At 62.9% G+C, this 46,550-nt stretch carries 36 protein-coding genes and 1 tRNA gene; 28 read left to right on the plus strand and 9 right to left on the minus strand.

Annotation, left to right across the window (positions count from 1 at the left end; all coding sequences use genetic code 11):
- Positions 1-292 precede the first annotated feature (292 nt).
- From WD012_RS08175 to WD012_RS08185, 3 genes are all read left to right on the plus strand, one after another.
- On the plus strand, positions 293-1,012 hold the full coding sequence (locus WD012_RS08175) for a L,D-transpeptidase (RefSeq protein WP_339563257.1): 720 nt from the start codon (positions 293-295) through the stop codon (positions 1,010-1,012).
- A 207-nt stretch (positions 1,013-1,219) separates the two neighbouring features.
- Positions 1,220-2,047, plus strand: coding sequence for a histidine phosphatase family protein (locus WD012_RS08180; protein ID WP_339563258.1), 828 nt, complete (start codon positions 1,220-1,222; stop codon positions 2,045-2,047).
- 174 nt (positions 2,048-2,221) lie between these two features.
- Positions 2,222-3,514, plus strand: coding sequence for a uracil-xanthine permease family protein (locus WD012_RS08185; protein ID WP_339563259.1), 1,293 nt, complete (start codon positions 2,222-2,224; stop codon positions 3,512-3,514).
- Positions 3,515-3,711: 197 nt separating this feature from the next.
- Here WD012_RS08185 and WD012_RS08190 read toward each other — a convergent pair whose 3' ends face one another.
- On the minus strand, positions 3,712-4,596 hold the full coding sequence (locus WD012_RS08190; RefSeq protein WP_339563260.1) for an ABC transporter permease: 885 nt from the start codon (positions 4,594-4,596) through the stop codon (positions 3,712-3,714).
- On the minus strand, positions 4,593-5,363 hold the full coding sequence (locus WD012_RS08195) for an ABC transporter ATP-binding protein (RefSeq protein WP_339563261.1): 771 nt from the start codon (positions 5,361-5,363) through the stop codon (positions 4,593-4,595). The genes WD012_RS08190 and WD012_RS08195 overlap by 4 nt, the downstream gene beginning before the upstream one ends.
- A 173-nt stretch (positions 5,364-5,536) precedes the next feature.
- Between WD012_RS08195 and WD012_RS08200 the strand changes: the two genes are divergently transcribed.
- The gene (locus tag WD012_RS08200; RefSeq protein ID WP_339563262.1) at positions 5,537-8,770 is read left to right on the plus strand and encodes a UPF0182 family membrane protein; all 3,234 of its coding nucleotides are present in this window, start codon (positions 5,537-5,539) and stop codon (positions 8,768-8,770) included.
- A gap of 596 nt (positions 8,771-9,366) precedes the next feature.
- Here the strand turns inward: WD012_RS08200 and WD012_RS08205 are convergent.
- Positions 9,367-10,173, minus strand: a complete 807-nt coding sequence (locus WD012_RS08205; RefSeq protein ID WP_339563263.1) for an ABC transporter permease — start codon at positions 10,171-10,173, stop codon at positions 9,367-9,369.
- Positions 10,174-10,461: 288 nt separating this feature from the next.
- Between WD012_RS08205 and WD012_RS08210 the strand changes: the two genes are divergently transcribed.
- From WD012_RS08210 to WD012_RS08295, 18 genes are all read left to right on the plus strand, one after another.
- Complete coding sequence (locus tag WD012_RS08210) at positions 10,462-11,181, plus strand: DUF1287 domain-containing protein (RefSeq protein WP_339563264.1); 720 nt, start codon at positions 10,462-10,464, stop codon at positions 11,179-11,181.
- Positions 11,182-11,518: 337 nt separating this feature from the next.
- The gene (locus tag WD012_RS08215) at positions 11,519-12,619 is read left to right on the plus strand and encodes an ABC transporter substrate-binding protein (RefSeq protein WP_339563265.1); all 1,101 of its coding nucleotides are present in this window, start codon (positions 11,519-11,521) and stop codon (positions 12,617-12,619) included.
- Between the two features lie 111 nt (positions 12,620-12,730).
- Positions 12,731-14,107, plus strand: a complete 1,377-nt coding sequence (locus WD012_RS08220) for a nucleoside hydrolase (RefSeq protein ID WP_339563266.1) — start codon at positions 12,731-12,733, stop codon at positions 14,105-14,107.
- Positions 14,108-14,167: 60 nt separating this feature from the next.
- A complete protein-coding gene (locus WD012_RS08225) occupies positions 14,168-14,704 on the plus strand; it encodes a GNAT family N-acetyltransferase (protein WP_339563267.1) in 537 nt (178 codons plus the stop codon).
- A gap of 211 nt (positions 14,705-14,915) precedes the next feature.
- On the plus strand, positions 14,916-15,515 hold the full coding sequence (pth, locus tag WD012_RS08230; protein WP_339563268.1) for an aminoacyl-tRNA hydrolase: 600 nt from the start codon (positions 14,916-14,918) through the stop codon (positions 15,513-15,515).
- Entirely contained in the window at positions 15,505-19,119 is a 3,615-nt protein-coding gene (gene mfd, locus WD012_RS08235; protein WP_339563269.1) for a transcription-repair coupling factor, read from the plus strand. Before pth ends, mfd begins: the two co-directional genes overlap by 11 nt.
- A 539-nt stretch (positions 19,120-19,658) precedes the next feature.
- Positions 19,659-20,645, plus strand: coding sequence for a DUF559 domain-containing protein (locus tag WD012_RS08240; protein ID WP_339563270.1), 987 nt, complete (start codon positions 19,659-19,661; stop codon positions 20,643-20,645).
- A 997-nt stretch (positions 20,646-21,642) separates the two neighbouring features.
- The gene (locus WD012_RS08245; protein ID WP_339563271.1) at positions 21,643-22,470 is read left to right on the plus strand and encodes a hypothetical protein; all 828 of its coding nucleotides are present in this window, start codon (positions 21,643-21,645) and stop codon (positions 22,468-22,470) included.
- A 609-nt stretch (positions 22,471-23,079) separates the two neighbouring features.
- Complete coding sequence (gene eno / locus WD012_RS08250) at positions 23,080-24,381, plus strand: phosphopyruvate hydratase (RefSeq protein WP_033493101.1); 1,302 nt, start codon at positions 23,080-23,082, stop codon at positions 24,379-24,381.
- A gap of 106 nt (positions 24,382-24,487) precedes the next feature.
- Positions 24,488-25,048 (plus strand): FtsB family cell division protein, encoded by a 561-nt coding sequence (locus tag WD012_RS08255; RefSeq protein ID WP_422614391.1) that lies wholly within the window; start codon positions 24,488-24,490, stop codon positions 25,046-25,048.
- 144 nt (positions 25,049-25,192) lie between these two features.
- Complete coding sequence (locus WD012_RS08260) at positions 25,193-25,747, plus strand: DUF501 domain-containing protein (RefSeq protein ID WP_422614392.1); 555 nt, start codon at positions 25,193-25,195, stop codon at positions 25,745-25,747.
- 92 nt (positions 25,748-25,839) lie between these two features.
- The gene (locus WD012_RS08265; protein WP_339563273.1) at positions 25,840-26,871 is read left to right on the plus strand and encodes a Ppx/GppA phosphatase family protein; all 1,032 of its coding nucleotides are present in this window, start codon (positions 25,840-25,842) and stop codon (positions 26,869-26,871) included.
- Between the two features lie 94 nt (positions 26,872-26,965).
- Positions 26,966-27,046 (plus strand) — tRNA-Leu (locus tag WD012_RS08270).
- A gap of 286 nt (positions 27,047-27,332) precedes the next feature.
- Entirely contained in the window at positions 27,333-27,533 is a 201-nt protein-coding gene (locus tag WD012_RS08275) for a helix-turn-helix transcriptional regulator (RefSeq protein ID WP_339563274.1), read from the plus strand.
- 136 nt (positions 27,534-27,669) lie between these two features.
- Positions 27,670-28,236 (plus strand): hypothetical protein, encoded by a 567-nt coding sequence (locus tag WD012_RS08280; RefSeq protein WP_339563275.1) that lies wholly within the window; start codon positions 27,670-27,672, stop codon positions 28,234-28,236.
- A 159-nt stretch (positions 28,237-28,395) separates the two neighbouring features.
- Positions 28,396-29,856, plus strand: coding sequence for an L-serine ammonia-lyase (locus WD012_RS08285; RefSeq protein ID WP_339563290.1), 1,461 nt, complete (start codon positions 28,396-28,398; stop codon positions 29,854-29,856).
- 136 nt (positions 29,857-29,992) lie between these two features.
- Entirely contained in the window at positions 29,993-30,400 is a 408-nt protein-coding gene (locus tag WD012_RS08290) for an FKBP-type peptidyl-prolyl cis-trans isomerase (protein WP_339563276.1), read from the plus strand.
- Between the two features lie 103 nt (positions 30,401-30,503).
- The gene (locus WD012_RS08295) at positions 30,504-30,989 is read left to right on the plus strand and encodes a GreA/GreB family elongation factor (protein ID WP_339563277.1); all 486 of its coding nucleotides are present in this window, start codon (positions 30,504-30,506) and stop codon (positions 30,987-30,989) included.
- A 116-nt stretch (positions 30,990-31,105) separates the two neighbouring features.
- Here WD012_RS08295 and trhA read toward each other — a convergent pair whose 3' ends face one another.
- Positions 31,106-32,002, minus strand: coding sequence for a PAQR family membrane homeostasis protein TrhA (gene trhA, locus WD012_RS08300; RefSeq protein ID WP_339563278.1), 897 nt, complete (start codon positions 32,000-32,002; stop codon positions 31,106-31,108).
- A gap of 105 nt (positions 32,003-32,107) precedes the next feature.
- Between trhA and WD012_RS08305 the strand changes: the two genes are divergently transcribed.
- The gene (locus WD012_RS08305) at positions 32,108-33,595 is read left to right on the plus strand and encodes a sensor histidine kinase (RefSeq protein WP_339563279.1); all 1,488 of its coding nucleotides are present in this window, start codon (positions 32,108-32,110) and stop codon (positions 33,593-33,595) included.
- A 76-nt stretch (positions 33,596-33,671) separates the two neighbouring features.
- Here the strand turns inward: WD012_RS08305 and WD012_RS08310 are convergent, their stop codons facing one another.
- The 4 genes from WD012_RS08310 to WD012_RS08325 all read right to left on the minus strand — a co-directional run bounded on the left by WD012_RS08310 (position 33,672) and on the right by WD012_RS08325 (position 38,781).
- Entirely contained in the window at positions 33,672-33,950 is a 279-nt protein-coding gene (locus tag WD012_RS08310; protein WP_015450379.1) for a WhiB family transcriptional regulator, read from the minus strand.
- 74 nt (positions 33,951-34,024) lie between these two features.
- Positions 34,025-35,743, minus strand: coding sequence for an FtsK/SpoIIIE domain-containing protein (locus WD012_RS08315; protein WP_339563280.1), 1,719 nt, complete (start codon positions 35,741-35,743; stop codon positions 34,025-34,027).
- A gap of 271 nt (positions 35,744-36,014) precedes the next feature.
- The gene (locus tag WD012_RS08320) at positions 36,015-37,322 is read right to left on the minus strand and encodes an LCP family protein (RefSeq protein ID WP_339563281.1); all 1,308 of its coding nucleotides are present in this window, start codon (positions 37,320-37,322) and stop codon (positions 36,015-36,017) included.
- Positions 37,323-37,386: 64 nt separating this feature from the next.
- Positions 37,387-38,781: an LCP family protein gene (locus WD012_RS08325; protein WP_339563282.1), complete on the minus strand. Its 1,395-nt coding sequence runs from the start codon at positions 38,779-38,781 to the stop codon at positions 37,387-37,389.
- A gap of 313 nt (positions 38,782-39,094) precedes the next feature.
- On the opposite strand from WD012_RS08325, the gene WD012_RS08330 reads away from it, so the two are divergent.
- The 3 genes from WD012_RS08330 to WD012_RS08340 are packed head-to-tail and all read left to right on the plus strand — an operon-like array spanning position 39,095 to position 44,147.
- Positions 39,095-39,409: a WhiB family transcriptional regulator gene (locus WD012_RS08330; RefSeq protein WP_339563283.1), complete on the plus strand. Its 315-nt coding sequence runs from the start codon at positions 39,095-39,097 to the stop codon at positions 39,407-39,409.
- Positions 39,410-39,441: 32 nt separating this feature from the next.
- Entirely contained in the window at positions 39,442-42,591 is a 3,150-nt protein-coding gene (locus WD012_RS08335) for a glycosyltransferase family 2 protein (protein ID WP_339563284.1), read from the plus strand.
- On the plus strand, positions 42,588-44,147 hold the full coding sequence (locus WD012_RS08340; RefSeq protein WP_339563285.1) for a DUF5719 family protein: 1,560 nt from the start codon (positions 42,588-42,590) through the stop codon (positions 44,145-44,147). Before WD012_RS08335 ends, WD012_RS08340 begins: the two co-directional genes overlap by 4 nt.
- On the opposite strand, the gene WD012_RS08345 is transcribed toward WD012_RS08340, so the two are convergent.
- Positions 44,148-44,579 carry a metallopeptidase family protein gene (locus WD012_RS08345; protein ID WP_339563286.1) on the minus strand — a complete coding sequence of 144 codons (432 nt, stop codon included), beginning with the start codon at positions 44,577-44,579 and terminating at the stop codon, positions 44,148-44,150.
- A gap of 68 nt (positions 44,580-44,647) precedes the next feature.
- Between WD012_RS08345 and WD012_RS08350 the strand changes: the two genes are divergently transcribed.
- Together WD012_RS08350 and WD012_RS08355 are read left to right on the plus strand one after the other, a co-directional pair.
- On the plus strand, positions 44,648-45,460 hold the full coding sequence (locus WD012_RS08350; RefSeq protein ID WP_339563287.1) for an HAD-IIB family hydrolase: 813 nt from the start codon (positions 44,648-44,650) through the stop codon (positions 45,458-45,460).
- A gap of 743 nt (positions 45,461-46,203) precedes the next feature.
- On the plus strand, positions 46,204-46,365 hold the full coding sequence (locus WD012_RS08355; protein WP_339563288.1) for a hypothetical protein: 162 nt from the start codon (positions 46,204-46,206) through the stop codon (positions 46,363-46,365).
- Positions 46,366-46,550: the final 185 nt, after the last annotated feature.

The following is a 46,550-nucleotide window of genomic DNA, read 5'->3' on the forward strand; positions in this document are numbered from 1 at the left end:
CCGCACACGCCCCCAGACCACGACAAGACACGACACACCCCGGCACCAGACGCACTTGACAGATTACATAGGACCCTCCCAGTACCCTCCTCGCCCGCACCCCTTCGCCCACGGCACGTGCCAAGGAGCAATGCGGATGAGCCCCATCCCGCGCGTCATCAATGCCGATTCCGTTATGGTGGAGGGGGCGGAGTCGGTTCACCCCGCAGACGGTGCGCGGCGCCGCAGTCGGATCCGGTCCCCCCGTACACGATACGATTATGCGCGATACGACTGATGAACGGAGGCATGTATGGCGGTTATCCCGCATGGAAGCGGGGCGGACGCCCAACATCCGCTCAGACACAATGCCGAGGTCCTTGTTGCCGCGCTCATGTGCATCGCGCTGATTTTCGGATTCTTCTCCGTCCAGCAGCATCGCGCTGATCTGCAGGGTGCCACAGCCGGCACCAAGTCGGCAAGCACGGCCATCGCCCATCACAAGGTTTCCTCACCGGACAGTACTCATACGCTCAACCGTTCCGCCGTACCCGCAATCAACACCGAACCGGGCACGCACACGAATACTCAAATCAAGGGCACCACCATCGACTGGCGCGCCCCATCAGGTGGCTCACAGCCGAACCTGTCCGAATACAAGAATCTGAGCATTGCCGTCGATTTATCCGCCCAGCGCGTGTACGTGCGTTCCAGTGGCAAGACCATCTATGCGATGATCGCCAGTACGGGGCTTCATGACAGCACCCCGCACGGGGATTTCACCATCAATGGCCGTGGCGACCATTTCTACAATCCCTCCGACGGCTGGGGCGCTGACTATTGGGTGTCCTTCCGTAACAACGTCTTCCTGTTCCATACCGTGCCCACCAAGCAGGATGCGGGATCGTACGTGGTCAGCGAGGCCGTGAAACTCGGGCATCCGGCATCGCATGGATGCGTGCGTTTGACCCTGTCAGACGCGAAGTGGCTCTATGATCAGGTTCCTGACGGCACGCCCGTGCATATTGGCTGACGTGCCTGGCGTGCGCCGTCTGAAACGCATTGTCTGAAGCACGCTGGATGGACTCGCGGTGAATTGTCGGTGTCGTTTGCGCCCTGCGCGCGAAGTCGGCTGACGTGTCCGCCCGTCTTGCGGTAGCGTGGTAGTCAGGAATCGTCCCGCGTCGTAGCGGGATACGGCTGACGGCTGTCAGCTGACAGCTGACAGAAAGGAGTGCCTATGGGGATGCCGCTTGATCTGTATGTGATCCGGCACGGTGAATCCGAGGCGAACGTGATTATCGAGGCGGGGGAGCAGGGCGATACGTCCCTGTACACGCAGGATAACGTGACGGTGCCGGATCGCTCGTGGCGTTTGACGGCGACCGGCCGCCGCCAGGCCGATTGCATCGGACGCTGGCTGGTCTCCCAGCAGCAACTGTTCGACCGCTATCTGGTCTCGCCGTATGTCCGCGCCCGCGAAACGGCCGCGACTATGGCCTTGCCGAAGGCGAAATGGGAGGAGACCCGGGTGCTGCGCGAACGGTCGTGGGGCGAGATCAACACGATCACGCAGGACGAGTTCAAAACGAACTACGAGCGCAACTGGCTGTTCAAACGTACCGACCCGTTGTACTGGCGCCCGCCGGCAGGTGAATCGATTGCGGATGTCGCCGAGGACCGCGTGCACAACCTGCTCACCTCGCTCAACCGCCGTTCCGAGTCGGAATCGGTGGTCGTGGTCACGCATGGGGACTTCATGCTGGCGATGATGCTCACGCTCGAGGACCTGTCCGATGAGGAGTTCCTGCACCGGGCGGACAGCGACGATTGGAAGATCACGAACTGCACGTGCCTGCATTATTCCCGCCGTGACCCCCATACCGGGCGCACGACCGAACGGCTGCGCTGGGAGCAGACCGCGCGGCCGGTACTCGATCAGGAGACCGGCCGTTGGGAGGTCAAGGTGGAACCGTGGCGCGAGTTCCAGCGTCCGCTGCTGTCGAACGGCGACTTGGTCGATGTCGTCCATTCGGTTGACCCGCATCTGACGCAGTTCGCGAAGTGACCGCCGTGATGCTTCTGCGCTGGCCCGCTCGACGTCACATGATGCGACACGCCTGAAAATCCGCGGGTTTACCGATATCGTCGTGTCTCGTGCCATCGACATCGCTACCATGGTGCAAGGCGTTGGCGCGCATTGCGCGCGCCCGGCGAATTCCAAGAAGAAAAGGAGCGGTAGATGAGCAGCGGCTTGTTTACATGGAAACTGCATGGCGACGGCAAGACATTGAAACCGGGGGAGGTGGTCGAACCCGACGAACGCCTGTCCTGGCCGCGTACCGCCGGCATCGGCGCCCAGCATGTCATCGCGATGTTCGGCGCGACCTTCCTGGTCCCGATCCTCACCGGCTTCGACCCGTCGACGACCCTGTTCTTCACCGCGATGTCGACGGCGCTGTTCCTGCTCATCAACAAGAACAAGCTGCCAAGCTACCTCGGCAGCTCCTTCGGCTTCATCGCCCCGATCGCGGCGGTCACTTCCGCCCATAAGGGCATTGCTGTCGCAAGCTTCGGCATCATGGTCACCGGCCTGCTGCTCGCCCTGGTGGGCGTGCTTGTCCATTTCGCCGGCGCCAAGTGGATCGACAAGATCATGCCTCCGGTGGTCAACGGCGCGATCGTGGCCATCATCGGCTTCAACCTCGCCCCGTCCGTGTGGACGAACTTCCAGAAGGCCCCGGACACCGCGGTGGTGACGCTGGTCGCCGTCCTGCTGATCGGCGTGCTGTTCCGCGGCCTGGTCGGGCGTCTGAACATCCTGCTCGGCGTGCTGGTCGGCTACGCGTACGCGTGCATCCGCGGCCAGGTCGATTTCAAGGCCGTGGAAAGCGCCGCCTGGGTCGGTTTGCCGCAGTTCCATCTGCCTCAGGTCGATTTCTCTATTCTCGCGATGTTCATCCCGGTCGTCCTCGTGCTGGTCGCCGAGAACGTGGGGCACGTCAAGTCGGTAGCCCAGATGACCGGCCGCGACTATGACGACCAGATCGGCACCGCGCTCATGGCCGACGGTATCGGCACCGCGATCGCCGGCTTTGGCGGCGGCTCCGGTACGACCACCTACGGCGAGAACATCGGCGTCATGGCCTCCACGAAGGTGTATTCGACCGCCGCCTACTGGTGTGCGGCGGCGTTCGCGCTGATTTTGAGCCTGTGCCCGAAGTTCGGTGCCGTGATCAACACCATTCCCGCCGGTGTGCTCGGCGGTGTGACCACCTTGCTGTATGGCATGATCGGCATGATCGGCGTGCGTATCTGGGTGGACAACCATGTCAACTTCGACAAGCCGGTCAACGTGATGACCGCGGCCGTCACGATGATCATCGGCATCGCCGACTTCACCTTCGCGGTCAGCGGCGTGCAGTTCAACGGCATCGCCATCGGCACAATCGTCGTGCTCGTCATGTACCACGGCCTCAAGGCCATCGGCAAGGCGACCGGAACGATCGCCAAGGACGATCCGGACGTGCTGTGACCATATGGGCACGACGCTGTTCGACGGGTACATGAATGGTGCATGAATTCGCCGGATGGCATCCCTACTGTTGTGGGCCGCATCCCGTATTCGGGGTGCGGCCCACAACGTTGTATCGCCCGGTTTGTTCGGTATTCGGGTTTATGCGGTTCCTGCCGACCTACCTGCCTGCCGACATTCACTCGGCAGGCAGGTCGTCACCGCTTCTTTCCGCGCTCGACCACGGGTTTGTCGCGATACTGGTCGTCGGGCGTGAAACAGGTGCGGTACACCATCACCATGATCAGGGTGTCGGCCAGCAAGGTGAGCGCGGCGATGGAGGCGAGGATCACGAACTGGTATTTCGCCGCGTTGAGCGGGTCCCCGCCGGCGATGACCTGCCCGGCCATCATGCCCGGGATGGTCACGATGCCGCTTGAGGCGAGCGATGCCGTGGTCGGCAGCAGGCCGAGGCGGATCGAGGAAATCACCGATGGCCGTGAGGCCTCCCAACGGGTCGCGCCCAACGCCAGCAGCGTGTCGACCTCGTCCCGCCGCTCCTTCATGCTCTCGTAGAAGCGGCTCAGCCCTACGGCCAGCGCGGAAACCGTATTGCCCAACAGCATGCCGGTCAGCGGCACCACCAGCTGCGGCGCATACCACGGGTGGGGGCGTACGACCAGTTCCGTGACCATCGAGATCATGATCAGCATGGTGATGACCAAGGTCAACAGTACCGGGCCTGCAAGCCCTTTCGGCACGCCTTTGGCGCGTGACAGGGTGATCTGCACGGCCGCCACCAGCATGACGGCGACCAGTGCGAGCACCAGCCACGGGTTGCCGGATTTGATGACGTAGCCCATGATGAACCCCATGGCGCACAGTTGGACGAGCGCGCGGCATGCGGACCATAGGAGCGTCTTGCCGATGCCCAGATGCATGAGCCAGGACAGTCCGGAGGCGACCATCACCATCGCCAGTGCGATGAGCAGGCCCCAGATGTCGATGGGGTAGGAGGTGCCGGAGGTCCCGGCTGCGGCGAGCACGTCGTGATATGCGCCGGCGTGGGCCAATCCGGTTGCCGTGAGTGCAGTCGTGGTCATCGCAGGCCTCCTTCGTCGAGCGTGACGGTACGGGTGGCGACCCCGTCCGGCGGCCTGTGCCGGATGCGGATGACCGCCATGCCGCGTGCGGCCGCATGGCCGAGGATGGTGGCGACTTTCGCGGCGTTGTCGTCGTCGAGCCCGGCGTCGACCTCGTCGGCGAGCAGCAGTTTCGGATCCGTCAGCAGTGTGCGTGCGAGGCTCACGCGCGCGGCTTGTCCTCCTGAAAGGTCGTGCGGCGCGCGACCAAGATTGATGTCCTCGCAGCCGATGGCGTCGAGGGTGGCGCGGATTTCGGTATCCGGAAGCATATCGACACCGTTGTGCACCGTGCCCCAGATGCCGCTGCGGTGCCGTTTGCCGCGGGGACGGGCATGGGCTTGGGGGTCGGCAGGGTGACTTGTGTCGGGCGAGCTGTCATCCTGCTCGTTGCGGATCGCCAGGGTCCATGGCAATCTGATGACTTCTGCCACGTTGTCGCCGATGAGCACCGGCTTCTGCGGCAGATAGGCGACGCGGCGCCGCCATTGCTGCGGGCTGAATTCCGTTGATGGACGGCCATCGAGGAGCATGGTGCCGCTGGCATGGGGGTTGAGCCGCGCGAATGCGGTGAGCAGGCTGCTTTTCCCCGCGCCTGACGGGCCGACCAGATCGACGATCTCGCCGGCGTCGATGTCGAAGGACAATCCTTGGAAAATGGTCTTCTCGCCGTCCGGCGAGGGGACTGTGCACGTCATGTCGCGTGCGCTGAACAGATGCGTACTCATGGTTCAAGACTATCGCGCCTTGCGTGCGCCGGTCGGTCGCTTCGGGGCGTTTCGCGGATAATCCTCAGCGCCGAATTCCCGGCACCTAATTCTCGGTACCGCCCCTCTACCAAACCAATCTGTGATTACGCTGGGCGTTTTGCTCCTCCTTGCCAGCCGGTAGGCTGGAAACCATGTCAATGTTTGATGATTTCGGCAACATGTTCGGCTTTCCCGGCGGCAGGCGCAACGACGACGACCCCGAGATCGTCGACGTGCAGGTCGACGGCGACGCCAAGGCAGGCTCGTCCGGACCCGCCCGCACGGCCGCGGCCAAGCCGCGCCTTCCCCGCCGTCCTGCGGCCAAGCGGGGGAACCGGCATACCGGTACCGCGGTAGGGCTGACGCTCATTGCGGTACTGGTCGTGGCCGTCGGGCTGTTCTTCGGCCTGTCACGGTTCATCACCGATGTCATGTGGTTCGACCAGCTCGGCTTCCAGCGTGTGATCTGGACTCAGCTCGGCGTGAAGATCGGCTTGTGGGTGGCGTATGCGCTGCTCATGGCGCTGGTCAGCTTCATCGCCGCCATTGCGGCGATCCGCACGAGGCCGGATGGGGCGGACGGGTCGACCGTACGCATCAACGGCGATGTCATCGAGATCGGCAAAGGGGTCAGCACCCGCACCGCCACCCGGGTGGCGGTGGTCATCTCCCTGATTGTCGGGATCATCTTCGGCGCCCAGTTCAACGCGAACTGGTCGCAGATCCTGCTCATGTTCAACGCCCAGCGTTTCGACACCACAGACCCGCAATTCGGGCTGGACAACGGGTTCTACGTGTTCGTGCTGCCGGGCCTGAGACTTGTGATGTCCGCCGTGTCGATGCTGCTGGTCATGGGCATCATCTTCTCCGTGGTCACGCATGTGCTCGTCGGCGGCATCCGCCTGACCATGCCGGTCCATGGACGCGGCCTGTTCGCGATCACCAAGCATGCCCGCCGGCAGATCGGCATCTGGCTGATGCTCAACATGCTGGTCTGGGCGGTCAACCAAGTGCTTGGCGTGTTCTCGAGCCTCACCGCGCAAGGCGATCGCATCACCGGCGCCACGTATACGACGGTCCATGCCACGATCCCGGTCACCTTCATCATGGCCGCCCTGACAGCGATCCTTGGCATGGTGCTGGGCATCTGGCTGATGCGCTCGCACCAGCTCGAAGGCCCCGCACCCGTAGGTGTGCGCGCCAGGGCGGCGCTCAAGGCATGGCGTGTCCCGACCATAGCCATCGCCGCCACCCTCATCGTCGCCTTACTCCTCACCGGCGTCTGGCCGGCGCTCATGCAGCGCTTCCGCGTCAACCCGAACGCGCAGGAGGCGGAATCCTCGTACATCCAGCGCAATATCGACGCCACCAAGCAGGCGTACGGGCTTGACGGCATCAAGGTCGAACAGTATGCGGCGACCACGGAAGGCAAGTCCGGCGCGTTGAGCTCCGATGCGGAAAGCACTGCGCAAATCCGCCTGCTCGACCCGCAGATCGTCTCGCCGACCTTCAAGCAGCTGCAGCAGTCCAAGCAGTATTACACTTTCGCCGACACGCTCGCCGTTGACAAATACACCATCGACGGCACCAGCCAGGACACGGTGATCGCCGCACGCGAACTCAACCTCGACGGCAACGACAACCGCAACTGGGTCAACGACCATACGGTGTACACGCACGGATACGGCGTGGTCGCGGCCTACGGCAACAAGGTCACGGCGGACGGCCAGCCGAAGTTCTTCGAATCCGGCATCCCCACCCAGGGCAAGCTCACCGAGTCTGAACATTACGAGCCGCGCATCTACTTCTCGCCGAACGCCCCAGAGTACTCGATCGTCGGCGCACCCGAAGGCACCAAGTCGTGGGAATTCGACTATCCGACCGGCTCGAAGGGGGCGACCAACACCTTCGACGGCAACGGCGGCCCGCGCATCGGCAACATCTTCACGCGCGTGCTGTACGCGATCCGCTTCGGCTCCGACCAGATCCTGTTCTCCGACCGCGTCAACTCCCAGTCACAGATCCTGTACAACCGCAGCCCCAAGGAGCGCGTTGCCGCCGTGGCGCCGTATCTGACGCTGGACGGCCGCGTCTACCCGGCGGTCGTTGACGGGCGTGTCAAGTGGATTGTGGACGGGTACACCACATCCGACGCCTACCCGTATTCGCAGATGACCGATCTGGGCGCGGCGACCCAGGACTCGACCACCCGCACCTCGCAGACCGTGCAGGGGCTGGGATCGCAGAACGCCAACTACATCAGGAATTCCGTGAAAGCCACGGTCGATGCCTATGACGGCTCGGTCACCCTGTACGCGTGGGATCCCAGCGATCCGGTGCTCAAGGCCTGGCAACGGATCTTCCCGGGCAACTACCATCAGATCTCCGAGATCTCCGGCGATCTGATGAGCCATTTGCGGTATCCGGAAAGCCTGTTCAAGGTCCAGCGCCAGCTGCTGACCAAATACCATGTGGACAGTGCGAGCCAGTTCTTCTCCGGCGAGGATTTCTGGCAGTCGCCGGTCGACCCGACCGAATCGCAGCAGGCCCAGAAGGAGGACGTGCTCCAGCCGCCCTACTACCTGACCTTGCAGACCGGCGGATCCAAAGAACCCGTGTTCTCGCTGACATCCTCGTTCATTCCGGCGGGCTCGTCGACGTCCACGCGTGAGATTCTCACCGGCTTCCTGTCCGTGGACTCCGACGCCGGGAGCACCGCCGGCAGGATCGGGTCGAACTACGGCACCATCAGGCTGCAGGAGCTGCCCAAGGACTCGAACGTTCCCGGTCCTGGCCAGGCGCAGAACAACTTCAACGCGGACGCCGATGTGTCCAAGGAACTCAACTTGCTTGAGTCCGGTTCGACAACCGTCAAGCGGGGCAACCTGCTCACGTTGCCGCTCGGCGGCGGACTCGTGTACGTCGAACCCGTGTACGTGCAGTCCAGCGGCTCCACCCAGTTCCCGTTGCTCAAGAAGGTCCTCGTCGCGTTCGGCGACCAGGTCGGATTTGCCGACACGCTCGACCAGGCACTCGACCAGGTCTTCGGCGGCAATTCCGGCGCGAACGCCGGCGATGTGGACAATCGCACGGCGTCCGACGGTGGGGCGGCGGGCTCAACCGGCTCATCGGGCTCGTCAGGCTCATCCGGTACCGACAACGGGACGACGGGCGACACGTCGGGGTCCACCGGCCAGTCCTCATCCAGTGGCGCGCAAAGCGAGGAGCTGAAGTCCGCGCTCGCCGATGCCGCGCAGGCGATGAAGGATTCCGACGCCGCGATGAAATCCGGCGACTGGGCCGCCTACGGGCAGGCGCAGAAGAAGCTGGAGGATGCCATCAACAAGGCCATAGAGGAGGAAAACAAGACTTCGGCCAGCAAGTAGCCGTCGCAAGCCGCGACAAACCGCCCGGCCCCGCCCGCACTCGTTCGTGCGGCGGGGCCGGGCGGTATTGCGTACAGTTGTGCCGGACGCCGTTGCGCGAGGATCCGCTCACATGATGGCCGGTTGGTTGGCTCGGAATAGCTGGTGGGGCGGCTAGGTCGGTTGCTGTGTGAGGATTGGCTCACATACTGACGGTCAGGGTGGTTCGGAATGGTTGATGTGCCGTTTCGACCGGTCACTGTGTGAGGATCCGCTCACACAACGGCCCTTTCGATTGCGCGAATCGTGGATTTTGCCGGGTCGCCCGTCATTGTGTGAGGATTTGCTCGCACGATGACTGGTTGGGTGGTACTGGACGGTTGTTTGGCCGCCCGCATCCGCCGCTGTGTGAGGATTCGCTCGCACACTGACGGGTTGGGTGGTCTGTCCCGATCGCGTGTTTGGCGATGAGAGGGCCTTTCTCGACGCATCACAATCTGTCAGCGTCTACACAAGCTTCTGCCGACGCTGACAGCGGTCTCAGCGTCGGCAGAAGCTTGTGTGGTTCGGGTTCGGCCGTGGCGCATTCGGTGGTGCCGCAGCAATACCCGGTGTTGTCACAGCTGGTCGGCATCCGGGTCCTCATCCTCGTCCGCGGGGCCGAGCAACACCCGCTCCGTCAAGGACACCGCGATGAGCAACACGCAGGTCAGCACGATAATCATGAATGTCGCCGAGAAAATGAGCGGCATGCGGAACGAGTTGTAGGCAGCTTGCAGCCAGATGCCGAGCCCCCGTCGAGCCCCGAGATATTCCGCCGTGGCGGCGGTCGCGAATGTGTAGGCGGCGCTGATGCGGATGCCGCCGAAAATCTGGCGTGCCGCGACACGCAGCTTCACATGCCATAGCGTCCACACCGGGGTGGCCCCGCAGGTCAGCGCGACATCGACGTAGTAGCGCGGCACGTCCCTGAGCCCGCGGATGGTCTGCACGGCGATGGGGAACAGCCCGAACACGGCGACGATCACGATCTTTCCGCTCGTCTCGAACCCGAACCAGATCAGAAACAGCGGGGCGATGGAAATCAGCGGCATGGTCTGCGCGGCGTACAGCAGCGGAAAGAGCGCGGCGTCCAAGGTTTTCGAAGCGTAGCAGCCGACCCCCACCACAATGCCGGCCGCCACGGCGAACAGGAAACCGATTGCGCCCTCCTCAAGGGTCGTCAAGGTCGCCGGCCACAAGGTCGGCCACGTTTCCACCGTCGCATCCACGATTTGCGTGGGGGAGGGCATGACGGTCTGCGGTACATGCGCAGCCTCGACCCACACCTGCCATATCACGAGAATCGCCAGAACCGCCGCGAACGTGGGCAGCCATCGCAGGTATCGGCGGGAGTGATGGGATTGACGTGATTGACGAGCCATAATCACCTTGCTTTCCGCGCTAGGGCGCACACGCCGCCGGGGAACGCAGTAAGGTGAGGAGCCTGCGTGCCGGTCGGCCGGAACAGTCATTGCCGATTCCATTATCACGAACCCGCAGACCGCACACGAATGTGCCGGGTCTGTCGCCGTTGCGGCCCGAGGAGTGGCACAATGGAACCTATCTTGACATGACGGGAGAGCAGAATGCCGCAGCATAGCGCTGATACCAGGGCAGATGGCAGCACATACACGCGGGCCGGCAGTCCCCGGCGAGGCAGGCGGATTGTCGTGTCCGTCATTGTGATGCTCGTCGTCGTGGCATTGGCCGCAGGGGCGTGTCTGTGGGTGAGATACGCGCGCAGGGGGCAAGCCGGTGACATCGGCGCCACCCAAGCCGTGAACCTGCCTTCTTCCTCGCCGACATTCACCAGCAGCGTGGACGCGAACGGCAACGGCGTGGACGATTACACGGATATCGTCCGCGGAGCCCGCAAGGACGCCGAGGCGATGCCTGCCTACGATACCGGCTACTATCAGGGCGGATACCCGCCGTCCGACCGTGGCGCCTGCACCGATGTCGTCTGGCGGGCGTTCGCCAACGCCGGGTATGACCTCAAAGCCATGGTCGATGCCGACATAGCCGCGCGGCCGCAGGCTTATTCGCGTGTGATTTCCAAACCCGACCCGAATATCGATTTCCGTCGCACCGGCGTGCTTGACGTCTTTTTCAGTACCTACGGCGTGACGCTCGGCACGGATATCCACGGCGATGACTGGGAACAAGGCGACATCGTTGTTTTCGAACATACCCGGCACATTGGCGTCGTCTCCGACCGGCTCGACAAGCAAGGTATGCCGCTGATCATCCACAACATGGGACAGAAACAGCGGGAAAACGATTATCTCGCGTTCCGCACGCATATGGCGGTCACCGGGCATTACCGGTTCGATGCCTCGCGCGTCCCACAATCGGTGATCAAAACCTGGTCCGGACCGTTGCCGCGGTGAACCGTCCCTGACAGCGATGACGGCTGGAAAGGCGGCAATCGCAGGAATACCGAGACCGATGATTGCGTTGCCGGCGCAACAACCCGCCGCCACCACCGTCTGCCGCGTTCGGTCCGCAACAGGCAGCCGCCCGCTCACAAGGATGACCACGCCTGAAGATATCCTTGACACCGCTTGCGTGCCCATGTGTGGCGAACCGTCCGGCCCGTGGTCAACGCGCATGACATCATGACGGCCGGGCGGGGACATGGGGCAGGCGGGGCCGGCCCTCACGTTCGTTCTCTGCCGAATCCGCCCGAATCCAGAGAACGGAACATGTCATGATTCAGGACATCATATGAGCTATCTGCCACAGGCTGCCCGTGCACGGCAGCACACCGCAACATCCATCATCAGCCGCATCCGTGCAGGATTCGCCGCTGCGGCCATCATCGCCGTGATTGCGTCCCTCGGCGCGTGCGGCACCGCCGGAACATCCACGAACGGGCTGACCAAAACCACCTTCATGCTCTCGTGGGCGCCCGACACCAACCATATCGGCGTGTATGTGGCCAAACACAACGGGTATTTCAAACGAGCCGGCCTTGACGTCGATATCGTCGCCGTCGCCCAGGCGGGCGCCGAACAGTCGGTGAACAACGGGGTCGCGGACTTCGCACTGTCCAATCTCACGAATGTCGCCAGCTACAGCCTCAAAGGCGCCACGCTCAAGCAAGTGCTGCAAGTGCAGCGCAAGCCGAGCGCCATCTGGTGCTCACTGGCTTCGAACACATCCATCACACGCCCGCGGGATTTCGACGGGAAAACCTTCGCCACCTTCGGCTCGAACGAATCCGACGCGGTCATCAAGCAGATGATCAAAACCGACGGCGGCAAAGGGCAATTCGACAAGGTGACGGTCGGCACGTCCACATTCCAGACCCTGTCCAGCGGCAAAGCGGATTTCGGCGGGTTCTACGCGACGTGGGAAGGCGTGCAGGCCGATATGTACGGCCCGAAGCTCAACTGCTTCACCGAGCCTGATTACGGGGTGCCCGGCAATGCGGATTCCATCGGCATCATCACCAACAGCAAGACCATCAAGAACAATCCGAAACTGGTCAAGGCCTTCACCCAAGCCGCGCAGCAAGGCTACGAGTATGCGTATGCGCATCCTGACAAAGCGGCGCAGATCCTGGTGGACGAAGCCCCGGAAGCCAACCTCAAGCTCGCGTTCGTCAAGCGCAGCATGCATGTCATCGTAGACGGCCAGTATTGGGGGGATCCGAAGGACATCGCGTCAGGCGAACTCGTGTTCGGCAGCAACGATACGGCGACGGCGCAACAGTATTTCGATTTTCTTGCCCGCGCGGGTGCCTATACAGACGCCTCCGGCAACGTGGTGCATACCACCCCGAAAGCCAAGGATCTGGCCACCGACCGTTTCCTCGGCAAGTGATCCCGCATTCGTGACATCCCGCTGCGCGTGCGCGCCAGGCACGATATCATGGGAGCGGAACCAAGCCGGGGATGTCAACCCGGTATCATGCGCGATCAGGGGAGGGAGTGTATGGATTCGATGACCGACCACGAGGATTCCTCCCGAGGCGCGCCTGCAGCCGGGGAAGACCAGTTGGCGCCCATTTTGCTGGATATGGACACCGGCGTCGATGATGCACTGGCCATCGGGCTGCTCATGGCATATGCGCCCGAGCGGCTGGTCGCCGTCATCGCGACATACGGCAATGTCACACAATCAGTGGCGCAACGCAACACCCGCGATGTCCTTGATTTGCTGGGAGGCGGGTCAATTCCGGTATTCGACGGCTGCCGTTGTCCTTCCTGGGCCGACGGTTTCGTCGCAGACCGGGCATGCGCGCATTTCCATGGGGACAACGGGCTGGCGGACTTGCATGTCCAGGATTACATGCCGGCGCCTGCACGACATGACGGCGCTCCAAGTGTGCGCGGTGGCGGCGCGGTCTACGATTTTTCCGCCAGCGACATCGATTTCACGGTCGCGGGGACGATGAACGCCGGCGCGTTAGGTGCGGATACCCGGCACAGGACCGCCAAGACCCCGGTTTCGTCGTGGACGGATGAGCCGGCCGCGACACAATCCGCCGAGCCTGAATATCTCAAGTCAATGACCCCGCCGATCATCTCCGTGGGCGGGTACCTGCCCAAGCTGCCGGACCTGTCATCGGCACCGCTGCGCGGCCGTAATCTTCTGTCGACACTCACCGAGGAATACGGGCCGGTCGAGATGGCGGTCCGCCCCGCCGATACCGCCGGCGTCCGGGCGATCATCGAGGCGGTTCGCCGATGGGGCAAGAACCTGACGGTAGTGTGCACCGGCCCGTTGACCGACGTCGCTGCGGCGATGATCGAAGCCCCGGACATCATCCCCGATCTGCGACTGGTCATCATGGGCGGCGCCCTCACCCAGCAGGGCAACTGCTTCGATACGGTCAGCGAGACGAATATCCTGCAGGACCCTGAGGCCGCGGATCTGGTCTGCCGTTCGCTCGCCGACATCACCATGGTCGGCCTTGACGTCACACACCGTTGCCTGCTGGGCCGGGAAACGGCGGAACATTGGGCGAACAGTGGTGTGGTGGGACGGTTCTTCACTGATCTGTCCTACTTCATGATCACGGCGAACGAGGAATCCGACCCCATGTTCGCTTCCGGGGCCCCGATGCATGACCCGCTTGCCGTCGCCGCGGCGATTGACCCTTCGCTCATCCGCGTCTTCGACGTCGCGCTGCGGGTCGATACCGCGACCGGCAACCGTGAAGGGGTGCGCGGCAGGACAATCGGAGACGGGTCGCGATTGAACGACCCGTCGGCGCCACGCTGCCATGTCGCCCTCGATGTGGACGTGCCGCGCTTTCTCGACATGCTCGACCGCGGCATCCCGGCCTTGTCGCAGCGGCTGGCATAAGCGGCGAGCCGGCGTGACACCAGTCGATATGATGGGGTGGAACGGCAAGAAAGGCGGCATATGCAACCGGTACAGTCAAACGGGCCCGCGAACGCCCATATCCGCGCCGCGCGCGAAGACGATCTCCAGGCGATTACCGACATCTACAACCAGGCAGTGATCGCAGGCGGTTCGACCGCCGATCTTGTGCCGCGCACCCTCGAACAGCGTCGGCAGTGGGTGCAGTCGCACCACCCACGCGACCGGTATCCGGTCGTGGTGCTCGAAGATGACTCTGGTCGGGTGGTCGCGTTCGGCTCGCTGTCGAAGTTCCATCCGCGTGAAGCGTACGACGGTGTCGTTGAACTCAGCTATTACGTTGATGAGCATGCTCGCCACCACGGGTATGGCACGGCGATGGTCTCATGGCTGCTTGATGCGGCGCGCACGCGCGGCTACCGTATCGCGACCGCGCTGATTTTCGCGTCGAATGCCGGTTCGATCGCGCTGATGAACCATTTCGGGTTCGAACGGTACGGTTTCCTGCCGAAGGCGTGCTTCGACGGCACACGGTATCTGGATATGTCGTACTGGTGTCTGTCGTTGGGTGATGATTGACGGACAGCCTGCCTGATACGGGTTGACCTGGCCTGCGGGCATCGCCAGAGCGGTGCGATGTGCGGCAACGGCGTGGTCTTCCGCCGCGCGGGTACCCGGGTCTGCGGCGGCGAGTAATATAGGCGATTCTGGCAACGAATCGTGAACGGGATCATCCACGGCGTGGCTGCGGCGCAACCATATGATGACGGCGATGAGGGAGAGGAACGGTATGGCATCGGATTTCTGGCTGGTTGTAGGATTGGGCAATCCCGGCAAACAGTACGAGGGCACCCGGCACAACATGGGATTCATGGCGGCGGACGTCCTGGCCGAACGCTGGTCGGTGAACTTCAGCGACCATAAGGGCATCGCGATGCTCGGCAAGGGCGTAATGAACCTGCAAGGCAAGTCGGTCAAGTTCTTCCTCGCCAAACCGCTGACCTACATGAACGAATCCGGCACCGCGGTGGCATCCATCAGCTCCTACTACCAGATCCCGCCCGAGCATATCGTGGTCATTCACGACGACATGGACCTCGACTTCGGCCGCATCAAAGTCAAGGCCGGAGGCTCCGCGGGTGGGCATAACGGCATCAAATCCATCGACCGTTCCCTCGGTACCAACGCGTATGCCCGCGTACGGCTCGGGGTAGGACATGCCCGTCGCGGACCGAACGCGCATGACAACACCGTCAACTGGGTGCTGGGCGGTTTCGGCCCGGACCAGCGCAAGCAGTTGCCTGAATTCCTCGCCGACGGCGCCGACGCCGCGGAAACCATCATCTTCTCCGGACTGAGCCGCGCACAGGAGCAATTCAATGGCCGGTGAGCAGCAGTCGCCCGCTGTGCCGTCCGCCCCCGCTGCACCGTCAGCCGTGTCGCCTGCCGTGCCTCCAGTAGCGCCGACCGCCGGTGCGCTCTCCGGGCTGCTTGAACAGCTGGAGCGTGACCGGTCCTTCCACGACCTGTCGCACGGATTGATCGATGTCCCCGTCAACGAGACCCAGGACCCGGCACTCAATGTGGAAGCCGTATCCGGTATCCGCCCGGCGCTCGCGGCAGCCACGGCAGGGCGAGCGCCCGTGGTCGTCATCGTGCCTTCGGGACGCGAATCCCAAGAGGCTGTCGAGGCGATCCGCAGCTGGTATGACGGCGATCCGCAAGATATAGCGGAACTCGAGGCATGGGAGACACTGCCGCACGAACGGCTCTCCCCGCGTGCAGACACCGTCGCCTCACGTATGGCGGTATTCCGGCGTCTGACGCACCCGGAACCCGGGAACAGCCTGTTCGGGCCGATCAAGATCCTGGTCATGCCGGTGCGCTCGCTGATCCAACCGGTTGTCGCAGGCCTGGGCGACGTTGAACCGCTCGTGTTCACGGCGGGGGAGGAGCTGCCGCTCGACCAGGCTGCGGCCCGTCTTGTCGAGAACGCCTACACCCGTGTCGATCTGGTCATGGATCGCGGACAGTTCGCGGTGCGCGGCGGCATACTCGACGTGTTCCCGCCGACCATCGCTCATCCGGTGCGCATCGAATTCTTCGGCGATGAAATCGACACCATTAAGGAGTTCCACGCCTCCGACCAGCGCACTTACGGCGACGGCCTGCACACTGTCTGGGCGACGCCATGCCGCGAACTGCAGCTGACACAAGCGGTACGTGACCGCGCGAAATCGCTCATCGGACAGATTCCCAACGCCGAGGACATGCTCGCCTCCATCGCGGACGGCATTCCCGTGGAAGGCATGGAATCCCTGATGCCTGCGCTTATTGACGACATGGAGCCGGTGCAGCGCATGTTGCCCCAAGGCGCGGTCATCATGCTCTCCGACCCGGAACGGTTGCGCCGGGCGGCGGACGACCTGACGAAAACAGCCAACGAATTCCTCGCCGCCAGCTGGCATGTCGCGGCCAGCGGCCATGGGGCAGGCGCGCCGATCAGTTTCGACCAGGCGAGTTTCCTTGACTACGAGGAGACCGTCAGCTCGCTCGCCTATTCGCGCGATGAGGTGTGGAAACTCGCTGATTTCGGCGTGGACCCCGGTTTGCCGGGCAATGTGCGCATCGGCGCCAGCTCCCCGCAGGAATACCGTGGCGATGAGTCGAAAGCGGCCACCGGTATCGAAGGGCTGATCGACGCCGGATTCGCCGTGACCATTACCGCCGGCGCCCAAGGCACGCTCGCCCGACTCAAACGAGCCGTCAACGAAACCGGCATCACGCGCTTCGACGTATTGCGTTCGCGCGCCGTCGACGGGTTCGTGGACCGGGACGCGCGAATCGCCTTGCTCACCGAACGCGACCTGACCGGCCGTTCCAGCGCCGTCGGGCAAACCAAGACACCGAAGCGCCGGCGCAAGGCCATCGACCTGATGGAACTCAAACCCGGCGATTACGTGGTTCATGAGCAGCATGGCATCGGGCGATACACCGGCATGCAGCAGCGCCAAATCGGCCCTGCCGGTGCGAAAACGACACGGGAATACCTGGTCGTCGAATACGCGCCCAGTAAACGCAATGCGCCCGCCGACAAACTGTACATCCCCACCGACCAGCTCGACCAGGTCAGCAAATACATCGGCTCTGACGCCCCCAAACTCAACAAACTCGGCGGCTCTGACTGGGCGCAGACCAAGGCGAAAGCCCGCAAGCATGTGCACGAGATCGCCCAGGACCTCGTACGCCTGTATTCAGCCCGTCAACGCACCAAAGGCTTCGCGTTCAGCCCGGACACCCCGTGGCAGAAGGAACTTGAGGACGCCTTCCCGTATCAGGAGACCCCCGACCAGCTGACCACCATCGACGAGGTCAAGGCCGATATGGAGAAACCGGTGCCGATGGACCGTCTGATCTGTGGTGATGTCGGCTTCGGCAAGACTGAGATTGCGGTGCGAGCCGCCTTCAAAGCCATCCAGGACGGCAAGCAGGTGGCGGTCCTCGTGCCGACCACGCTGCTCGTGCAACAGCATTACGAGACGTTTACGGAACGCTACTCGGGCTTCCCGGTGGATGTCGCCGCGATGAGCCGCTTCCAAAGTCCCAAGGAAATCAAGCAGACCATCAAAGGTCTGGAAGACGGGTCGGTTGATGTCGTCATCGGCACGCACAAGCTGCTCAACCCGAAAATCAAGTTCAAGGATCTCGGGCTGCTGATTATCGACGAGGAACAGCGGTTCGGCGTCGAGCATAAGGAAACGCTCAAAGCGTTGCGCACGAACGTCGACGTCCTGTCCCTGTCGGCGACGCCGATCCCGCGCACCTTGGAAATGGCGGTGACCGGCATCCGCGAGATGTCCACGCTCGCCACCCCGCCCGAGGACCGTCTGCCCGTGCTTACGTATGTCGGCCCATACGAGGACGCGCAGGTCACGGCGGCAATCAGGCGCGAGCTGTTGCGCGGTGGCCAGGTGTTCTACGTGCATAACCGCGTTGACTCCATCAGTGCCACGGCAGACAAGATCCACCAGCTGGTGCCCGAGGCGAAAATCGGCGTCGCACACGGCAAGATGGGGGAGAAGCAGCTCGACGCGATCATCCGCGATTTCTGGCATCGCGATATCGACGTGCTCGTATGCACGACAATCATCGAGACCGGGCTGGATATCTCGAACGCGAACACGCTGATCGTCGACCATGCCGACCGTTTCGGATTAAGCCAGCTGCATCAGCTGCGCGGCCGTGTCGGTCGAGGCCGGGAACGCGCGTACGCGTACTTCCTGTACGACCCGTCCAAGCCGATGACCCAGCAGTCGCACGACCGTCTCGCGACCATCGCGCAGAACACGTCGCTTGGGTCGGGCTTCGATGTGGCGATGAAGGATCTCGAGCTGCGTGGCACCGGCAATCTGCTGGGCGACGAGCAGAGTGGGCATATCGAGGGCGTCGGTTTCGACCTGTACGTGCGCATGGTTTCGCAAGCTGTCGAAGAGTACAAGGAGCCTGAGCGCAAGGAATCGGTAGCCGTCAGCATCGATTTGCCGATCGAGGCGTCGATTCCGGTGGATTACATCGATTCCGACAAGCTGAGGCTCGAGGCGTATCGCAAACTCGCCTCGGCGAGGAGCGAACAAGATCTCGACGATGTGCGCGACGAGCTGACCGACCGCTACGGCAAGCCTCCAGTAGAGCTGGATTCGCTGTTCGCCGTGGCCAGACTGCGGAACAAGGCGCGAGATCTTGACATCACCGAAATCATCGCCCAGGGGCGGAACGTGCGTATTCGTGGGATTGAGCCGGCAGAATCCCTGATGATGCGATTGCAGCGCATCTACCCGGGAGCCCAGTACCGGCCACTCACGCGCACGTTGACGATTCCGGCGCCGTTCGCCGGCTCGCTTGGCTCGGGGCCCATGCCCGGCGACCAGGTGATTGCCTGGACCAACCAGCTGCTCGACGACCTGCAATGGAAGCCCAGGGCGGCCGGCAAGTGATTGGCTGGGTGCGCCCGGTGCGATTCACTGGGGTGCGTGGCGTGACCCAATCCCCGCGGTATCTACCCGCCGTGTGACCGATTGGTCGCACCGCCCAGAGATACTAGTGTGATGCAGCCCAATCCCCGTAGTATCTGCCTTCCGTGTGACTGACCGGTCACAGTGCGTAGGGGATTGCCGAGCTTCCCGCATTGTGTCCTCTGCTATCTACCTACGGTGTGACTGTAGTGTCGCATGTCTCCGCAGTTCTCTCGCAGTGTAGCCGTGCTGCCTTCAGCTCCCGGTGTTATCTGCCCCGTGTGCGATTGACATGTCGCGCAACGGTCCGGTTGCCGGAGTGTCCCTGCCGCGAAGGCAGTTATCTGCCCGCCGTGCGCTTGGCCGGTGCACGGTGGCGGGGTTTCCGTTGTCGTTGACATCAGACGTATTGCCATCTTTCCATGGTGTGACGGTCATGTCGCACGCTTGGTCGCGTCTATTATCCACATTCCCTTTCGTGACTTGCCCGGCACCGGAGTGCATCATGTAGTGTCGGCAACATGAATGAGGTAACACAGTTGTCCGGTCTGCTCCAGCAGGCGTGTGGATTGAAACCGCGTCAAGGCGTCGAACCGACCGGCGAAAGACTCGCCCGTGTCTTCGCCGTGACGCTCGAGCGATGCAAACAAGTACAGTCACGGTCCGGCAGGCCGCTGATCTTCGCGTCGACGACCGCGCTGAAACTCGCGTGTGTTGATGTGCCTGTCGAACTCGATCACGATGATGACCTGGCCGTCATCGTGCCTGATCCTGCCGTCCGCAGCCATATCAGGGGAGTGCGGTTCATGGTGTGGGGGTACCCGATGCGAATCATGGTGGTGGACGGCATCCGGTTCGTCACGCCGGACATCGCATGGCTGATGCTCGCGCGCAAGGCGTCGATTGCCGATCTCGTCAAGATCGGCGATGCGATGACACGTCGCGACGCCGATCAGCGTTGGTTCTCCTCGCGGGAACTGGCGCAGTTGATCAGTGACTTCCAACACGAGTCACGATTGGCGGGGCGCAGCAGCCTTCCATCCGGGTTCGACAAGTGTCGTCGCGCCTCGGTATTGGTCCGGGACAACACCGATTCGTTCCGCGAAACCGAGTTGAGATTGCTTCTGGACAGTTACGGGCTGCCTGAAGCGCACGTGAACTATCAGCTGGCTATACCCCAGCATTACGCCCGGTATTTCTTGGATTTGGCATATCCGGACGCCAAAGTCGCAGTGGAATACGACGGCGCCCACCATGCCGGTCAGTGGGAAGCCGACCAGGCCAGGCTCAAGGCGATCGAGGACGCCCACTGGATGCATGTGAGTGTGACGAACAAGGATCTGCGCGATGAAGCGTCCCGGCGCCGGCTTGTTCGCAGCGTGGCGGATAGATTGTCCCGCTCGGGCTGCCAGGTCACGTTGTCGGCCAGGAGGACGAACCGGCAGCTCACTGATGGCCGCCGGATTCGATGGCGGCGCTCCGACGGTGGGGGCGGGACACGTCCTTGAGCCCGCATAAGTATGCATGGTGTTCATGTGCACTCATGAGGACGTGCCGCGCCTGTGATTAGTCTTGCGGAAGAGCTATGGCCTCGGTGTGATTCGGGGCGTACACGACGCAAGTTGTGACTGACATGGCCCGGGGCTCATGGTATTGCGGCGTGCCGGTGGGCATTATCGCTCAGATGTGTGCCGATTGCGGTGCATGATGGAGCGAAACGCCCGGTTGGAGGGTCTGGCACACCGCGGTTCCCGCTTGCTGTGCGACACCGGCGCCGCACAGCACGTCGGCCCGCACGGCTGGCCTGTCGGGTAGCGGTGTATCTGCCCGTGGTGCGACCGGCCAGTCGCGTGGCGACGCGATAGCAGCGAAGATCGGCTTCTGCGCCACCTATCCGGCCGCTGTGTGATTGGAGTGTCGCAGCGATCCCCGAATACGAGCATCAATCTCCCGTAGTCATGCGGTACCTTGTTGTTGTGCGATTGCTGTGGCACACAGTGAAGAGATTGCGCTGTACCTGTGGCGACCTTGCCTGATATCTGCCTGCTGTGCGACCCGGATATCGCATGGCGTGAGGGTGTCTTCGCGCCCCAGCGTCAGGAGAGCCCTATCTGCATGCTGTGTGATTCATATGTCGCACGGTGGTCGGATTCTCCTATTATCAGTGTCGGGCAGACGCCATCCCCATGCCGTGCGATTGGCGTGTCACATCGCATGGAGAATAATCCAGACCGCTGAGGCCTTTCGCACAATTCCGTCGCCGTGTGACCGACCCAGTCGCATGGCGACGCGATAGCAGGGGAGAACGACCTTGAACCTGCGATACCGTGCCGCTATGTGATTGCGCAGTCGCACCGCGGCTGGGATAGGCTAAGCAATCCATTGCAGCCGGGGCGAATCATGCTGTTGTGTGATTGAGCAGTCGCATCACATCGCGGAAAGCGACAGGAGCCTGCCATCGCAAGCGACGCCGCTGTCGAAGCATCGCGCGAAGCTGGAAGCGCCATGAAACACAACACAAACAGCATCACGCCATCCACGAACGAATGGCGCAACGTCATCCCCGCGCTCACCCCATGGGGCAAAAACCGCGTCAAACCGGACGAAACCATCAAACACGCACTGATCATGCCGGGCATCGGCTATACCGTCGATCGTCCGCTCCTGTACTGGGCGTCACAAGCGCTCGCCGCCGAGGGCTGGTACGTCGACCGTCTGGCGCTCACCCTGACCGAAGACGTTGAATTTCCCGAAATGATTGCCTGCATGGAGCGGGTCATCGACGTGTGGAAGGCGAAATCGATCGCCCGTGCGCACACCGCCGCGCAGCTTCTGCCTGATGATGCCCGCAACAGCAATGCCAAGGCACAGGATATCGCTGACAATTCCGCTGCTCTCAATGATTCTGGCGATTTGGCCGATTCTGACGGTCCAGCCGACAATCCCGCCGATGGTTCCGCCGTCCGCGCGGAATCCACCCCGAAGCTGCTGGTGGTCACGAAATCCCTGTCCACGCTATCCTTCCCCCACGCGGCGAGGGAAGGCTTGCATGTCGCGCTGCTGACCCCGGTGCTTAACCCGCCGCCCTTCGACGTGCACAAGTCGGTGATCCCAGCCCCGCTGCCGGGTGCGCAACGCGCGCCGAAACCGCTGATTTGCGCGGGTACGGCGGACCCGTATTTCGACGGGTCCAAGGCGCATCTGCTCACCGAACGGGTATGCACGTACCAGGATGCCAACCACTCCATCGAGGTTCCCGGCGATTGGGCGCGTTCCATCGACTATCTCAAAGACGTCACCGGGCGTATCGTCGAATATTCGCGCACAATCTGATGACGGCAACCATGCCTGTGCCGGCGGCCGAATCCCGGTGATTGCCGGCACAAGCCCGAGGGCAACCGGTTGTCAGTGACGGTCGCTACGAACGGCTTCACTGGCATCACCGGGCATCATCGTGCAAGGGGATCGCCGCTTCGAGGCTGAAGCTTCCGTCGGCCTGATCCCAAGTCATTGAACCGCCATGATGTTCGATCAGCCGTGCGTGCCCGCGCAATCCGAGCCGTGTCCCCGATCGGGCCGCATCACCCATGGGCCCATCCATGGAACCATTCACGGAACCGTCCGCGGCAGCCTCAACAGCACTCTCAACAGCAGCCCCGTAGCAGTCTCCGAAGAGCCGTCCGAAGAGCGGCCCGTAGGCGCGCCCTGCACAGTCGTAACCGTTGCAAGGCCGGATTCCGAGACATCCGCATCTTGCGCACCGGCCGCGGATGCTACCGTATCGCACAAGGCGATGGTCATATCGTCGCCCCGGCATCCTTGCTGGCTATCTCGCACGCGGCTGTGAACGCTCACAGGAAACAGTGAGTGAAATCGGCGATATCGTCCAACAATTCCACTATCCTTGACAGTGTCATCACAACCTGAGCAAAAGGAGTAGTTGTGGCAGCAATTGAAAGCGTATACGCGCGCGAAATCCTTGATTCCCGTGGCAACCCGACCGTCGAGGTCTATCTCGAGACCGAAGACGGCGCACAGGGCCGCGGCCTGGTTCCGTCCGGCGCCTCCACCGGTGCCGCAGAGGCTTGGGAGCGTCGCGATGGCGACAAGTCCCGGTATCAGGGCAAGGGCGTGCTCAACGCCGTCAAGGCCGTGAACGAAGTCATCGCTCCGAAGGTCATCGGCATGGATGCCGCCGATCAGCGTGCTCTCGACGACACGATGATCGAGCTCGACGGCACCCCGAACAAGGGCAAGCTCGGCGCCAACGCCATCCTCGGCGTGTCCCTCGCCGCGCTGTATGCCTCCGCCGAGTCCGCGGACCTGCCGCTGTACCGCTACATCGGCGGCACCAACGGCCACATCCTGCCGGTCCCGAACATGAACATCATGAACGGCGGCGCTCACGCAGACTTCGCCACCGATATCCAGGAGTACATGATCTCCCCGTACGGCTTCGACACCTACCATGAGGCCCTGCGCGCCGGTGTCGAGGTGTACCACACCCTGAAGAACGAGCTGAAGAAGGACGGCCTGTCCACCGGTCTCGGCGACGAGGGCGGCTTCGCTCCGAAGATGAAGTCGAACCGCGATTCGCTCGACTACATCATGAAGGCCATCCAGGACGCCGGCTATGAGCCTGGCAAGCAGATCGGCATCTGTCTCGACGTGGCTTCCTCCGAGTTCTACGGCAAGGGCGAGGAAGGCAAGTATCACTTCGAAGGCGGCGAGCGTGACGCCGAGTACATGCTTGACTTCTACGAGCAGCTGATCAACGATTACCCGATCGTCTCCATCGAGGATCCGTTCCAGGAAGAAGGCTGGGACGACTGGGCGGCCATCACCAAGCGTCTGGGCGATCGCCTCCAGTTCGTCGGCGACGACCTGCTCGTGACCAACCCGGCTCGCCTGCAGAAGGCCATCGACATGGGCGCGGCGAACTCCCTGCTCGTCAAGCTCAACCAGATCGGTTCCGTCACCGAGACCCTCGACGCCATCGAGCTGGCCACCGCGAACGGCTACACCTCCATGGTGTCCCACCGCTCCGGTGAGACCTCCGACACCACCATCGCCGATCTCGCGGTCGCCAAGAACACCCGCCAGATCAAGACCGGTGCCCCGGCCCGTGGCGAGCGTATCGCCAAGTACAACCGCCTGCTGGAGATCGAGGACGAGCTTGGTTCCGAAGCCCAGTACGCCGGCTACAGCGCCTTCAAGGCCTGCAAGAAGTACATCGCCAAGTGAGCCTAGCCTCACCGGCAGTGTGCTGACGGCATGTCTGTAGACGTGCCGCGCATTACTCGATACCCGCCGTGTTCGCAAGTCGAATGCGGCGGGTATTTTCGTCAATATGACAACCAGCTCGCGAAAACCGACGCGTCAGCGTACGCAACAGCCGAACAAGAAGCATATGAACAGCGGACCGGTTTCGTTCTTCCTGGCGGTCATCATCGTGATCATTGGCCTGATGCAGCTGGTATCCACATTCCATGATTACGCGGTGAACCTGTCCGAACTCAACGCGCTGAAGAAACAGGAGGCCTCACTCGAAGCGCAGAAGCAGGATCTTGAAAACGACATCGCCCGTTGGGATGACAAGGCGTATGTCACCGCGCAGGCGCGTGAGCGTCTCGGCTTCGTGTTTCCCGGTGAGGTCTCGGTTCATGTCGAGCATCCCGAGGCGGTGACCGGGTCAACCGGCACGAAGAGCGGCGACAGTGCGGCTACCTCGGACGAGCGGACATCATTGCCGTGGTATAAGGAACTCGCGTACGCGTTCGAACAGGCGGATACGTCAGGCAAGTCCGCTTCGGGCTCATCCTCGACTGGAGAGACTTCCGATTCCGGCTCGTCGCCATCCGCTGGTACGTCCAACTCGCCATCGCCTTCCGCATCATCATCGGCGCAGTGAGGCGGCCATCCCGTGAACCCAGACACCAAGCAAGTGAATCAAGACGGCACCAACAGGAGGAACACCATGCCGATGACACCGGCGACAGCAACCCCCACCCAGCGACAGCTCGAGCAGGAAGCCCGTACGCTGCTTGATCGCCTGATGGCACAGCCGCCGACAGCCAGGGACATCGCGACCGTCAACCTGCAGCTCGGCCGATTCCCGCGTGGCATGGTCGCGGTCGGCGCCCGTTGCGTATGCGGCCGGCCATTGGCGGTACTGACCCGGCCGTTGCTGCCGGGTGGCATCCCGTTCCCGACGACCTGCTACCTGACCAGCCCTGAAGCGGTCAAGGCGGTATCCCATGTCGAGGCAACGGGCGTGATGAAGCAACTCAACGAACAGCTGGGTGAAGATGCGGAGCTGTCCCAAGCCTATGGCATAGCGCACCTGCGGTATCTCGCTTTCCGGCATGAGCTCGCCGAGCGGCTCGGGGACAGCGAGGAGCATGTCGCGGGCATCAGCGCCGGAGGTATGCCAACGCGCGTCAAATGCCTCCACGCCCTGCTCGCGCAGACACTGGTCATGGGTCGTGGCGCCAACCCGATCGGCGATATGACCCTTGAACGTATCCGCGACGAATTCAGCCCCGAGGTCTGCCGTTGTACTACGGTCGTAGATGACGGGCAGATCGCGCAATTGTCGCAGGAACGATAGTCACAGGCGCGCGAACGATCCATCATCGCATTCGATGGCAACAGATGGCCGGCACACAAGGACACACAGGGACACATAGGGAAAGGAAGCATATGGCACAGCTTGCATCGCAACAGCAAGGCGGTACGGGGAAGTCGGTGACGGTCGCCGGCATTGATTGCGGGACGAATTCCATCCGTCTGAAGATCTCACGCGTCGACGCCAACGGGTATGAGGATATCGTCCCGCGCGTCCTGCGGGTCGTCCGGCTTGGCCAGGACGTGGACAAGACCCACCGTTTCGCCGATGAGGCGCTGGAACGCGCGTACGCGGCGGCGCACGAATTCGCGCAGATCCTCGCGGAGCATCCGGTCGACGGGCTTCGCTTCGTCGCCACATCCGCGACCCGCGACGCCGAGAACCGTGCGGCATTCGAAGACGAGATCCAGCGCATCCTCGGTGTACGGCCGGAAGTCATTCCCGGCACCGAAGAAGCGGCGCTGAGCTTCCTGGGCGCAACCAGTGTCGTACCGCGCGGTGAGCTTGAACCGCCGTATCTCGTGGTCGACTTGGGCGGAGGGTCCACCGAGCTCGTACTCGGCGGCGGAGACGAACAGACCGAAACCAGCGTGAAGGCGGCATTCTCGATGAATATCGGCTCGGTGCGCATGACCGAACGCCATCTGCACACCGACCCGCCGACCCAGCAGGAGATCGACGAGGCGATCGCCGACATCGACGAGCATATCGACGAAGCCTTCCGCACGGTTCCCGCGGGCAAGACCCGCACCATCATCGGCGTGTCGGGCACGGTGACCACGATGACCGCGCTCGCCATCGGCCTGAAGGAATACGATCATTCCGCAGTAGACGGCCGGCGCCTGTCGCTCGAGGACGCGTACGCGGTCGATGACCGGTTCCTGCGCATGACACGCGAGGAACGGCGCGCCTATAAGACCATCCACCCGGGCAGGATCGATGTGGTCGGCGGCGGCGCGCTGGTGTGGAGCCGTGTGCTCGCCCGTGTCTCGCAAGCGGCGCAGGAAGATCACGGCACGGCGATTGACTCGTTCGTCGCCAGCGAACACGGTCTGCTCGACGGCATCGTGCTGGATTACGGCCGGCGGCTGCTCGCTACACGCTGAGCGCCACGTCCTGCGAGCCGCAAGTCGCGTGTCGTATGTCGTGATGCGTGTATCGGCGCCGCGCTGTCAGCCCGCATGCTAGCATGGAACAGTTGCCCCCTTGGCGGAATTGGTAGACGCAGTGGACTTAAAATCCATCGCCTTTGGCTTGCGGGTTCGATTCCCGCAGGGGGCACGGTACAGCGGAACCCGTCGGCGACGGCGGGTTCCGTTTGCGCTATCTGCTGTGCCGTGCGGGGATATATGCACTCGGCAACACGTGCGGCGACGCAAAACAAGCTGCCATGCCATCATCCTGTCACACGACGAACAGATACGTCCTGTCTGCGGCTTTTCTCGCGGGATATCCTGCCGGCGTGTGGCAGTGGTGTCGCACGCGATGATAGATTACCGTTCATAGGGTAATATCAGCACGGCTACCGGCGTCTTGTGCGACACGATAGTCGCACGGAGGAGCACATATGACCGAGCATTATCTGTCAGTTACTGAAGTGGCGCAGCTGTTCGGTATCAGTTCGGCGGCAGTGAGTGCATATCGTCTGCCGGAGCCTGATGCCATGATCGGCAGAACGCGAGGCTGGAGGCGCGAGACCATCGAAACATGGAACGCCGCCCGGCCTGGCAGGGGTGTCGGAGGAGGACGGCCGCGCTCGAGGGGTTGAAACCGCCGCAAACAGGAAGACAAGCCGATATTGTCAAGCAAAGACAAGTACCATCAATCGCAATAGAGCGAGACGAAGCAACATCAAACCATGCCGAGCTCGCTCAGAACAGATCAGATACACGCAAAGGAACATCATGGTCAAACAGACGAACAGTCCCGCTCGCGACGGCAGCCGTCACGTACCAGTCATCTTCGCGCAGGCGGTGATTGTCGCGCTGGTGCTGTGTCTGGGCGAGATCCTGTGCTCGCCGCTGTATGTCGGCATGTCCTTCCATACGCTGGCGCTGGTGCCGTGGTCCGCGGTCGCCGGGCTGCTTTCGGTCGTGTTCGCCTATACGGTCGGATTCGCGGCGTTGTGGGCGGCCGGCAAGGTCTCGAAGAAGGTGCCACGGGCGTGGCGGCCCGTCATCGCCGCCCTGTTCGGTCTGGTGCTGTTCGGTATATGGGGGTATTTCGTATTCGCCGCGGTGCTGAATTCGGTCATCGTGCCGCTCGGCCATGCGGCGTTAGGCGGTGCGCAACTGGGCTCGATCGCCTTCAATTGCGCGGCTGTCGGCCTGGCCTCATTCTTCTGCGCATCCGCTTTCGGCGAACGCCTCGCAGCGTTGCGCACCTGGGTGTGGGGCCTGTTCGCTTGCACCCTGCTGTTCGCCGCGTTCGGCGTGTTTTTCGCCGTACACATGGCAGCGCTACTCTATTGAGTTGTGCCGAGGAAATAGCCAAGTCGCCTGCCTGGGCTGCGTATTCGGGTTGGCAGGCGGCCGGCATACCGGCCGATGACATGACTTGCCGGCGTGCGGCGCGGAGGAACATCGATTGGATTGTCCTGCGCTGCGATATTGAAAACGGAGGTGACCATGGTGTTCAGCGTGCTTGACATGTTCACCATCGGTGTAGGCCCCAGCTCATCCCATACGGTCGGTCCCATGAAGGCGTCGTGCAGGTTTGCCAGTTCGCTGCGCGGCTCGGGGATCCTGCATCAGGTCGCGCGTGTGAAGACCATCCTGTACGGCTCGCTGTCACTGACCGGTCTCGGCCACGGCACCGACCGTGCGGTGATCGCCGGTCTGGAAGGCAATATGCCGGATTCGGTCGATACCGTGTACCTACGGCACAATCGCGAGGAATGCACCAGGTCACGGTACTTGGTATTGCCCGGTGCCAAGCGAATCGCCTTCGACCCGGACAGGGATATCGTCCTCGAGAAATGGCAACGCCTCGCCGCGCATCCCAACGGCATGCGTTTCCAGGCCTTCGACGCCGAGGGCAACCTGCTCGACGAGCAGGTATGGTATTCGATCGGCGGCGGGTTCATTGTCCGGGGAAACCCGGAAGACATGCTTATCGGCATCCATGACCGCCCGCCCGCCGGCACGGTGTTCGCCGACAGTGGCGAGGAACAGGCCACCAGGTTTGCCGACAACGCCCCGTACCATTTCGACACCTGCGAGGAGCTGGTGACCCTGTGTCAGCGCGAGCATAAACGGATTTCCGACATCATCTGGGCGAACGAGACAGCCATACGCCCGGCCAGTGACGTGCGCGCCAGGCTGCTTGCCGTCTGGGAGGTGATGGGCCAGTGCGTGCAGGCGGGGTGTAGCAGTGACGAGCCGGTTCTGCCTGGCAGCCTTGACGTGCCACGACGCGCCGCCGGTATGTATCGTCTGCTCATGTCGACCGGGGATGTGCTGCGCCGCAGCCATCACCGCATCGACGTCGTCCTGGAATCCTCGGATGCAGCCTGGGTGAATCTGTTCGCGCTCGCCGTCAGCGAGGAGAACGCGGGCGGCGGCAGGGTCGTCACCGCGCCGACCAACGGATCGGCCGGCATCATTCCCGCAGTGCTGGAATACTACTGGCATTTCGTCGATGGCGCCGACGAGGACGGCGTAGTCCGGTTCCTGCTCACCGCCGGGGCGATCGGCTACCTGTTCAAGCGCAACGCGTCGATTTCGGGCGCCGAGGTCGGCTGCCAGGGGGAGATCGGCTCGGCCTGCTCGATGGCGGCGGCCGGATTGTGCGAGGTGATCGGCGGAACCATCCAACAGGTCGAGAACGCCGCGGAAATCGGGATCGAACACAATCTTGGCCTCACCTGCGACCCCGTCGGCGGCTTGGTGCAGATTCCCTGCATCGAGCGCAACGCCGTGGCGGCGAACACCGCGATCAACGCCGTGCGTATCGCGATGCTCGGCAACGGCTCGCATATCGTCACGCTGGACCAGGCGATCCGCACCATGAAACAGACCGGCGAGGACATGATGTCCAAATACAAGGAGACTGCCGAGGGCGGGCTCGCGGTGAATGTCGTGGAATGCTGATCCGGCGAACCGCGCGAACGCGACCCAGCCCTGCGAAGCGTCGCAAAGCGTGCTAATCTAAGTGACATTGTGCCGATGATCCTGTTGTGTATGGGGTCCGAGCGGAGGGCACAGTCGAGGCATCAAGGAGGCAAGCATGGTCAGCAATATGCCCGAGGTCAACGCTGAGTTCGGCGTCACGCCGGCGATCGCTTTTCCGACGGATAAGCCGCCGGTGGGGCTCAAGTCGATCGAGATCGTGGAAGGTGACGGCCCGATGGTCCGCCGTGGCGACACGGTGACGGTCAATTACCATGGCGTTGTCTGGGGCAAGGATACGCCGTTCGATTCCAGCTTCGAACGCCACCAGCCGGCAAGCTTCGGTATCGGTGTGGGCCAGGTGATTCGTGGATGGGATATGACGGTTCCCGGCCATAATGTCGGTTCCCGTCTCGTGGTGTCGATCCCGCCGTCCTACGGCTATGGTGCCCAGGGCGTCCCGCAGGCGGGCATCGGGGGAGACGATACCCTCGTGTTCGTCATCGACATCATCTCGACGCGCTGACGCGCATCCGTCCGGGCGCCGGTGATCGCCGGCGCTTTTTCGTGTAATGGCACATTCGCGCGGGTGTCGTCGCGTGTGCCGGTCATCAAGGTCAGGAGGAACAATGGCCGAGGAAGAAAAGACGATCCTGCTTACGCAGGAAGCATACGACAAGATGAAGCAGGAGCTCGAGTATCGCGAGGGCCAGTATCGCGATGAGATCACCGAGCGTATCGCAGCGGCGCGCGCCGAGGGCGACCTGTCGGAGAACGGCGGCTATCAGGCGGCCCGCGAGGAGCAGGGCAAGAACGAGGGCCGTATCAACGAGCTGACCGTCAAACTGCGCAACGCGAAGATCCTTCAGGCCCCGAAGGCCGGGACGGTCGGTAACGGTTCGGTGGTGACGCTTGAACTGGCCGGCAAGGAGATGACGTACGTGCTTGGTTCGCGCGATATCGCCGTCGCGACCGATTATGACGTCATCAGCCCGGAATCGCCGATTGGTGCGGCCATTATGGGCGCCAAGGCCGGTGACACGGTGACGTATGCGACGCCGACCGGCCGCCGGATCTCCGTGACCATCAAGGATGCCGAGCCGCTCAAGGCATAAGGCCCGGGTGTCGTCCGGAGGATACGCTTGTGGCCCGGTGCGCTGATGCGTACCGGGCCACAAGCGTACTGGAGGGCCGTATCCCCGGATTCGTCCGGGAATGCGGCCGCCGTCTGCTAGCGCAGGTTGCAGATCACCATGTAGATCGCCACCATGTGGCAGGCGTATCCGGCGATGGTGCCGAGATGGAAGATCTCGTGGAACCCGAAGACCTTGGGCCATGGGTCGGGTCTGCGCAGGGCGTACACGATGGCGCCCAGAATGTAGCACAGGCCGCCTGAGGCTATGAGCACCACGACAGCGGGCCCGGCTGCCGGGGAGACCCAGAACAGTCCCATGTAGGCGACTCCGGAGACGCCGAAGATGATGTAGACGAGCACGTACAGCCAGCGTGGCGCGTTGATCCAGATGACGTGGATGATCATGACGACCGCCGTGCACACCCACATGCTCACGATGATGATGTCGCGCATGCGCGGCTGCAATGCAAAGGAGACCGGTGTATAGGTGCCGGCGATGAGTAGGAAGATGTTGACGTGGTCGATGCGCCTGAGCACGTTGGTCACTGCGGGTGACCAGTCGCCCAGGTGATAGACCGCGGAGTTCGTGAACAGCACGAGCGAGCAGGTCATGAACACGGCGCACGCCCATTTCAGGCCTGTGCCGTGTGCCAGGCAGATCAGGACGATGCCGGCGGCCAAAGACAGCGGGGCGGCGATGGCGTGCAGCCAGCCGCGCATGAGCGGTTTGGGGCGCCCATGGACATCCAGACGGACCTTCTTCTTGATTTGCGGGACGGTGATGCCTTCGATCTTCGCCGCTTTCGCTTCGGCCTTGGCGATGACCCGTTCCGCTTTGGCGTCAGCCTTGCCGCGGATGCTGTCCGCTTTCGCATGGGCGTGCGTCCGGATGGCTTTCGCTTTGGCCTGCCTGGCGCGGTAATCGGCTTCGGCGACTGTGTCGCGCCGTTCGCGCCGCCGGGTCTCGATGGCGGCTTCTTCTTGCTTGTCCATGACCTCACATCCTTAAGGTTACGCTGACGTAACCTACGTTATCGTAAGTATCGGATTTGTCAACTTGCCGCACCGGATTCGCCTGCGATGCGTATCATGGACACTATGGCAGAATTCACGCAGATCCTTGCTCAGCGAACGGACTTCGACGATAGCGACCGCGAATGGCTTCATCAGCTTGTCACCGATTGGCAGGTCGTCGCGGACCTCAGTTTCGCGGACCTCCTTCTTATCTTGCAAATGCCGAATGGCAAATTCATCGTCGCCGACCAGTGCCGCCCTTCCACGGTGATGACATTGCGCAGCGAGGACGTCGTCGGCAAGGAGGTCGACGAGGAGCTGTCCGGGGAGCTTAGTGCGGCGATGCGTTCGACCTCGATCTTCCGTTCCACGGTGATGCGCAGCATCGGCAAGTCGACGGTGTGCAACGTGTACGCGCCGGTCAGGCACAACGGCAAGACGCTCGGTCTCGTCGTGCGCGAAACCAATATGGCCACGCGGGAATCCAACGGGCGATATGAGTCGGAAAGCATCAATGCCGGCAAGCAGCTGTATGAGATGATTCCGCGCGGCCAGTTCCCCTATCATGACCCGGTGATGAACCAGCGTCACAACGCGCGCGTGGCCGACGGGTTCATCATCCTCACGGTCGACGGCATCGTACGCTATGCCGCACCGAATGCGGTGAGCTGCTTCCGCAGGCTCGGCTCGCTGTCCACCATGCAGGGACAATACCTGAGCGAGGTCGGCACACAACTGCTGCACACCAATGACACGTTCCCCGAGAGCCTGCCGCTCGTGCTCAGTGGCAAGGCCGCCGCGGATTCCGAGCTCGAGGCGAACCGCTCTGCCGTCTCGATGCGTTCGATGCCGTTGTATGACGCCAACGGCCGTGTCGGCGCCATCATCCTGTGCCGTGACGTGACCGAGCTGCGCCGCCGTGACGTCGAATTGCAGACCAAGGACGCCACCATCTCCGAAATCCATCACCGGGTCAAGAACAATCTCCAGGCGATTTCCGCGCTGCTCAGGTTGCAGGCGCGCAAGACGAAGTCGGAGGAGGTGAAGAAGGAGCTCGCCGAGGCGCAACGCCGCGTGCAGACCATCGCCATGGTGCATGAGGGGCTGAGCCAGACCGCCGACGAGGTCGTCGACTTCGACAAGGTCATTCCAAAGCTGCTGAGGATGAGTGTGGACCTGGCCACGATGAGCGACCAGCATATCGATATCGCGTTCGACGGGTCGTTCGGGCTGATGCCGGCGCAGGACGCCACGCCGTTGTCCTTGGTGTTGACCGAATTGGTGACCAATGCGATCGAGCATGGCTTCGAACACAAGGACTCCGGCCATATCCTCATCCGGGTGCATCGTGACGGCACACATCTCGATGTCGCTGTCGAAGATGACGGTTCCGGTCTCGAAGCCGAGGAGGAGCACGGTATGGCGAAGTCCTCCGGTTCCGGGCTCGGCACGCAGATCATCAATACCTTTGTCACCAACGATTTCGCCGGCAGCGTCCATTGGGAACCGCGTGAGGGAGGCGGTACCAGGGTCGAGGTGAGCATCAACCTGCGTGCCGCGCAGGCCGAGTAACCCGGCACGGAAAACACCGGAGCCGGCCACACATGGGTATGGCCGGCTCCGGAAAACTGGATGTCGTGACTGGAACTCAGATCTGCATCTGCATGTTCTGCGAACGACGCGCACGCATCGCCCGGCGTTTCAGCGCCCGGCGCTCGTCTTCACTCAGACCTCCCCAAACACCGTAATCCTGGTTGGTGTCAAGCGCGCATTTGAGGCACGCATCGATAACCTTGCAGGTACGGCAGACGGCTTTCGCCTCTTCGATCTGTTGGTAGGCCGCGCCCGTATTGCCAACAGGGAAGAACAGCTCCGGGTCCTTGTCGCGGCATGCGGCCTTTGCCCGCCAGTCATAAGCACTGCTCATTGCTTGTCGCCTTCCTTCGTGCCAAATGAAAACCAGTACCAGATAATCACGAAACCGAAGACTTTTCAAGAGGTTCAGCCCAGAGAATTGTCATCATTCTGTGGATATTGGTATCGCAAACACTGTACTATCCCCGCCTTCGCGCCGTCAAGCACCACGCATCTTCCACAAGTGGCGTAATCATCGCGTTCGAACTTGGACAGGACAGCCGGTGGGATACCGAGCATCATGTCATGCGCACGGTCGCCCGTCGGGAAAATCACCCTGGTCGCGGCATCCTGGATGCCGATATGGCGTGTCGTTCCCGCGACGATGGCGACAACGGTGCTGTCGTCGCGCATCGCGGCGCGCAGCCTGACAGCGGTGGGGTCGCCGTTCAACGGGTCGAGTAGGTCGTCCGCGTCGTCCGCCACCCACAACTGCCTTTCCCCTCGGAGGTTTTCCCCTGCCAGGGGGAGCGGCGGCGGCCCGTGCCTCGGGCCGTCGCACAGATCGACGACACGCATGCCCCTGCCGCGTGCCTGCCTGGCCAGCAGGCTGAGCAGGGTGCTTCTTCCTCCTCCCGAGCGTCCGATGATGGCGATATTGCCGTGATGCAATCGCAGGCCCGCGGCATGCCATGCCGTTCCATCGTCCTCGATACCGATGGGAATGACCGGGGCACCGCTGTCGTCTGCCGCTGCACCAGCCGCCAGCGGCGTGGGGATGGCGTCGACCGTCCTGGGCAGGGGAGGGAAGAACAGCGCGGCGGGCCGTGTGCCGCTGAAAAAGCGACAGGCCAATGTGATATGCCGGGTCAGCCGCCGGATATCGCCGACTTCCGAGCATCGCAACGGTTGCAGGGATTCTCCGTCATAACAGTACGCCGCGCCCGGGCAGCGGGGACTGATCGCCTGTGCGGCACCGGAGCCGAGCATCTCGCTGGATTGCATGACGTCGTTGACCCTCAGACACACGTGCAGGCTGATATTCGCCTTCATCTCGGCGCTGACCTGCCCAAGCGGGTTCTGCGTACATGCGATCAGATGCATACCCAGGGATCTGCCGAGCGACGTGACGCGGGTGACACGGTCGAGATAATCGGGCAGCATCGCACGGACCGCATGGAACTCGTCGGCTACGATGACCAGTCGAGGTGGGGGAGCGTCAAGATCATCCAGCGATGCACAGCCCGCCTGGGCGACGAGCTGTTCACGCCGGCGCAGTTCGCGCTCCAGGGCAAGCAGCGCGCGCGTGGCATGCGCCAGATCAAGGTCGCATACATTGCCCACGCAATGCGGCAATGTGGCAAGATGGCGGAAGGTGGCACCGCCTTTGAAATCCAGGAACACGAAGTTCAGCCTCGACGGGGGATTGGCCGATGCAAGCGCAAGACACCAGGCCTGCAACAGGACCGACTTGCCTGAGCCTGTGGTGCCGGCCACGAGCGCGTGCGGCCCCTGCCTGCCGATGTCGAGCAGTATGGCCCCGCCGCCATCGCCGTATCCGACCGGCACTGCCAGGCGGGGGCCGGCGAGCCAGCCCCGCACGAATGATTGCCACGATAGCTGTCCGCTGTCTGTCGTCAGCAAGGCCTCAAGCGTCGGCGGCTGAGGCAGATCGCCTGGTTGCGGTGCCGGGCGAGGGCATGGCGATGCCTGTCCGGATGCCACTTGAGCGGCGATATGCTCCCGCTCTTTTTCGTTACGCATGCCGTCGATGAGCAAGGCTGCAGAGGCAAGACAGCCGAACAATCCTGGAATGAACATCATGACCAGCGGCCAGCGTCCCTCGATGCCCATGATGATCGCCATCGCGCATTGTGAGGCGGCCGGGGCCAACGCGCTGGAAACCAGCAGGATGCGGCGCCTCCTGTCCCTGACGGCCTGCCGTCCGGCACCTGGTGCCTTCCTCCTGCGGCGGCGCTTACTGCCACCGGTGGATTGATCCGTACAATCGTCGTAAATATGCATACCCCTCAGCATGAGGGGAGGACGCCCCGGAAAGCAACCGGTGACGTGAATGTGGACGGAAGTGCGTATATGGGCGGCACCGCCGCAGAGCGCCGCTGACTATGCGCCGGTGTCAGCTGGACGAGGATTCCGCCAGTGTGCCGACATTGCCGGGCGCGTGCGTGCCGGCGGCAAGTTCACTGAACAGGGCGGTGTTCTTATCGTCATCGAGCAGAACACACGAACCGACCCCGGAAACATAATACCCTGGATTGGTCCAGTACAGGCTTCCGGTGATCCCCTTGGAGCTTGACGCGTTCCTGAACGCGATGACCATCGACAGCAGGGTGGCGGGCGAGGTGTCATTATCTACGCTGACGGATTGCAACGCGGTTTTCGCGACCTTCGTGGCGGTGGCGAAATCCGTGAGCGTCGAACGGGACGTCGCTTTTTTCATGATGGCGGCGATGACCTGGCGTTGCCGGGCGGCACGACCGAAATCGCCATCCGGATCGGAATAGCGCATACGCGAGAACGCGAGCGCTGTGCCGCCGTCCGCCGTATGGCACCCGGATTGCCATACCAGACCGGAATTCGAATCGTTGACCGTATGGTCGTAGCATAATTCGACCCCGTCAAGCGCATCCACCACCTGCTGGACGCCCCCGAACTTGACCATGGCGACGTGGTCGATTTTCTGCCCGGTGATATCTTCGACGGTGCTTACCAGCTGCTTCTTGCCATACAGCTGGTACACCGCGTTGATCTTCATCGACGTGCCGTCGATCTTCACGAGGGAATCCCTGGGAATGGAGATCAGCGAGCTGGCTCCGCTCTTCGGTTTGGTCAGGACGAGGATCGTATCTGTGCGAGTACCGGTGACATCGTATGATTCGTGGACCGAGCCGTCACGTTCATCGGACCCCAGCACCAGCCATGAGGTTGCCTGCCCACGGTCCTTGTCGCTGAGCCACGAGGACTTGTTCAGGTTGCTGTTCACCCAGCTGTATGCGAACACCGCAGCGGCGATGACCGCCACCAAGATGATGGCGATGAGCCTTCTCAGCACTTTGGCGGCGTTGATATGGCCGCGCGTCCGGGTAGGCCGGGGGCCGCTGCCCGATGGTCGGGGCGACCGGCCGGCAGCGGTATAGACGTGCTCGTCGTTGGTCGCGTTGCGTGACGAGCCGCCTGAGACCCGTGCCGGCTGGCGGCTCGCACGATCGTAGTAATCCGCCTCTGCGCCGGCCCGTGACATGGAGGAAGACGATCTCGAGCCTGACGAACGCTCAGAGGCGGGGGAGAAACTGGGGGGGACGACCTGGCCTGTAGCCGGCTGGGCCATGGTATCCGGGCGCACATGATGTTTCGGGGTCCCCGCAGGCAAGAAACTGGGCGGCTGGCTGTTGCCGGCATCCCACTGCGATGATCCTTGAGCCATATGACCTCCTGTGCGCGTACGTGCTAACTGTTACTCAGCGAGGGCTTTCCTTGCGTGATTCGGCTCATTCCTCCGCATTAACCGCACATACCGTGGCATTGAGATACCGGTCCGCGATGCCCAGATACTGGCCGGTGGTCGGGTCGGTGATCGTGCCGTTCTTCTTGTTCACGATGCCGCCCGTGTTCGGGTCGACCAGTGTGCCGTCCGCCTTGGTGATCAAGCCGGTGGTCGGGTCGACCGTCTCGCTCGGCGACGCCGAAGCGGATGCTGTGTCGTCCGAAGCGGACGGGCTGCTGCTCGGGCTGGATTCGGACGACTCGTCGGAGGAAGCGGAGGAGTCCGTCTGGGTCAGCGGCTGTTCCTTGCGCAGTTTCTCCCATACCTCGTCGGCGTTCGACGCCCACACCACCCGGTTGATGTCCTTGGACCATGAGGTCACCGGAATCGTCTGCATGTACAGGTGGGTCGGATCAAGATCCTTCATGCTCATGGCCAGGCCGACCAGGGTGGATGCACTGGCAAGCCCCGAACTGATGTTCAGTGCGCTCAGCGCGGTCTTCGCCAGCTGGTAGAGCTGCGAGCTCTGGGTGAACAGGTTCTTCGACAACGCCTCCTTGATGATCTCCTTGACCAGGTACTGCTGGCGCGTGGTGCGCATGATATCCGAGCCGTCGGTGCCGGTGCCATGGCGCATACGCGCGTATTCGGTGGCGGTGGTCCCGTCAAGATGCTGCAGGCCGGGCTGCAGGTCGATACCGGTGGTTTCGTCCTTGGTGGCGACGGGAATGCACAGGTCGACGCCGCCGAGCGCGTCGATCATATCGCGCATGCCTGCGAAATCGGCGATCACGAAGTTCTTGATATCCAGCCCGGTCAGTGAATTGACCGCCGCCATCGTGCAGCTGCCGGCGGAGGCGAGATCGCCGCCCTTGGCGTATGCCGTGGCGAAGATCGAGTTGAACATCACGTTATAGCGTGCCGGCACCGTACCCTTGGTGGTCTGGCAGCTCGGCGCGTTCACGATCGAATCGCGGGGGATGGAGACCAGATTGATATAGGAGCGGTCGGCGCTGATCTGCAGGACCATCGCCGTGTCGGACTGGTGGTTCTCCGCCTCCCCGGGGCCTCCGAGCGCCTTGTTCGCATCGCCGGAGCGGGTATCCTGCCCCAATACCAGGATGTTGATGACCTGTCCCGCGTTCGGGTCGACGACCGTGTCCTCCTTGCTTCCGGATTTCTGCGGGATGATCGAGATCTTGTTCACGTCGATGGTGTGGCTGAAGTCATACCATGTCGCCGCGGCGGCGCTGCCGGCGAACACCAGGACGGCGGCGACCGCGCCAGTCACCACGGACCGTACCTGATGGCGGGCCCGGTACCCGAGACTGTGGCGCGGCTTGGGCTGATTCCAACCGTTGAGATTGGGAAGCTTCTTGTTGCTGCGATGAGATGTCACGCGTGGACCTTCCTGTGTGCGTGTCAGCCTGAGCCGAGCGGTGGACTGTCTGGTACTTCTAACCCAAAAGATTGTAGACCGTCGCCATGATGAATCCGGGAACAGGTCTGTGGCAGGCGACGATTCTCGACGGTTTCATTACAACTCCGGTGCATTGCGGCCCTGCTGGGCGCCGGCGAAGGAGTGTCTGCCATGAGGCGCCCGGGGGTGCACGAAGGGGGCCTTGACGTGCAGGAAGCTTGAAAAACCGGGCAAAAGGCGTGTAGTGTGGGGAAACACACTGGTTGACAAATGAAGGTCAAGGAGGAGAACTATGTGGGATGCGTCCCATGTTTCCGACGGTAACGGCGCCGCGGATTCACCTACGCTACATGACGCCTGGGGGTTGTTCGGCGATGCCGATTCGTCGTCATGGCAGCATCGGGCATTGTGCTCGCAGACCGATCCGGAAGTGTTCTTCCCGGAAAAAGGCGGTTCAACGCGAGACGCCAAACGCGTGTGCGAGTTGTGCGAAGTACGCGAACAGTGCCTGGACTGGGCGATCGACCATGATGAACGATTCGGCATCTGGGGCGGCATGAGCGAACGGGAACGTCGCCAGTACAAGAAGGGGCGGCGCTGCGCCTGAGGCTTACGCACCCTTGCGTACACTATAGAACTATGGATTTCACAGGCAGCAGCGACATCGAACAGGTAGTGGCCGGTGTCCTGGCGTCACGCGCGTACACGCATCGCCAGGATGTCGACGACTCGGTGGCGGCGGTCATCACCGTCGAGGAAGACCGGCGATTCCTTCCGTCGACACTATCGGCGGTATGCGCACAGCGCATGTTGCCATCGGTCATCGTCATCGCCGACTGCACCGGCTCCCTGCCACAGCCGCTCCAGACATCATTCGATGTGATCCCGATGCCGTCCGGCCCCGCCACACGGTTGCCGGATACCAAACGGGTGGATGTACGCATCGTGCCGGTATCCGGCGCCAGATCGTTCTCGCAAGCGGTATCGCTCGCCACGGCATCCGCCGGGCTCGACCCCGGCGTGCGCTGCCTATGGATGCTCCATGACGATTCACGCCCCGCGGACAACCAGTGCCTGGAATCCCTGCTCGAGACCTGGCATAATGCCCCGACGGCTTCGATCCTGGGAGCCAAGCAGCTTGACTGGACGGGCGTGAACCTGCACGATGTCGGCAAATACGCAGGACATCACCGCCTGCACACCCTCGTCGTGGACGGAGAACCCGACCAAGAGCAGTACGACGGCCGCCAAGACGTCTTCGCCGTCTCGCTCGCCGGCGCCCTCGTCCCCGTTGATACCCTGCGCACCCTCAACGGCATATCCCCATGGTTCGGCACCTTCGGAGAATCCGCTGACTTCTGCCGGCGCGTATGCCTCAGCGGCGGTCGTGTCGTGGTTGTCCCACGTGCGAGAATCGCACACCGCAGGGCACGGTTCGAAGGGATCCGCACCAAAAACGGCCAGATCCTCGAAGAGGAGGATCGTCAGAACACCTCGCTGCCGCGGATGCGGGCCGAACAACGGTACGCCTATACCGATATCCGGCTGCTGTGGTGGCTGCTGTGGTGGATATGCAGCATTCCGGCGGCGATTGGCAGGGCCGTAACGAAACTCTTCGCCAAACAGCCGCGCGACGCCGTCAGCGAACTGATCATGCCATGGTCCGCCGTCCTATCCTTCCCCGGGGCGATCGCGGCACGACGCCAAGTAGCGCGACAGACCAAGGTCGCGCCGGCAAGACTGGGCGTACTCGTCGCCGACCGGCAGCAGGTCGCCCGTTGGCGGGACCGGCGCAACGCGATGGACAGCCAGCGCCGCATGATATTGCTCAGCCCCCTGGCCAAGGCGCATCTGCGCCGACGCAGGATTAGACGCTGGATAGGGGCCACAGTGATGATGATCGTGGCCGCCGCTGTCATCATCGCCACCCAATGGCAGCTCATCCGATCGCTGGCCATGGGTGGGACACTCTACTCCGACCAATGGCTACCGACGGACGCGCCATGGCGCCAACTCGTCGAATCAGCCACCACGCAGTGGGTGTTCGGCGATGGCATCGGCCGTTCGGCGCCGCCAACACCCTGGCTGCTGGTCCTCATGGTGGCCTCGATACCCACGTTCGGCCATGTATCGACAGCGCTGAGCCTGATTTACTGCCTTTCCGCACCGTTGGCGGCACTGTCGTTCTGGGCGCTCGCCGGCATTTTCACCCGCTCTGATGCCGTGCGTATCGCAGGAGGCCTGTCATGGGTCGCATTCGCCGCCGCGCTGGGGCTGTACCAGTCGGCGAACCTGGCGATGCTCACCATGATGGTGTTCTTGCCGGCAGCGTTCGCCTTCGTGTTCCGGGCGGTCGGCATGTACCGCACCGAAGACCCGATGAAGCCGAAGGCATCGGTCCAGGCGGCAGCGTGTGCGGCGCTGTGCTTCGTGGTCGTGGTGCTCTCGGAACCCCAGGCATTGCTCGCTCTGGCGGTCGCTTTCCTCGTGTTTCTCGCCATGGTGCCGGACCATCGCACGATGCTGCTGCTGATTCCCGTGCCCTCGGCGTTCGCCGTGGCCCCGACCCTGCTGAACTCGATCCACTATGGGTCGCGAGGCATGTGGCGGCAGCTGTTCGGCGATATCGCCGTTCCGATCCGCCAGGTCAACGGCGGCCCTGCCGCGTTGAGCCTCGCACAGGCCGTATTCCGTGCATTCGGTCTGGATTCGGGTGGGGCTTGGCGCGTCGATGCCCCGCAATCCATAGCTCGCGTCGGGGTCGTGCTCGCCATGCTCCTGGTCGCCGGGTTGGCGGTGATATCGCTGTTCCTGCCGTTTGCATTGCGCACGTCGAGAATGATGTGGATTGTCGCGGTATGCGGGGCGGTATTGTCCTTGGTGTCATCACGCGTGGCCGTGGCTGTTGACGCCGACGGCCAGGTCGCGGGTTCCGTGCTGCCGGGGATGGTATTGGCCATGGTCGCGTTGCTGTCCTGTGTCTGTCTGGTCGCAGGCGGCGCAGTCCAGCGATTCCGCCCCCTGCGCACGTCACTGGGCTCTGAGGAGACCGCGGCTCACGCCCAGCCCGGGCAGTCACGGCATACCACGTCTGTGGCACGTGGCGCGCGTGGACTGCTGGTTGTCGTCATGGCTGCCGTCGCCGCCGCTTGGGGGTGCTTCGCCGTGCTGGCCAGCCCTACGCAGCATGCGGGAGCCAGCACCGGAGGGCTGCCGGCGGTGGCTGTGGATTATCTGAAGAAGAACGGCGACAATCGTATTCTCGCCTTGCGGGCCCGTACCGACAGCTCCATCGAGTATGCGGTCATGCGTACCGCCAAGGGGGATCTGCTTGACGCGTCGCCTGCCAGACGGGCGCAGATCGTCTCCGGGGAATCGGACGACGCGGCGAAGACCCTGGCAAAGGCCGGTGCCGCTTTGCTGTCAGGCTCGGATGATACCGCGATCACCGCCATCGGGGAGCTCGGATTCGGCGGCATCTATGTAGTGTCCGGGACCGGCGACGCGGCGGCGAAGAACGCCACGGCGAGTTTGATCGCGAACATCACCGCATGTGATGGCGTCCAGACCGTCGTCAGCGCCGACAGCGGTACGTATTACCGGATCTCCATGAACAGCGGCGCGGATGCGACACAGCACATCGACACGGCATGGCAGCGCAGGGCGCAGGCAAGCATCTGGCGTCATGTCTGGCTATGGTGCCTTGTGATTACTATCGTGGGCTATTGCCTTGTCGCGCTCCCGCGACCTGGTTCCGGTCTGATGCGCGATGATGAGGAGGAAGCATGAGCGACACACGCGCTGATCGCCGTCGTCTGGAATCCGGACATCGACGGGCTGCAAACGTTCGCCGGATCATCGTGGTACTGGTGACCACCTTGCTGATCGTGGCATTGTCGGTGGCGCTGGTGCTGCTCAAACCGGTCGGATGGCTGGTCGACAAGCCCACGGTGACCGGGGCCTCGATGCTCCAACGGGTCAGCCAGACGGAATACGGCCTGTACTGCCCGCAGCAGATGACCCTGGCGGACGATGCGGATTTCGGCGACAGCGAATACCAGGCGACCACCGGCGATATCGCGTCCTCGGCGCTGTACGCGGCATTTGGCTCGGTGTACTCCGCCGACGTGTACGACTATCCGCTGGCGTCCGGGCAGGACGCGAGCGTGCAGCAGCTTTCCGACGGCGATGCGTTGGATTCCGCGAATATCAAGACACTCGCCGGTGACGTCTCCAAGCACGCCCAATATATCGACGCCAGGCTTCTTGAGGCGAAATCAGGCACCGGTGTTTCCGGCGCGGTCGCGACATGGGCCACTACCGGGGATATCCGGGGCGTATCCGCCGCCTCCTGTGTGACCACCGCGCTGTCGAATACGTTCCTGCTGCCGGCGACCGATACCGGCGTGACCGAACAGCTGGTCGTTGCCAACCCGTCCCAGAAGGCGACTTCCCTGGACATCACCGTATACGGCACCAAGCATGCCGGGGCGCTGTCCCTGTCCACACGAAGCACGCTGACCGTGCCCGCAGGTGGACAGTCGACGTGGGATGTCGCCGCGGCCGCCCCGGGGCAGGACGGTGTCTATGTCACGGTATCGAGCAAGGAGACGCCGGTCGCCGCCATCGTCAACGTGGTGCGCATGAACGGGCTGAAACCGCAAGGTTCGGATATCGTGACGCCGTTGGGCGAGTCTTCGGACAATCTGGCGATGCCCGGCGTGAACGGGGGCGACGATGTGACCGCCCTGGTGTATGCACACAACAGCGCGACGGTGACGCTGTCATGGGCCACCGCAGACGGGAAAGTCGAGGCGCAGACGGTTTCCGTCTCGGCACGGCGGGTTTCGGCTGTCGACTTGGGGAAGGCCCCTGACGGTACACTGGCACTCATCGCGAATGCCTCGACGCCGATCATGGTGCAGTCGACGGTGAGCCAAGGGACTTCCGGCCAAGCGGATATCGCGTGTATTCCGGGCCGTTCACTTCAGCGGCATGCCGCGTTGGCGGTTCCCACGTCGATGTCCGCCCAGCTTGACTTCGTCAATACCTCGGACTCGCAGGCAAGCGTCACCGTCCGGGGATATGACGCGAGCGGCAGGCGTGTGGGGGCGAAGCGCCTGGATATTCCTTCGACGTCGGCGGTGAGCGTCGACCCTGCCGATATCGGCGGTGCCCAACTGGTGACGTTGAGCTCGGCGGCGCCCGTGGTCTGGGGGGCACGCCTGACCAGTGGCGCGTTGTCGAAGGCGAATATCGCCCAGGCGGCCTACCTGTCCGCCTCGTCGTTGGAGCCGCAGAGCCGTGAGGTGGTGACGGTCAACGATCAGCGGATCGTCCGCTGATCAGTCAAGCCCCCACTCCGGGTCGATTTCCTCGGGCCGGCGTCCGTACAGTTCGGCAAGACGGCTGACCAGCTCGTCGCGAATGGCGAACTGCAGGTCCATGCGGGTGCGGGCATGCATCTGCATGGGCATCCGGTACAGGACGATGCGAGCCGGTGTTCCACGGCCCGCCGCGAAACATTGCGAGCACAGGTCCGGATCGGTCTGCCATGGGGCGGGGTCGGATGGCGGGACGTCTTCGACCGCGAACTGGACCGTGCGCATGAGGTCCGGCCATGCCCCGCTCAGGCGACGCAACTGGGCGGCGACCATATCGTCGAACATGCCGCTCTTGGTCCGGTATCTGGGGATGCGCACGCCGAACATCGGGGTGCGCATCCCACGGCCGTGCCTATTGCGATAAACGTGTGATTGCCATGGAGCTCGCAGCATGCCGTCCACTGTATGCCGAGGTACGGATTGCGGTAGGATGGCTCAATGCGTATGGACAAGGAGGAATCATGACGGTGACCGCAATCCGCTCGTGCAACGGGCTTGATATCGACATCGTAACGGCACGGGCGAAGGCGATCGCCTTCGATCTTGACGGTACGCTCGCCCGTTCGAAGAAGCCGATCTCGCAGGATATGGCGGATTGCCTGACCGCCCTGACGCATCGCCTGCCGTTGGCGGTGATTACCGGAGGCCAGTTTTCCTTGGTCCACAGCCAGATCCTGGATATGCTCGATGACCGGGCCTGCAAGGCGAACATGCATCTGATGCCGACCAGCGGGACCAGGTATTACCACTGGGATGGCGACACATGGGCTTGCGTGTATGAGCATAATCTCAGTGCGGCCGAACGTGACGAGGCCATCAGTTCTTTGCAACGGCATGCCAAGGAGCAGGGGATTTGGGAATCCCATGTGTGGGGTGAGCGTATCGAGGACCGTGGCAGCCAGATCACGTTCTCGGCGCTCGGGCAGTCCGCCCCGCTGGAAGCCAAGGAGGCATGGGATCCCACGAACGAGAAGAAGAACCGTCTCGCGCAGGCGGTCAGCGCCGATGTCCCGGATTTGGCAGTGCGTTCCGGCGGTTCCACCAGTGTCGACATATCCCTGCGCGGGGTGGACAAGGCGTACGCTGTCCGGCACTTCGCCGACGCCTTGGGCATCCAGGTGTCGCAGGTCGTCTATGTCGGCGACCGCATGGATCCGGACGGCAACGACTATCCGGCCGTGAAGGCGGGCACCATGGCGATCCGAGTTTCCGGCCCTGAGGAGACACTGCTCGTATGCGATGAGCTGATTCGCCGTTTGCCGGTCACGGCGTAACCCCGCGCCATCTGTCTTCCGACCACATGGCCGGTGTCGGCTCGCCGGGCCGATCCAGGGCCTGATAGGGTCGTGCCATGGATATACGCGCGCACATAGGTTCGCTGTTTCTTTCCCCGGCCGCCCTGGTGCTGTTGCCGCGCGGATGCGCCGGGTGCGGCTTGCCTGATGCCGTGCTGTGTCCCGGCTGCCGGCTGCTGTTTTGCAACCGGTTGGCCCGTCCCGTGCCAGGTGCCACGGCTGGGTCGGTTGCGTGCGCGCGCTATACGGGGGCCGCCCGGTCGGCGGTGCTCGCGTGGAAGGACCATGACGACCGGGAATGCGACATCCCGTTCACCGTATGCCTTACCCGCGTGATTCTTGAATTGGCTGACGCTGATGCTGACGCTGACGCTGACGCTGACGCGGCGGATAGCGGTATGCCCGTAGGCCTTGGTTCGGGGATACGGACCGTTGTGCGGTGCCGGGGGAGTGCCGCGTCCGCGACGCGTCCCATTATGGTGATCCCGGTTCCTTCCTCACGCGCCTCGGCCCGGGCGCGGGGCAGGCAACATGTCAAAGTATTGGCGAAACGGGTGTGCCGGGTGTTGCGCGAAGAACACGGCAGGGATGCTCGGGTTGTCGATGCTCTCGAGGCGGGTGGGCGCAAGCGGTCTGTGCAATTGTCGAATGCGCGGCAACGTGTCGACCGTGCCGATGAACGGTTCCGTCTGAAGAATCGCACCGGACGGCTCGAAGGGGGTATGGTGCTGCTGCTTGATGACATCATCACCACCGGTTCGACCATGCGCGCGTGCGTCGGGACGTTGACATCGGCGGGCATCACGGTCCATGCGGTACTTGCCCTGGCCGATACCCCGCTTCGCGGCCCCCATCCGTCCGCGGCCCATGCCGGGTCCGGCTGATGATGCGTGGGGGGGGGGGTGTCCCTATGTAATCTGTCAAGTGCGTCTGGTGCCGGGGTGTGTCGTGTCTTGTCGTGGTCTGGGGGCGTGTGCGGGGGGTGTCTCGGTTCGTGGTGGTGTCGTCGTGGTGATGTGGGTTCCGCCGGGTTGGTAGAGCGTGCCGTTGCGCAGCATGCTGTAGATGA

Origin of the sequence: Bifidobacterium thermophilum, assembly GCF_037482445.1 — a bacterium.
In the GTDB taxonomy this organism is placed as follows: Bacteria; Actinomycetota; Actinomycetes; order Actinomycetales; family Bifidobacteriaceae; genus Bifidobacterium; species Bifidobacterium thermophilum_B.

Excerpts from the sequence above, each read along its gene's own strand:
- WD012_RS08175 (WP_339563257.1), top strand. The coding sequence starts at position 293 with ATGGCGGTTATCCCGCATGGAAGCGGGGCGGACGCCCAACATCCGCTC.
- WD012_RS08180 (WP_339563258.1), top strand. The coding sequence starts at position 1,220 with ATGGGGATGCCGCTTGATCTGTATGTGATCCGGCACGGTGAATCCGAG.
- WD012_RS08185 (WP_339563259.1), top strand. The coding sequence starts at position 2,222 with ATGAGCAGCGGCTTGTTTACATGGAAACTGCATGGCGACGGCAAGACA.
- WD012_RS08190 (WP_339563260.1), bottom strand. The coding sequence starts at position 4,596 with ATGACCACGACTGCACTCACGGCAACCGGATTGGCCCACGCCGGCGCA.
- WD012_RS08195 (WP_339563261.1), bottom strand. The coding sequence starts at position 5,363 with ATGAGTACGCATCTGTTCAGCGCACGCGACATGACGTGCACAGTCCCC.
- WD012_RS08200 (WP_339563262.1), top strand. The coding sequence starts at position 5,537 with ATGTCAATGTTTGATGATTTCGGCAACATGTTCGGCTTTCCCGGCGGC.
- WD012_RS08205 (WP_339563263.1), bottom strand. The coding sequence starts at position 10,173 with ATGGCTCGTCAATCACGTCAATCCCATCACTCCCGCCGATACCTGCGA.
- WD012_RS08215 (WP_339563265.1), top strand. The coding sequence starts at position 11,519 with ATGAGCTATCTGCCACAGGCTGCCCGTGCACGGCAGCACACCGCAACA.
- WD012_RS08220 (WP_339563266.1), top strand. The coding sequence starts at position 12,731 with ATGGATTCGATGACCGACCACGAGGATTCCTCCCGAGGCGCGCCTGCA.
- WD012_RS08225 (WP_339563267.1), top strand. The coding sequence starts at position 14,168 with ATGCAACCGGTACAGTCAAACGGGCCCGCGAACGCCCATATCCGCGCC.
- pth (WP_339563268.1), top strand. The coding sequence starts at position 14,916 with ATGGCATCGGATTTCTGGCTGGTTGTAGGATTGGGCAATCCCGGCAAA.
- mfd (WP_339563269.1), top strand. The coding sequence starts at position 15,505 with ATGGCCGGTGAGCAGCAGTCGCCCGCTGTGCCGTCCGCCCCCGCTGCA.
- WD012_RS08240 (WP_339563270.1), top strand. The coding sequence starts at position 19,659 with ATGAATGAGGTAACACAGTTGTCCGGTCTGCTCCAGCAGGCGTGTGGA.
- WD012_RS08245 (WP_339563271.1), top strand. The coding sequence starts at position 21,643 with ATGAAACACAACACAAACAGCATCACGCCATCCACGAACGAATGGCGC.
- WD012_RS08255 (WP_422614391.1), top strand. The coding sequence starts at position 24,488 with ATGACAACCAGCTCGCGAAAACCGACGCGTCAGCGTACGCAACAGCCG.
- WD012_RS08260 (WP_422614392.1), top strand. The coding sequence starts at position 25,193 with ATGGCACAGCCGCCGACAGCCAGGGACATCGCGACCGTCAACCTGCAG.
- WD012_RS08265 (WP_339563273.1), top strand. The coding sequence starts at position 25,840 with ATGGCACAGCTTGCATCGCAACAGCAAGGCGGTACGGGGAAGTCGGTG.
- WD012_RS08275 (WP_339563274.1), top strand. The coding sequence starts at position 27,333 with ATGACCGAGCATTATCTGTCAGTTACTGAAGTGGCGCAGCTGTTCGGT.
- WD012_RS08280 (WP_339563275.1), top strand. The coding sequence starts at position 27,670 with ATGGTCAAACAGACGAACAGTCCCGCTCGCGACGGCAGCCGTCACGTA.
- WD012_RS08290 (WP_339563276.1), top strand. The coding sequence starts at position 29,993 with ATGGTCAGCAATATGCCCGAGGTCAACGCTGAGTTCGGCGTCACGCCG.
- WD012_RS08295 (WP_339563277.1), top strand. The coding sequence starts at position 30,504 with ATGGCCGAGGAAGAAAAGACGATCCTGCTTACGCAGGAAGCATACGAC.
- trhA (WP_339563278.1), bottom strand. The coding sequence starts at position 32,002 with ATGGACAAGCAAGAAGAAGCCGCCATCGAGACCCGGCGGCGCGAACGG.
- WD012_RS08305 (WP_339563279.1), top strand. The coding sequence starts at position 32,108 with ATGGCAGAATTCACGCAGATCCTTGCTCAGCGAACGGACTTCGACGAT.
- WD012_RS08310 (WP_015450379.1), bottom strand. The coding sequence starts at position 33,950 with ATGAGCAGTGCTTATGACTGGCGGGCAAAGGCCGCATGCCGCGACAAG.
- WD012_RS08315 (WP_339563280.1), bottom strand. The coding sequence starts at position 35,743 with ATGGCGATCATCATGGGCATCGAGGGACGCTGGCCGCTGGTCATGATG.
- WD012_RS08320 (WP_339563281.1), bottom strand. The coding sequence starts at position 37,322 with ATGGCTCAAGGATCATCGCAGTGGGATGCCGGCAACAGCCAGCCGCCC.
- WD012_RS08330 (WP_339563283.1), top strand. The coding sequence starts at position 39,095 with ATGTGGGATGCGTCCCATGTTTCCGACGGTAACGGCGCCGCGGATTCA.
- WD012_RS08335 (WP_339563284.1), top strand. The coding sequence starts at position 39,442 with ATGGATTTCACAGGCAGCAGCGACATCGAACAGGTAGTGGCCGGTGTC.
- WD012_RS08340 (WP_339563285.1), top strand. The coding sequence starts at position 42,588 with ATGAGCGACACACGCGCTGATCGCCGTCGTCTGGAATCCGGACATCGA.
- WD012_RS08345 (WP_339563286.1), bottom strand. The coding sequence starts at position 44,579 with ATGCTGCGAGCTCCATGGCAATCACACGTTTATCGCAATAGGCACGGC.
- WD012_RS08350 (WP_339563287.1), top strand. The coding sequence starts at position 44,648 with ATGACGGTGACCGCAATCCGCTCGTGCAACGGGCTTGATATCGACATC.
- WD012_RS08355 (WP_339563288.1), top strand. The coding sequence starts at position 46,204 with ATGGTGCTGCTGCTTGATGACATCATCACCACCGGTTCGACCATGCGC.